General features: G+C 35.3%; 65 protein-coding genes and 2 tRNA genes (1 of these 67 cut by a window edge). 37 read left to right on the forward strand and 30 right to left on the reverse strand.

Translation table 11 applies throughout. From position 1 onward, the window contains the following. The 3 genes from PLI06_01325 to PLI06_01335 form a co-directional block, all read left to right on the forward strand. Window positions 1-317, forward strand: a 317-nt coding sequence (locus PLI06_01325) for a CBS domain-containing protein (protein ID HOI76241.1), incomplete at its 5' end; no start/stop codon positions are given. Beyond that, a complete protein-coding gene (locus PLI06_01330; protein HOI76242.1) occupies window positions 318-971 on the forward strand; it encodes a TraB/GumN family protein in 654 nt (217 codons plus the stop codon). Further along, window positions 964-1548 (forward strand): site-2 protease family protein, encoded by a 585-nt coding sequence (locus PLI06_01335; GenBank protein HOI76243.1) that lies wholly within the window; start codon window positions 964-966, stop codon window positions 1546-1548. Before PLI06_01330 ends, PLI06_01335 begins: the two co-directional genes overlap by 8 nt. On the opposite strand, the gene PLI06_01340 is transcribed toward PLI06_01335, so the two are convergent. From PLI06_01340 to PLI06_01350, 3 genes are read right to left on the reverse strand one after another with little or no spacing between them, the layout of a single operon-like run. Then, window positions 1541-2734, reverse strand: a complete 1194-nt coding sequence (locus tag PLI06_01340; GenBank protein ID HOI76244.1) for a diaminopropionate ammonia-lyase — start codon at window positions 2732-2734, stop codon at window positions 1541-1543. The two genes, PLI06_01335 and PLI06_01340, sit on opposite strands and share 8 nt — an antisense overlap. Beyond that, window positions 2727-3704: a mevalonate kinase gene (gene mvk, locus PLI06_01345; protein ID HOI76245.1), complete on the reverse strand. Its 978-nt coding sequence runs from the start codon at window positions 3702-3704 to the stop codon at window positions 2727-2729. The genes PLI06_01340 and mvk overlap by 8 nt, the downstream gene beginning before the upstream one ends. Further along, window positions 3698-4561, reverse strand: coding sequence for an MEMO1 family protein (locus PLI06_01350; protein HOI76246.1), 864 nt, complete (start codon window positions 4559-4561; stop codon window positions 3698-3700). The genes mvk and PLI06_01350 overlap by 7 nt, the downstream gene beginning before the upstream one ends. A gap of 197 nt (window positions 4562-4758) precedes the next feature. Here PLI06_01350 and PLI06_01355 point away from each other — a divergent pair. Both PLI06_01355 and PLI06_01360 read left to right on the forward strand, forming a co-directional pair. Then, a tRNA-Arg gene (locus tag PLI06_01355) sits at window positions 4759-4831 on the forward strand. Between the two features lie 14 nt (window positions 4832-4845). Continuing rightward, window positions 4846-4923, forward strand: a tRNA-Met gene (locus tag PLI06_01360). Window positions 4924-4941: 18 nt separating this feature from the next. Here the strand turns inward: PLI06_01360 and PLI06_01365 are convergent. After that, window positions 4942-5181 (reverse strand): hypothetical protein, encoded by a 240-nt coding sequence (locus PLI06_01365; protein ID HOI76247.1) that lies wholly within the window; start codon window positions 5179-5181, stop codon window positions 4942-4944. A gap of 235 nt (window positions 5182-5416) precedes the next feature. Between PLI06_01365 and PLI06_01370 the strand changes: the two genes are divergently transcribed. The 5 genes from PLI06_01370 to PLI06_01390 all read left to right on the forward strand — a co-directional run bounded on the left by PLI06_01370 (window position 5417) and on the right by PLI06_01390 (window position 8974). Then, the gene (locus tag PLI06_01370; GenBank protein ID HOI76248.1) at window positions 5417-7063 is read left to right on the forward strand and encodes a cytosine permease; all 1647 of its coding nucleotides are present in this window, start codon (window positions 5417-5419) and stop codon (window positions 7061-7063) included. A gap of 77 nt (window positions 7064-7140) precedes the next feature. Beyond that, window positions 7141-7773: a methyltransferase gene (locus PLI06_01375; protein ID HOI76249.1), complete on the forward strand. Its 633-nt coding sequence runs from the start codon at window positions 7141-7143 to the stop codon at window positions 7771-7773. 13 nt (window positions 7774-7786) lie between these two features. Further along, on the forward strand, window positions 7787-8458 hold the full coding sequence (locus tag PLI06_01380; GenBank protein ID HOI76250.1) for a queuosine precursor transporter: 672 nt from the start codon (window positions 7787-7789) through the stop codon (window positions 8456-8458). 61 nt (window positions 8459-8519) lie between these two features. Continuing rightward, entirely contained in the window at window positions 8520-8645 is a 126-nt protein-coding gene (locus PLI06_01385) for a hypothetical protein (GenBank protein ID HOI76251.1), read from the forward strand. 8 nt (window positions 8646-8653) lie between these two features. Then, the gene (locus PLI06_01390; GenBank protein HOI76252.1) at window positions 8654-8974 is read left to right on the forward strand and encodes a LysR family transcriptional regulator; all 321 of its coding nucleotides are present in this window, start codon (window positions 8654-8656) and stop codon (window positions 8972-8974) included. On the opposite strand, the gene mobB is transcribed toward PLI06_01390, so the two are convergent. Continuing rightward, a complete protein-coding gene (mobB, locus tag PLI06_01395; protein HOI76253.1) occupies window positions 8969-9442 on the reverse strand; it encodes a molybdopterin-guanine dinucleotide biosynthesis protein B in 474 nt (157 codons plus the stop codon). The genes PLI06_01390 and mobB overlap by 6 nt on opposite strands. A gap of 74 nt (window positions 9443-9516) precedes the next feature. On the opposite strand from mobB, the gene PLI06_01400 reads away from it, so the two are divergent. Continuing rightward, a complete protein-coding gene (locus tag PLI06_01400; GenBank protein ID HOI76254.1) occupies window positions 9517-10302 on the forward strand; it encodes an ABC transporter ATP-binding protein in 786 nt (261 codons plus the stop codon). On the opposite strand, the gene PLI06_01405 is transcribed toward PLI06_01400, so the two are convergent. Next, window positions 10274-11062, reverse strand: coding sequence for an ABC transporter permease (locus PLI06_01405; GenBank protein HOI76255.1), 789 nt, complete (start codon window positions 11060-11062; stop codon window positions 10274-10276). The genes PLI06_01400 and PLI06_01405 overlap by 29 nt on opposite strands. A 39-nt stretch (window positions 11063-11101) precedes the next feature. Then, a complete protein-coding gene (locus PLI06_01410; GenBank protein HOI76256.1) occupies window positions 11102-12094 on the reverse strand; it encodes an ABC transporter substrate-binding protein in 993 nt (330 codons plus the stop codon). Window positions 12095-12209: 115 nt separating this feature from the next. Between PLI06_01410 and PLI06_01415 the strand changes: the two genes are divergently transcribed. The 7 genes from PLI06_01415 to PLI06_01445 all read left to right on the forward strand — a co-directional run bounded on the left by PLI06_01415 (window position 12210) and on the right by PLI06_01445 (window position 20216). Further along, window positions 12210-12734, forward strand: coding sequence for a helix-turn-helix domain-containing protein (locus PLI06_01415; protein ID HOI76257.1), 525 nt, complete (start codon window positions 12210-12212; stop codon window positions 12732-12734). Window positions 12735-12799: 65 nt separating this feature from the next. Next, window positions 12800-14383, forward strand: coding sequence for a PKD domain-containing protein (locus PLI06_01420; protein ID HOI76258.1), 1584 nt, complete (start codon window positions 12800-12802; stop codon window positions 14381-14383). Between the two features lie 76 nt (window positions 14384-14459). Next, window positions 14460-16613: a hypothetical protein gene (locus tag PLI06_01425; protein HOI76259.1), complete on the forward strand. Its 2154-nt coding sequence runs from the start codon at window positions 14460-14462 to the stop codon at window positions 16611-16613. Between the two features lie 11 nt (window positions 16614-16624). Continuing rightward, entirely contained in the window at window positions 16625-17578 is a 954-nt protein-coding gene (locus tag PLI06_01430; protein ID HOI76260.1) for a UDP-N-acetylglucosamine-1-phosphate transferase, read from the forward strand. A gap of 42 nt (window positions 17579-17620) precedes the next feature. Beyond that, a complete protein-coding gene (locus PLI06_01435; GenBank protein ID HOI76261.1) occupies window positions 17621-18208 on the forward strand; it encodes an acyltransferase in 588 nt (195 codons plus the stop codon). Window positions 18209-18210: 2 nt separating this feature from the next. Next, window positions 18211-19290, forward strand: coding sequence for a DegT/DnrJ/EryC1/StrS family aminotransferase (locus PLI06_01440; GenBank protein ID HOI76262.1), 1080 nt, complete (start codon window positions 18211-18213; stop codon window positions 19288-19290). Further along, window positions 19287-20216: a Gfo/Idh/MocA family oxidoreductase gene (locus PLI06_01445; protein HOI76263.1), complete on the forward strand. Its 930-nt coding sequence runs from the start codon at window positions 19287-19289 to the stop codon at window positions 20214-20216. The genes PLI06_01440 and PLI06_01445 overlap by 4 nt, the downstream gene beginning before the upstream one ends. Window position 20217: 1 nt before the next feature. Here PLI06_01445 and PLI06_01450 read toward each other — a convergent pair whose 3' ends face one another. After that, window positions 20218-21519: a nucleotide sugar dehydrogenase gene (locus PLI06_01450; protein ID HOI76264.1), complete on the reverse strand. Its 1302-nt coding sequence runs from the start codon at window positions 21517-21519 to the stop codon at window positions 20218-20220. 299 nt (window positions 21520-21818) lie between these two features. On the opposite strand from PLI06_01450, the gene PLI06_01455 reads away from it, so the two are divergent. Then, on the forward strand, window positions 21819-22058 hold the full coding sequence (locus PLI06_01455) for a hypothetical protein (GenBank protein ID HOI76265.1): 240 nt from the start codon (window positions 21819-21821) through the stop codon (window positions 22056-22058). Here the strand turns inward: PLI06_01455 and rimI are convergent. Genes rimI through PLI06_01475 form a run of 4 tightly spaced genes read right to left on the reverse strand, consistent with a single transcriptional unit; the run spans window position 22055 to window position 25411 of the window. Beyond that, window positions 22055-22489 (reverse strand): ribosomal protein S18-alanine N-acetyltransferase, encoded by a 435-nt coding sequence (gene rimI, locus PLI06_01460; GenBank protein HOI76266.1) that lies wholly within the window; start codon window positions 22487-22489, stop codon window positions 22055-22057. The two genes, PLI06_01455 and rimI, sit on opposite strands and share 4 nt — an antisense overlap. Then, a complete protein-coding gene (gene hjc, locus PLI06_01465) occupies window positions 22479-22862 on the reverse strand; it encodes a Holliday junction resolvase Hjc (protein ID HOI76267.1) in 384 nt (127 codons plus the stop codon). The genes rimI and hjc overlap by 11 nt, the downstream gene beginning before the upstream one ends. Before the next feature lie 10 nt (window positions 22863-22872). Next, complete coding sequence (locus tag PLI06_01470) at window positions 22873-24930, reverse strand: minichromosome maintenance protein MCM (protein ID HOI76268.1); 2058 nt, start codon at window positions 24928-24930, stop codon at window positions 22873-22875. Then, the gene (locus tag PLI06_01475) at window positions 24920-25411 is read right to left on the reverse strand and encodes a hypothetical protein (protein ID HOI76269.1); all 492 of its coding nucleotides are present in this window, start codon (window positions 25409-25411) and stop codon (window positions 24920-24922) included. The genes PLI06_01470 and PLI06_01475 overlap by 11 nt, the downstream gene beginning before the upstream one ends. A gap of 128 nt (window positions 25412-25539) precedes the next feature. Here PLI06_01475 and PLI06_01480 point away from each other — a divergent pair, with 128 nt between their 5' ends. From PLI06_01480 to PLI06_01490, 3 genes are read left to right on the forward strand one after another with little or no spacing between them, the layout of a single operon-like run. Next, window positions 25540-26820, forward strand: coding sequence for a phenylacetate--CoA ligase (locus PLI06_01480; protein HOI76270.1), 1281 nt, complete (start codon window positions 25540-25542; stop codon window positions 26818-26820). Window positions 26821-26828: 8 nt separating this feature from the next. Further along, a complete protein-coding gene (locus PLI06_01485) occupies window positions 26829-27242 on the forward strand; it encodes an acetolactate synthase (protein HOI76271.1) in 414 nt (137 codons plus the stop codon). Window positions 27243-27251: 9 nt separating this feature from the next. Then, on the forward strand, window positions 27252-27785 hold the full coding sequence (locus PLI06_01490; protein HOI76272.1) for a DUF2148 domain-containing protein: 534 nt from the start codon (window positions 27252-27254) through the stop codon (window positions 27783-27785). Window position 27786: 1 nt separating this feature from the next. Here the strand turns inward: PLI06_01490 and PLI06_01495 are convergent, their stop codons facing one another. The 6 genes from PLI06_01495 to PLI06_01520 all read right to left on the reverse strand — a co-directional run bounded on the left by PLI06_01495 (window position 27787) and on the right by PLI06_01520 (window position 32511). Beyond that, window positions 27787-28047, reverse strand: coding sequence for a hypothetical protein (locus tag PLI06_01495; GenBank protein HOI76273.1), 261 nt, complete (start codon window positions 28045-28047; stop codon window positions 27787-27789). Then, window positions 28016-28351 carry a phage holin family protein gene (locus PLI06_01500; GenBank protein ID HOI76274.1) on the reverse strand — a complete coding sequence of 112 codons (336 nt, stop codon included), beginning with the start codon at window positions 28349-28351 and terminating at the stop codon, window positions 28016-28018. The genes PLI06_01495 and PLI06_01500 overlap by 32 nt, the downstream gene beginning before the upstream one ends. Window positions 28352-28359: 8 nt before the next feature. Further along, window positions 28360-28689, reverse strand: coding sequence for a hypothetical protein (locus PLI06_01505; protein HOI76275.1), 330 nt, complete (start codon window positions 28687-28689; stop codon window positions 28360-28362). A gap of 84 nt (window positions 28690-28773) precedes the next feature. After that, the gene (locus PLI06_01510; GenBank protein HOI76276.1) at window positions 28774-29853 is read right to left on the reverse strand and encodes an ABC transporter permease subunit; all 1080 of its coding nucleotides are present in this window, start codon (window positions 29851-29853) and stop codon (window positions 28774-28776) included. Next, window positions 29850-31616, reverse strand: coding sequence for an ABC transporter permease (locus tag PLI06_01515; GenBank protein ID HOI76277.1), 1767 nt, complete (start codon window positions 31614-31616; stop codon window positions 29850-29852). The genes PLI06_01510 and PLI06_01515 overlap by 4 nt, the downstream gene beginning before the upstream one ends. Then, window positions 31609-32511 carry an ABC transporter ATP-binding protein gene (locus tag PLI06_01520; protein ID HOI76278.1) on the reverse strand — a complete coding sequence of 301 codons (903 nt, stop codon included), beginning with the start codon at window positions 32509-32511 and terminating at the stop codon, window positions 31609-31611. Before PLI06_01520 ends, PLI06_01515 begins: the two co-directional genes overlap by 8 nt. A 118-nt stretch (window positions 32512-32629) precedes the next feature. Here PLI06_01520 and cobO point away from each other — a divergent pair, with 118 nt between their 5' ends. Further along, window positions 32630-33148, forward strand: coding sequence for a cob(I)yrinic acid a,c-diamide adenosyltransferase (gene cobO, locus PLI06_01525; GenBank protein ID HOI76279.1), 519 nt, complete (start codon window positions 32630-32632; stop codon window positions 33146-33148). 17 nt (window positions 33149-33165) lie between these two features. On the opposite strand, the gene PLI06_01530 is transcribed toward cobO, so the two are convergent. The 4 genes from PLI06_01530 to PLI06_01545 form a co-directional block, all read right to left on the reverse strand. Then, entirely contained in the window at window positions 33166-34599 is a 1434-nt protein-coding gene (locus tag PLI06_01530; protein ID HOI76280.1) for a ribulose-bisphosphate carboxylase, read from the reverse strand. Between the two features lie 136 nt (window positions 34600-34735). Then, the gene (locus PLI06_01535) at window positions 34736-34987 is read right to left on the reverse strand and encodes a type II toxin-antitoxin system mRNA interferase toxin, RelE/StbE family (protein HOI76281.1); all 252 of its coding nucleotides are present in this window, start codon (window positions 34985-34987) and stop codon (window positions 34736-34738) included. Window positions 34988-34995: 8 nt separating this feature from the next. Next, complete coding sequence (locus PLI06_01540) at window positions 34996-35217, reverse strand: hypothetical protein (GenBank protein HOI76282.1); 222 nt, start codon at window positions 35215-35217, stop codon at window positions 34996-34998. Between the two features lie 141 nt (window positions 35218-35358). Then, on the reverse strand, window positions 35359-36282 hold the full coding sequence (locus PLI06_01545; GenBank protein HOI76283.1) for a UbiA family prenyltransferase: 924 nt from the start codon (window positions 36280-36282) through the stop codon (window positions 35359-35361). A gap of 86 nt (window positions 36283-36368) precedes the next feature. Here PLI06_01545 and PLI06_01550 point away from each other — a divergent pair, with 86 nt between their 5' ends. Both PLI06_01550 and PLI06_01555 read left to right on the forward strand, forming a co-directional pair. Further along, entirely contained in the window at window positions 36369-37697 is a 1329-nt protein-coding gene (locus PLI06_01550) for a phosphomannomutase/phosphoglucomutase (GenBank protein ID HOI76284.1), read from the forward strand. A 10-nt stretch (window positions 37698-37707) separates the two neighbouring features. Continuing rightward, window positions 37708-39054 carry a mannose-1-phosphate guanylyltransferase/mannose-6-phosphate isomerase gene (locus PLI06_01555; GenBank protein ID HOI76285.1) on the forward strand — a complete coding sequence of 449 codons (1347 nt, stop codon included), beginning with the start codon at window positions 37708-37710 and terminating at the stop codon, window positions 39052-39054. 27 nt (window positions 39055-39081) lie between these two features. Here the strand turns inward: PLI06_01555 and gmd are convergent, their stop codons facing one another. After that, window positions 39082-40125, reverse strand: a complete 1044-nt coding sequence (gene gmd / locus PLI06_01560; protein ID HOI76286.1) for a GDP-mannose 4,6-dehydratase — start codon at window positions 40123-40125, stop codon at window positions 39082-39084. 100 nt (window positions 40126-40225) lie between these two features. Here gmd and PLI06_01565 point away from each other — a divergent pair, with 100 nt between their 5' ends. The 4 genes from PLI06_01565 (at window position 40226) to PLI06_01580 (ending at window position 43140) form a co-directional block, all read left to right on the forward strand. Further along, entirely contained in the window at window positions 40226-41170 is a 945-nt protein-coding gene (locus PLI06_01565; protein ID HOI76287.1) for a GDP-L-fucose synthase, read from the forward strand. Between the two features lie 40 nt (window positions 41171-41210). Further along, window positions 41211-42029, forward strand: coding sequence for a class I SAM-dependent methyltransferase (locus PLI06_01570; protein HOI76288.1), 819 nt, complete (start codon window positions 41211-41213; stop codon window positions 42027-42029). Between the two features lie 65 nt (window positions 42030-42094). Next, complete coding sequence (locus PLI06_01575; protein ID HOI76289.1) at window positions 42095-42343, forward strand: hypothetical protein; 249 nt, start codon at window positions 42095-42097, stop codon at window positions 42341-42343. Between the two features lie 179 nt (window positions 42344-42522). Next, entirely contained in the window at window positions 42523-43140 is a 618-nt protein-coding gene (locus PLI06_01580) for a glycosyltransferase family 10 (GenBank protein HOI76290.1), read from the forward strand. Between the two features lie 173 nt (window positions 43141-43313). Here PLI06_01580 and PLI06_01585 read toward each other — a convergent pair whose 3' ends face one another. After that, window positions 43314-44144, reverse strand: a complete 831-nt coding sequence (locus PLI06_01585) for an NAD(P)-dependent oxidoreductase (protein HOI76291.1) — start codon at window positions 44142-44144, stop codon at window positions 43314-43316. Between the two features lie 33 nt (window positions 44145-44177). Further along, a complete protein-coding gene (locus tag PLI06_01590; GenBank protein ID HOI76292.1) occupies window positions 44178-45116 on the reverse strand; it encodes a glycosyltransferase family 2 protein in 939 nt (312 codons plus the stop codon). 249 nt (window positions 45117-45365) lie between these two features. On the opposite strand from PLI06_01590, the gene PLI06_01595 reads away from it, so the two are divergent. Then, window positions 45366-46817, forward strand: coding sequence for an oligosaccharide flippase family protein (locus tag PLI06_01595; GenBank protein ID HOI76293.1), 1452 nt, complete (start codon window positions 45366-45368; stop codon window positions 46815-46817). A gap of 59 nt (window positions 46818-46876) precedes the next feature. Here the strand turns inward: PLI06_01595 and PLI06_01600 are convergent, their stop codons facing one another. Continuing rightward, a complete protein-coding gene (locus PLI06_01600) occupies window positions 46877-47827 on the reverse strand; it encodes a glycosyltransferase family 2 protein (protein HOI76294.1) in 951 nt (316 codons plus the stop codon). Window positions 47828-47990: 163 nt separating this feature from the next. Between PLI06_01600 and wecB the strand changes: the two genes are divergently transcribed. Continuing rightward, window positions 47991-49073 carry a UDP-N-acetylglucosamine 2-epimerase (non-hydrolyzing) gene (gene wecB, locus PLI06_01605; protein HOI76295.1) on the forward strand — a complete coding sequence of 361 codons (1083 nt, stop codon included), beginning with the start codon at window positions 47991-47993 and terminating at the stop codon, window positions 49071-49073. A gap of 25 nt (window positions 49074-49098) precedes the next feature. Here wecB and PLI06_01610 read toward each other — a convergent pair whose 3' ends face one another. Beyond that, on the reverse strand, window positions 49099-50283 hold the full coding sequence (locus PLI06_01610) for a glycosyltransferase (GenBank protein HOI76296.1): 1185 nt from the start codon (window positions 50281-50283) through the stop codon (window positions 49099-49101). Window positions 50284-50418: 135 nt separating this feature from the next. Between PLI06_01610 and PLI06_01615 the strand changes: the two genes are divergently transcribed. The 3 genes from PLI06_01615 (at window position 50419) to PLI06_01625 (ending at window position 52828) form a co-directional block, all read left to right on the forward strand. Continuing rightward, entirely contained in the window at window positions 50419-51504 is a 1086-nt protein-coding gene (locus PLI06_01615; protein HOI76297.1) for a glycosyltransferase, read from the forward strand. Between the two features lie 61 nt (window positions 51505-51565). Beyond that, the gene (locus tag PLI06_01620) at window positions 51566-52594 is read left to right on the forward strand and encodes a DUF354 domain-containing protein (GenBank protein HOI76298.1); all 1029 of its coding nucleotides are present in this window, start codon (window positions 51566-51568) and stop codon (window positions 52592-52594) included. 66 nt (window positions 52595-52660) lie between these two features. After that, entirely contained in the window at window positions 52661-52828 is a 168-nt protein-coding gene (locus PLI06_01625) for a hypothetical protein (protein ID HOI76299.1), read from the forward strand. 6 nt (window positions 52829-52834) lie between these two features. Here the strand turns inward: PLI06_01625 and PLI06_01630 are convergent, their stop codons facing one another. The 3 genes from PLI06_01630 to PLI06_01640 form a co-directional block, all read right to left on the reverse strand. After that, the gene (locus PLI06_01630; protein ID HOI76300.1) at window positions 52835-54175 is read right to left on the reverse strand and encodes a nucleotide sugar dehydrogenase; all 1341 of its coding nucleotides are present in this window, start codon (window positions 54173-54175) and stop codon (window positions 52835-52837) included. 83 nt (window positions 54176-54258) lie between these two features. Beyond that, window positions 54259-54975: an NAD(+) synthase gene (nadE, locus tag PLI06_01635; GenBank protein ID HOI76301.1), complete on the reverse strand. Its 717-nt coding sequence runs from the start codon at window positions 54973-54975 to the stop codon at window positions 54259-54261. Beyond that, window positions 54968-55411, reverse strand: coding sequence for an Lrp/AsnC family transcriptional regulator (locus tag PLI06_01640; GenBank protein ID HOI76302.1), 444 nt, complete (start codon window positions 55409-55411; stop codon window positions 54968-54970). The genes nadE and PLI06_01640 overlap by 8 nt, the downstream gene beginning before the upstream one ends. A gap of 44 nt (window positions 55412-55455) precedes the next feature. Here PLI06_01640 and trmY point away from each other — a divergent pair, with 44 nt between their 5' ends. From trmY to PLI06_01655, 3 genes are all read left to right on the forward strand, one after another. Further along, window positions 55456-56040: a tRNA (pseudouridine(54)-N(1))-methyltransferase TrmY gene (gene trmY / locus PLI06_01645; protein HOI76303.1), complete on the forward strand. Its 585-nt coding sequence runs from the start codon at window positions 55456-55458 to the stop codon at window positions 56038-56040. Window positions 56041-56059: 19 nt separating this feature from the next. Beyond that, window positions 56060-56740: a hypothetical protein gene (locus PLI06_01650; GenBank protein HOI76304.1), complete on the forward strand. Its 681-nt coding sequence runs from the start codon at window positions 56060-56062 to the stop codon at window positions 56738-56740. Window positions 56741-56840: 100 nt separating this feature from the next. Beyond that, on the forward strand, window positions 56841-56884 hold the 5' end (the start) of the coding sequence (locus tag PLI06_01655) for a DUF433 domain-containing protein (protein ID HOI76305.1). 202 nt of this gene lie beyond the right edge of the window; 44 of the gene's 246 nt are visible here — the first part of the coding sequence; its start codon is at window positions 56841-56843; its stop codon lies off the right edge, out of view.

The following is a 56884-nucleotide window of genomic DNA, read 5'->3' on the forward strand; positions in this document are numbered from 1 at the left end:
AGTTTGAAAAGCTCTTGATTGAAAAAAGACACAAGGGATACCCTGTTGTTTTTGATGGCAATCTTTTAGGTATCATAACTATAAATGAGCTTCTCCAAGTTCCAAGGATTAAATGGATCGATACTAAAGTTCAAGATGTCATGGTGAAAGATATAATCATTGCATCCCCGAATATGGAAGTATTTAAACTTCACAACAAACTCACAGAAAAAAAACTTGGAAGAGCACCAGTCCTTGAAAATGGGAAGCTAATAGGATTCATATCAAAAACAGATATACTCAAATTCTCCGAAATACTTATGCTAAAGAGGATTTAAATGAAGGAATTTCTGAAAGTAGGCGATACTAACTACATAATTCTTGGTACTGCGCATGTCTATGAGAAGAGTGTTATTGAAGTCCGGGAAGCAATAAGAGAAGAAAAACCAGATATAGTTGCTCTTGAGCTTGATCCTGCAAGGCTCGATGCGCTCTTGCATAATGATGATAGAAAGCCAACGCTTCGTGAGATGAAAGATTTTGGCTTCAGAAATGCACTTTTGTTACTGTTTATGTCCTATCTTCAGAAGAAGATATCAAGCGATACGGGGATTATGGCCGGAAGGGAAATGATTGAGGCCGCTGTAGAAGCTAGGTCTTTAGGTATACCTGTGGCATTAATCGATAGGGATCTTAGGATAACTATACAGAAGCTCTTAGAAAAAGTTGGATTCAAAGAAAAGGTCATGATTTTAAAAGATGCAATTTTACCTGACAAAGAGTACTCAATTGATTATGTTTATGAAAATCCTGTAGAGTTGATTCATGAAATAAAAGAAAGGTATCCCTTCATATATGAGGTGCTTGTGGACGAGCGTGACAGATTCATGGCAGAAAACTTAAAAAGAATACAGAAGGAAAAGGTTTTAGCTATCGTGGGAGCAGGGCATGTTTCCGGGATAAAGAGATATTTAGGTGAAACAGATGTATAATTTTACTAAAAAAGAAGTTATTGAGCTTGTAGTTGCATGGGCGGCATTGTCCCTTGCATTTGGATTTGCATTCAACGGTGGTGCATTTGCATTAAGCAGTGTCACAAAAATGATATCTTTTATCTCAACCCTTCCAAAATATTTTGTGATAGTGGGTGCTGCTTTTTTGCTTCATGAGCTTTCTCATAAATTTACTGCAATTAGATATGGATACCCTGCCCAGTTTCATCTTTGGCAGATGGGGCTTTTGCTTGCGTTAGGGATGTCCTTTGCTCTTGGAATAGTGTTTGCGGCACCCGGCGCAGTTTACATATATGGATTGACAGATGAGAAGAAAGACGCAAAGATATCTCTTTCTGGACCTTTAGCAAATATGATAGTCGCAGTTTCTACTCTTGCTCTTTTTAGATTTACATTTATCCCTCTATTGGCACAAATTGCATATGTCAGTGCTTTTATTGGTGTGTTCAATCTTTTGCCATTTGGGCCTCTTGATGGAACAAAGATATTCCGTCATGAGAAAATGTGGTGGATTGGACTTATGGCAATTGGAGTTATTATAATCATGACTATATAGGAACTCGTGATGGGAGTTTTCCTCCCCACACAATATCAAAATAATTTTTCGGGTCTGTATCGCCTTCAGTACTGATTAATAGAATTTCTGAATCCTTCCCAATTTCTAGAGCTTTTTTGATATGCATTAAGACACCAAGGCCAATTGCACCACTTTCCCCAGACACTATTTTTCTGTCGCCTTTCAACGGATTTCCTAATGCCCTCATTGATAATGCAGATAGCTCATCCTTACACGAAACAAAGACATCAGAATAGTCAAGGTGAATGCCCCATGCTATTGGATTTGGGACGCCACATGACAATCCCGCCATTATAGTTGAAAGATCTCCTTTTGCCCTGTGAGGCTTTCCATCATTTATCTGAATCGATTCATAAAAACAAGCCGCATTATCAGGTTCAACAATTATCGAGACTGGCCTTTTTTTACCATAGATTGAATTAAAATAACCGACTCCCGAAGCAGAAAAAGAGCCAACACCTGCTTGGAGAATTATATGAGTTGGCATATCGCTACCGTTCTCCTTTATCTCCTCCATAGCTTCATCAAATAGAACAGTATAGCCCTGCATGATCCATCTTGGCATGTCTTGATAGCCTTCCCATGCAGTATCGGATATTACCTGCCAGCCTTCTTTCTCACCGTCTCTTGCCATCTTTTCCACAGCATCGTCATAGTTCCCCTCTATTACAACAGCTTTAGCTCCAGTCTTTCTTATAGCTTCAACTCTCTGAGGAGCTGTACCTTTTGGTAAATAAATAACGGCCTTCTGCCTAAGCTTCATGGAAGCCCATGCGACACCAAGCCCATGATTTCCGTCAGTTGCAGCAGAAAATGTCAATTCACCAATACCTTCCTTAAAAGAGGGAGAAAATATTTCAGAGATAGAAATATTCCTGCCGGCCATTTTCTCTAATGATTTATAAATTGCATAGATCCCGCCAAGTGACTTAAACGAATTAAGGCCAAATCTATACGATTCATCCTTCACCCATATCTTTCCAACACCAATTTTCTCTGAAAGTTTTTCCAAAGGTACTAGAGGCGTCTTATGATACTCCGGCATATCAGAATAGATTGACCTCAACTTTTTTGCCACATCAATAGAAACAAAATCTGTTGAAGTTTTCTTAATCGAGTAATCGCGTGCCCTGTCATTAATAATGTATGATAAATATTCACTCATGCTCGATCCTGACCCCTTCATCAGTTGTTTTAGTTCTGATAGGTATCCCGCCAGAAATCTTTATGGCAGTTTCTACTTCCCTCTGTTTGTTCGGTGCGAGTGCATACATGCACCCACCGCCACCCGCTCCAGTTATCTTTGCACCAAGAGCACCAGAAATCCTTGATGCAAATACAAGCTCTGATAACTCTTTTGTTGAAACGCCAATAGCTTCAAGAAGGCCATTATTGATGTTCATCAAAGCTCCCAGTTCGTTTAAATCACCGTTATCGTGCAATATCTTTTTTCCTTTTTCTGCTATCTCTCCCATGGCATCCATAATGTCATTAACGATTCCAGGATACTCTTCCTTCAACATCTTTACTTTCTCAAGAAGAATCTTTGTGCTTCCTTTTTCTCCAGTATATCCAACTATCAGTGGGAGATTCGGTGCGGAGAATCTTTCAATCTTTCCTTTCTTAAAATAAACTCCGCCACCAAGAGCTGAAACTGCAGGATCAATACCACTTGAGCTTCCCTGAACTTCAAACTCAACTTCTTTTCCCATTCTTGCTATCTCCTCGTTTTTAAGTTTCATTTCAAGAAGTTCTGAAAGAAGCTTTAACGTTGGGACAACAACGGCAGCAGATGAGCCAAGCCCAGCACCAACAGGTATATCTGATTTTATGGAAATTTCAAAGCCTTTTCTTGAACCATATTCAGTGAATATCCGCTCTATAGCTGACTTAACATAGGATACCACAAAGCCAGCCTTGCCATAATCTGTCCCTAAAAAAACTTCCTCTTCAGAAAATGATATACTGAGGCCAGGTATTTTAAGATCATTTGCATGGATTTTGATTATTTTCTCATTCAATAATTTTCCATCGGTATATGTGCGTAAATCTATTGCCGAAGCTATTGCGCCTTTCCCGTAAACAACGGAATGCTCCCCAAATAGGATTATCTTACCTGGTGCAGATACTAGCATCTGATCCCCACCGAGCCGTAACCTACAACAGTGCTATAATCTCCTGACGTTTCATAAGAATTTGAATAATCTAAAATTCTTGCTTTTTTTGCACCTAACTCTTTCATAGATGAAAGCATAGCAGAAAGTGGGCCATAGCCACATGTAGTATACTCCTTACTTTCTATGAATTGATATAATCCGTCTATATCAAAATTCTCTGCCATTTTAAGAATCTCCATATCATTGTTCTTTATCCACAAAAGAGTCTCTTCTTTGCTACCCCTAATTGGGCTATATCCAAATCGACTGCCATAGTGGACCAGATCACTTGAAGCGATTACCCCTAAAGATTCTTTGCTTGATTTAGCAATCGCCTTTCCTATATCAAGGGCCGTCTCTTTATCCTGAATCCCCATGCATATCGGGACAAAAGTAATGTCTTTTTTTATGTATTGTAAAAATGGCAGCTGTACCTCTATTGAGTGTTCATATTTATGGGCGGCAGAATCAACTCCAATGAACCCTGAATTTTCAACTATTTTTGAGGCGAGCTCTTCATTTATTTTTATTTCCCCAAAAGGTGTTTCCCATGACCCTTTATCCATCAGTGCTACAGGAAGACCCAGTCCAGTATGATTTGGCCCAAGGATAACAAAAGTTTCCGGGAGAGAATTTGATAAATAATAGTATGAGTGTGCCTGAGTTTTGCCAGAAAAAACATACCCCGCATGAGGACACAACACCCCGGCATATTTTCCTTCATCGATAAAATCAATATTCCTTTTTGCTTCTTCCATAAAATTTCCAATCATTTTTTGAAGTGCTGATTTGTCTTCTGGATAAAAACTCCCGGCAACATATGGGGGCCGATACATATTTAGTCTTTTGACCTTGAAATTTATATGCCTTTCTTATTATTTTATTTTTATATTATTCAAGATTATCCTTTTTAAATTTCTATAAATGGTAAAAATATAAACATTATCTTTAATCTTCATTAATTTTAAACTTTATTTTTGAGAGAAACATTTATAAGTTGCCAACAAAGATTACACTATAATCTAAGGCGTCGGGACCCGTAGCCCAGCGGATAAGGCGACGGCCTTCTAAGCCGTAGATCGAGGGTTCGAATCCCTCCGGGTCCGCTTATGTTTATTCTAGCGGGGTAGGGCAGCTAGGAGTGCCCGGCGGGCTCATAACCCGCAGGCCAGTGGTTCAAATCCACTCCCCGCTACCAAATTTTTTTTAAGAAAAATTATCTGTTCATTACTCCATAAATAATGGCAATGTACCCTATGATGCTGATTATCAGATCAACTTCACTTCTCCCATAAAAAGAAATCCTCAATACAGTAAAAAGATAAGGAATTGAAAAGAGTGCAAAGCCAATTGCAAAGGATTTGTAAATATCTTTCTTTGCGCTTAGATATTTTAAATAGGACATTATTGAGATTATTGCAGTAAAAATCAGATTAATCAATATTGTCGATGCCACAACAATTGATTTTAATTATATTTTATAAATATTTCCAGTAAGCTTATTCCGGCATTTTTTTTTAAAAATATTTTTTCATCACAAATAGAAAAAATTTTCGATTATTGACCATATTATTAGCCACTTATCCAATAAAATCTTATTTCGGCTAATAACTTACCAAAACATTTTTAAATATCCAATTACATAATAATACGTCGACAATATAATCGGCAAAAAATTTGGAGGTAAAAAGATGGCAAAGTCTATTGTTAAAGAGGAAAACGGTAGGTTTGAACTTACTGAAACATTGCCTGATTCTCAGTTTTACAACAAAGACTTGGCACCTGTACCCTTTGCAAAAAGGACATGGGGATACTACGAGTACATTGCTATATGGGTAGGAATGTCCGTATGTGTTCCAACATGGATGTTAGGTGCAAGTATGGTTGACGCTGGATTCAATTGGGCAATCGTCATTGGTACCATAGCTCTCGGTCAAATAATTGTATTGATTCCAATGGTTCTAAACTCCTTCGCCGGAGCAAAGTACGGTATACCATTCCCTGTTTTCTTGAGAAGCGCATTTGGTATTTACGGGGCCAACATCCCCGCACTGTTAAGGGCAGTTGTAGCCATAGGATGGTTTGGGATCCAGACAATGGTTATGGCCTTCGCAATTGACGGTATCTTAGTAGAATTAAGTCCAGCTGGATACGGTGCAATGACTGGAACTATACCATTTTTCAACTTAAATGCACACACAGTCATATCATTCCTTTTGTCTTGGATAATGACAGTTGTAATTTGTTACTACTCTTCACCTAAGAAATCTGCACCTGGTGTAAAATGGTTGAACGACCTTTCAGCACCATTACTACTCCTTATCGGAATAGGTTTACTCTGGTGGGGATACTCAAATGCAGGTGGATGGGGACCAATTTTAAACCAACCGACAACAGCTTCTATGGCTATTTGGCCAGCATTCTTGACTGCAATGGTAGCATACTGGGCAACTTTAGCGATTAATATCTCGGACTTGACTAGGTTTGCTAAGAATCAAAAAGTTCAGTATATAGGCCAGACACTTGGAATGCCAACAACAATGACCTTATACTCCTTCATAGGGGTAGCAGTCACATCAGCATCAGTTGTTATTTTCGGAAGTGCAATCTGGGACCCTGTAGCTTTGATGATTAAAACTGGAAGTGTATTCTTCATTTACGTTGGATTAATATTCGTCATTCTAGCAACACTTACAACAAACATCGCTGCAAACATGGTTGCTCCAATCAACGATGTAATGCACGTATATCCCAAGAAATTAAACTGGGAAGTTACAACCATTATCATAAGCTTGATAGGTATACTAATGCAGCCTTGGAGATTCTTGGCAGATCCAAATGCATATATTTGGACATGGTTATTGGGATACGGAGCATTCCTTGGACCTGTTGCAGGTGTCGTTATAGCAGACTTCTGGCTTATTAGGAAACAAACTATTAAATTAGATGACATATACAAGAATAACGGATACTATGATTTCAAGAAGACTGCAAACCCAATAATGACCGTGCTATTACTAATATGTGCAGGATTGATTGTGTACTTCTCAACAAAGGGATTAATACTTGGAACAGGATGGCCTTCATGGATTACAACAGCAGTATTAATACTTGGTGTATTGAGTTCAATATACCTTGGATACTCTAAAACACACGGAGTCAATATGGTCGGTGCAGTTTCACTATTCCTTGGGATAGTAGTTTCAATGGGTCTACCTTTGTTAGTTCCAGCAGCAGGAATGTGGACATGGTTCATAGGATTATTTATATCTTTGATACTCTACTACGTCCTCTACCCAGCATGGTATGCAAAGGACTTTAGTCCTGTACCAAAATAAAAAATTTAATTTTTAATTTTTCTTTAATTTTTAAGAAATCTTTTTAATATAATTGAATTAAGTTTTTATGTGATTTTATGATTGAATATTTGTTAGTTTTATTAGTTTTCATTATTTTTGCCATTTGGCATTTAGCCACTTCAAAAGAGTCTTTTAAGAAAATATTTACATCAAAATTTAGATTAAGTCTTTCCTCGTATACTTTGATAAGAATACCTGTTTCACTCTTATTATTGGGCCTTACTTTATACTTTGTATTTTTATATAGGAAAACAACACCTGAGCTTTTTACCCCCCTAAAAGGTCTAATCGGAATAGTTCCGCCTTTGATAGCTATGTGGTTATCTTCTTATGTAACACTTCAAATATCAAAAGCCGATAGACTACCCCAATATTTTGGGATACTCGACACTCCGAAGGTATTCTTCTATGACGGTGCGTATTCTATTTGTAGGCATCCTCTGTATTTTTCATGGCTATTGGCCGTGTGGGGATTCATTATTGCAAGCCCTTACCTTCTTTACCTTGAATTTGCAATCCTGATCACTCTTTTTGTCGTCTACATGTCGAAAGAAGAAGAAAAAGCCATGATTGCTTTGTTTGGAGAGCGATATGTAAATTACACGAAGAGGGTACCGTTTATACTTCCTTACGGGTTTCTTAATAAAACTACTAACGTGAAAAATTATCCAAAACCAATGACAAAATAGGGGGCATTGTCGCATGATTGAAGTTATAGTCTGGATTCTTTTGACATTGGCAATCGGATCTATTTCTGCACTTATTGCCAAAAGATATGGGGTGGAATATATTATCGGGATGTTTGCATGCTTTACTGTAGTTGCCAACATCATTGCATCCAAAATAGTAGTTTTTGGGCCCTTTACAGTCCCTGCGGCAGTCTTAGTCTATTCAACTACATTCTTGCTGACTGATTTTCTTTCAGAATTATACTCTGAGAAGGAAGCAATCAAGGCTGTCTTTGTCGGATTTTTATCAAACATAGTACTCGTTGTTTCAATCTGGGTTGCAGTTCAATGGCAGGCAGCTCCATTTTGGCAGGGTCAGGCCGCTTTTGAGTCCATATTTGGAATAGTTCCAAGAATTGTTTTTGGATCAATGATTGCATATATAGTATCCCAAAATCTTGATGTAAAAATTTTCATGTTTTTTAAAAATAAGTACCCAAAGCACCTCTGGCTTAGGAACAATGCAGGAACGATGATAAGCCAGTTTGTAGATACAATTATTTTCATCACAATTGCATTTTATGGAACTACCCCAATGGATATCCTCTTGTCATTAGTCATAGGGCAGTATATAGTAAAATGGATAATAGCTGTACTTGATACACCTTTTTTATATATTGTAAAATTCATTTACAATAAATATTAATTTCATTTTGATAAACCATTTGATTTATATACTTTTAACTCCTAATAAAAATGGTAGTAATATGGAAGAAGAAATTGACAGGGATATTGATGGGGTTCCAAAGGCAAGACTCAGCAACAGAGATAGTATAATCTTAGCAATATTCTTAATAATTTTCATGATTGTGGCATATATACTCTTCATGTGATTGATACTATGGAACATGTACCTAAATTCAAAATGTGGCTTGAAGACAAAGAAAAAAGATATATTTTGGGAAAGGGAACTGCTGACCTTTTGCTTAAAATTAAGGAGTTGAAATCCATCTCTGAAGCAGCAAACTTTTATAATATATCCTATGCCCACGCATGGAGGAAGATAAGGGCGATTGAAAGGAGTTCTGGTCAAGAAATTATTTCTAAAACTAGGGGTGGGAAAGGCGGCGGCCATTCAGAGTTGACCCCATTTGGTGAAAAGATACTATCTGAGTATACCCAAACAAAAGAGGTTCTTGAGAAGTGTATCAAAAATCTATAACTTCTCTATTATTTCTATAATTTTTTTTATTTGGTCATGATTAATTACAGGGATCCCGTTATACTCTTGAATCTTATTTGAGATTAAACCCGATATGCAGAAAACATCCTCTCTTAAGTCTTTTAATATGTCAGCTTCCTCCCTTGCACAGAGAATTTTTGGACATTTATAATCTCTAAAACCTTCAAGAATAAGGTAATCTGATTCAAACTTATTTAGGAAATCTTCAGTATTTTGATCATAGTATAAGATTGCCTTGCCCTTTGGATAAACTAAGCCAACACTTTTTGCACCAGAATCGTGATGTTTGAATGTATCTGTGCCTTCAGTCTCCAAAGAGAAGTTATCAATATGGATGCTTTTCGCGGATGAAACAGAATATCCTTCTTTGGCCAGGGCATTGATAATTGAAGTTACAACTGTGGTCTTTCCTGATTTCTTAAAGCCATAAACTCCAATTATCTTCATAAAGATAAAAAAAGCTCTTTCTTTATAAATTGAATCATGGCAAAATTTAAAAGTAGTTTTACAAGACAATGTATATGAATAAAATAAAGGTTGAGGTAAATAATATATCAAAGAGTTTTGTTAATTCTGACGATGGGAAACCTCTGCCTGTAATCGAAGATGTTAGTTTTGATGTTTACGAGGGTGAATTTCTTTCCATAGTTGGATCTTCAGGTTGCGGTAAAACAACAATTTTAAGGGTCATAGCAGGCTTGCAACAAGCTGACTCCGGGGAAGTGCTTCTTGATGGGAAAAAAGTGGAATCCACATCTTCAAAAAAAGGGATGGTCTTTCAAGAGTTTGCATTGTTTCCATGGAGAACGGTCCAGAAAAACGTTGAATTTGGTCTTGAGTACAAGGGCCTACCCCCTGAAGAAAGAAAAAAGTTATCTAATAAATTTATTTCAATGGTAGGATTGAGCGGATATGAGAACAGTTATCCTCACCAATTATCAGGGGGAATGAAGCAAAGAGTGGCAATTGCAAGGGCCTTAGTCAATGACCCTGATGTTTTACTTATGGACGAACCATTTGGGGCACTAGATGCGCAGACAAGAAATATTCTTCAAGATGAGCTCTTACGAATCTGGACTGAAACAAAAAAAACAATTATATTTATCACACACAATGTTGACGAGGCAGTTTACCTTGGGGATAGGGTTTTAGTTTTAACCAAAAGGCCTGCAAAAATAAAAAAGGAATTTAAGATAGCTCTTCCTAGAAAGAGAAATAGGACCAATACAGAATTTGTAATGTTAAGGAAAGATATATTGGAAGAACTTATGGCAGAGATTAATATACAGTCCCCTCCATCCACCTGAGAAGTTTTTTCTCCACAACGTATCTGAATACCCAGTTTATTCCTAGTCCTATAAGGCCTAAGACTATCATATAAGAAAGAACGTTATCCATTCTATGGAGGTAATAATACCACCAAATTTTATATCCAAGCCCTTCTTTACTAACCCCAAAAAGTTCTGCCGCAACAAGGCACATCCAACCTATTCCCATTGCAACTCGTAGTCCAACGGCTATATCTGGAAATGAGGAGGGAAGACCAACTGATTTGAGTAAGTCTTTATTTTTGGTGCATCCTAAAACCTTCGCCGCTTCAACTAAGGTTTTTGGGACGCTACTAAACCCTGAATAAGTGTTTGTAAGTATTGGGAAAAATGCCCCGATAAAAATAATAAATCCTGCAGACTGGTGGGTCAATCCAAACCAGACTATTGCAAAAGGTATCCATGCGAGAGGTGGGACAGGCCTTAATAATTCAATTAAAGGGTCCATCAAATTGTCTATTTTCTTAAACCAGCCCATTGCCATCCCAATAGGTATACCAAAAATAATCGCAAAGAACATTCCTATTGCAAAATGGTATAAACTTATGGCTAAATCAGCAAATATCTCCATTCTTACTATCAAATCGTATAAAGATGTAATCGTTTCCGTGAAACTTGGTAGAATAAAAGGATTTTTTACTATAAGGGCTGCAATAATCTGCCATATGGCAACTGCTACGCCAAGTGAAATTATAGTATAAATCCTATACTTTTTTAGAAAATTATCGTATTCATTCATTTGGATAAAAAGTAAAAAATTTATTTAAATATTTATCCTTTATTTTTTAGAGACTTCGTCGTAAAGCTTTGTATCTACAAGGTCGTTTACAGTAAGAAGTTTTTTTGTGTACCCAAGATCGTAGTGCTCTTTTGCATATGCTTCCATGAAAATAACTATGTCGTGTGGATTGTGAATGAATGTTGTGTCCGAGTTTTTCATAGAATACAAGACAACTTCTTTGCTCAATCCAAGTTTCCTTGAAGCTATCTCTGCTGCCTCTTCAGGATTGTCTTTGATATATTCTGTGGCTTTGATGTGAGTGTTTATAATTTCCTTTACGAGTTCTGGATTCTCCCTCATCAGTTTTCCGCTGACTAAAAGTACGCAACAGGCATGGCCAGGCCACATTTCACCGGACTCAACGACGCTCTTTCCATTACCATTTATTTCTAGAAGAGCAGGTGAAGGATGGGGTAAGAACACTGCATCAATTTGTTTTGCTGTTAAAGCGGTAGTTGCATCTCCCGGCCCCATGGCTTTTATATCCACTTTTGAAACATCTATTCCGTTGTCCATTAACCATTTCTTTAATACCATATCCTGTATTGATCCAGGTGGAAATGTACCTATTTTTTTCCCTATAAAGAACGACGGGCCAGTATATTCACTTTCTGGCCATATGGCTATATCTGATCCCTGTGTCTGGGCAGCAGCAACTATTTTAGCATCTAGGCCTTGGTCAATTGCTGGTATTGGGGGTGTTGCACCTACATAGGCTATGTCAATCTGCCCACCTAGCATTGCCTGCATTTCTGGAGGCCCAGAAGGAAATTCATAATCTGTTACTTTTTCAATCCCGTACTTCTTAAGGTCGTTTAGCCACCACCCCTTTTCCATTGCAATCATTTCTGCAATCTGGTGGGTGCTTGGCTGGTAACCTATTTTAAGTTCGGTCATTTTTTTTGTATCATCTGTTCCTTGCCCTACACATCCTAAGAGGAGTGTCGAAGCAATCAAGATAGAAGCGATTATCCCAAATATTTTTTTCATTTAATTCACCTGTATGGTAATCATTATTCTAATATATAAATTTTTCTATTATAGTATAAAATTATTACCCAAAAGTATAAATATGAGAACTTTTAATATACATTAAGGTGATAAGTTGGGGTATACAGAATCAGAAAGATTAAAGGAAATCATATTTTTTACTAATGATAGATTTAAAGTTGAATTGGAATCACTTTTAGTAAAAAGCTTTGGGAGCATCAAAAATTTTTCTGAAATTTCGGGAATACCACTTCCAACTATCTATAAGATTTTTTCCGGTGACAGGGAACCAAACCTCAAAACACTAAGAAAGATTCATGAAGTCCTAAAAGAAGGAGAAGAAAAAAATAATAAATTCATTGCATTGATTGCCTCAAGGCCTGTTCTTAACATGCTTGATGAGAGTTATGTTTCAGATAGCGATAATAAATATCTGATAAAGGAGTATTCTGCAACTAGCATCGAAGAAGTATTTATTCAGTCTATTCGGGCAGAAAGGGATGGTGCAAGTGCACTTGTTTGTGCTCCGATAGTAAGCTCGATTGTAGAAAAAGTCGTGACGATCCCAGTAGTTACGATAATGCCCCAAAAAAGTATTCTAATTGCTCTAAAAACTGCAGCTAAGAAATTAAAATCATGATTAACCTATAATAAGATTTAAATATCTCCTTTTTCTAATAATAACGGGACAATATAGGTGAAATTATGAAAAACAAAACAAAAATAATATCTTTAATTTTAGCAACAACTTTGTTTCTTGGACTTTTAACAACTACAACAAGTGTACCATTTGTCATAGACCCTCTTCCATTACTTCCCTTGCTATTACATACACCCGATGCTGGGTTAAGCGGAAGCTTGACAAGTTCGGGGTCAAGTTATGGTAGCGGAACGTATACAGCAGGAGATCAAGCTGGAAACTTGCAAGTCAGATGTTTCTTGAGTTTTGACATATCTTCCATCCCTGCAGGCTCTACTATCACTTCTGCAACTCTTGGGCTCACAGATAATACAATAACTTTAGGCAATCCTTTTGCTACTTTAGGTAATCTAAGGGTGTATAATGTAGATTATGGGACTAGTTTAACAGTATCTGATTTTAATGGGCCAAAGTTATCGACAGTATGGTCTGGTGGCTCGGCTCCAAGTGACGTGATGGACGTTAAGTCTGAACTCGCAAATGCAGTTGCATCCGGCAAGAAAAATCTGCAGTTTAGGATAGAATATACAACTACAACAGACAACGATGGCCAAGTTGATAGGATTACTTTCAACAACCCCACTTTATTATACTTCTATAGTTCTCCATCTAGCAAACCTGATTTAAAAATTACTAATATCGAAAAAGGCGCTTCCAATATGGTCGTGGTGACCATTGCAAACAGTGGTGCAGGGGATTACACTGGAGAAGTTGGACTAAAGATTTGGTTTAACGGAGTTACTAAGTTTGATGGTACTGGAAATGTTAATATGCCTGCTGGATCAACAGCCACAGTTAATTTTCCATCCCTGATACTCCCCGAAGGTTCTACGACTGTAAAAGCAGGCATAGATCCGTCAAATACAGTTTCAGAGGAAACTGAAACAAATAATGAGCGTACTCAAACCTTAACTGTGTCTATAACACCTACACCAACACCTTCAAACAATCCTCCACAGGCAAATGCAGGTGCCAACAAAACTTCAAAAGTTGGTCAGTCAGTCAGCTTTAATGGTTCTAGCTCTACTGATTCAGATGGCACCATAGTTAGCTATGCATGGGACTTTGGAGATGGAGGTAGTTCAGCTGGATCAATAGTAAGCCATGTATACGCCTCACCTGGAACATATACTGTTTCGCTAACAGTCACAGATAACAATGGAGCCACAAATACTGATACAGCTATTGCCATAATCACAGAAGATTCAACTACGCCGCCGGCTACTACAAATAAACCTCCAAAAGCAGATGCTGGAAGCGATGCCAAAGTAAAAGTTGGCGAAGCAGTACACTTTGACGCTTCAAAATCTACAGATTCTGACGGAACAATAACAAAATATGCATGGGACTTTGGAGATGATAGGGATTCAGATGAAAAGGAGCCTCTCCACTCATATGCAACACCGGGCGTTTACAAAGTGACTCTAGTTGTAACAGATAACAACGGAGAAACAGACAGAGATGTAATCTATGTCACAGTTGAGCAAGAATCAAGCTCACCTATCAAAGGCGTACCTGGATTTGAGGTTCCTGGTGTATTGGGCGCAGCAGCATTAGTCTATTACTACTTCAGAAGACGGAAGAACTAATTCTTTTTTATTTTTATATTCTTTTTTTCAGTTAATTATTTAAATTATTTTCAAACGAGTTAAGTAGGGAGTTTTTATGGTCAAATCTAAGGGGAAAAAAGATAAACAAATCATTAGTAAAGAAAAATTTTCTTTTAAGGGAATTAATAGTTTTGATAATTATCTTATCATTATCGGTCTCGCACTGTCTGTAGTTATTGGATATTTTATGAGGTCTTGGCCTCTAAGATTTAATAGATTATTGGGTTATGACCCGTATTTCTTCTTAAGAGAAGCTGCTTACTACCTATCCGGGGGGATCCCCCAGATAGACCCAATGGCACCAACTGTTGCCAGATCCTTTGTGGCTGAAGACTTGCAAGGTCTCCCTATATTGACCTCAATTTTATCAAAGGTAACTGGCGCCGATCTCCTGAAAGTCCATATGTATCTCCCGATATTCATAGGTGTAATAGGCGCAATCCTGATATACTTTGTTGCATTAAAAGCATGGGGAAATAAATATGTCGCAGTTATATCATCTTTCTTCCTTGCAATAATGCCTGCTTTTATCTACAGGACTGCCGGAGGGGGATTGTGGAAGGATACAGTCGGCTCATTTTTCTTTATTCTTTTCATGCTGTTAGCCATGTTTATCATTAAAGAAAAGGAAAGAAACAAAACTATATTATATGGAGTACTATCTCTTATAGTTTTGATTTTATACGCAAACACATTTGGTAATTTCTTCTTTATTCCCCTAATAGTTGCAACTTATGTCCTTTTCAAACCTTTCATCAAAGAAACTAAAAAAATCAAAAATCTTACACTCAAAGACAGAATTATAAAGGACATCGATATGTGGATTTTGGTGGGAGTTTGTCTTGTTTCATTGATTTATGCCAACTTTTTGATACCTACGTATAAATTGGAGTCGCTTAGAATTTATCTTGCACTACTAGGACTGGGGTTTGCATCCATCATTAATTTATCTGGGTATTTTGCGAAAGACAGGAGATATTACATTGTTTTTATGGCTGTGCTTTCTGTCATCCTTATTGCAATAGCTGAGTTTGTGCTAAACTACAACATATTGGGATATCTATTCAAGAGTATCGATATCAGCGGGATATCCGGCCAGGGCCAGTCAAGTACATTCTCTGACTTTTTGGATAAATTTTACTTATTCCCGATAATGGCGGTAATAGGTGCGGTATACGGAATATTCCAGATTCTTAATAATAAAAATGCCAAACAAACTCTCTTTATTTTGTCAGCTTTTGCATTTAATACTTTCATGTCTTACCAGATGCTAAGAAACGCATTCTTTGGGGGTATTACCTTTGCAATAATAGCTGCATTTGGATTTATGGGAATTTATGACTTCTTAACAAGTAAGTTCTCAAAAGAGAAGGCACTTCCTATCACTATAATTGCTCTTATTATATTCAGTTCTCTGTCTCTCTATAATCCTTTGGATCAGAGGTATGGCGGTTCAATCCCATACAGGACTTCTCAATCCCCTCACCTTGATGACAACTGGCTCTCTGCACTCCTGTGGTTAAATGAGAATACCCCGCAGGAAGAAATAGTCTGCAACTGGTGGGATTATGGGTACTGGATACAGACAGTTGGAGGAAGGAGAACAATTTCAGATGGTATGCGAAGCGGGATGGATCCATGGATAAGCGGGTTTGGAGAGTTTCTTGGAGCTACTGATTCCACCGGTATTCAGAAGATTACAGCAATGGAGCAAGAAGCATACAGGGCAACTGGGAATAATTTTAAGATGAACTATGTTCTTGTGGACCAGAGCCTTTTAGTTAAAACTAGCGTACTTAACAGCGTGATAGGAAGGGATACGTTTAGAACTGCTTATTTCTATTTCAAAGGTACATCAAAATTGAACAATGCAACTACATATGTATATGAAAGCGGTGCAACTAGACTTTTCCTAGTCACTGGCGATACAAATACTTACTGTTACATAGAGCAGAATAATCAGCGTTACGGCGTTTCAAACTTTGTCATTGAAAATCCGAATGAAAAGAACTTTGTATATGAGAATGTTCAGTATACTTTCCAATCGATACCCCAGATAATTTACATCACACCTCAAAATGCTATCATGATGCCTGAAACTATCAAAGATACTTTATTTGCAAGACTTATTGTTTACGAGAGTGGTCTTCAAAACTATAATCTGGTATACGATAACGGCTATGTAAAGATTTATAGAATATTAAGATAACAGCTGATACTATGCAAACTTACTTAACTTTTTTTATTTCTATAACTGTCAGTTTTTTAGTTACTTTTTTTCTTATACCTAAATTCATTCATAAATTTGCAGAAGAAGGCCACGTGGTAAAAGATTACTATAAAACTAAAAAAACTCTTGTTCCAACAATGGGAGGTCTTCCTATACTAATGGGGGTTCTATCCTCTTTGATTATAATCCAGCTTTTTTTCCCGCAGATTGAGGAACTTTTGATATTTTATTTTGTGATCTTTATTTATGCTATTTTTGGATTGGTGGATGACCTTGTGAATGTGGGGAGGAAAATAAAACTCATTGCCCCTTTCTTTTTAGCATTTCCGATAGCGCTCCTAAATCTTGATACAAATCTCTCACTTTTATTCATAGAGATAGAACTCGGGATATTATTCTCCTATATCATAGCCCCCCTTTACGTCATGGTTGTTTCAAACTTAGTAAATATGCATTCAGGATTCAACGGGATTTCAGGGGGCGTCACCACAATACTTTTGGCGTTCTCAGCCATAGCATCTTTTATAAAATATGATTACATTGGCCTTGTTTATATCGCACCGATACTAGGGGCAATGATAGCTTTCATGTACTTCAATAAATACCCTTCAAGGATATTCTTGGGAAATATCGGTACCCTTATGATAGGGGGGGCTCTTGGAGGATTTATTATATTCCAGAATATGGAGATATTTGGGGTAATAATACTAATACCCCATATAATCAACTTCCTAATGTTTGTCTACTGGAAAATACGCGGGTATCCCCATATTAAATTTGGAAAAGTAGATCAAAATGGAATACTTCACGTTCCGAATAATCTTACCGTGAAATGGTTTTTACCTTACTATTTTCCCATGACTGAAAAAAAAGCCATACTTCTATGTTACTTGTTTTCTGTCATGTCTGGTATAGCTGGGGTATTGTACGTTTTACCAAGATAACCATCAGATAATTTTAAATTCTTTTTATTATACTATTTTTCTATGGCAGATTACTTTATTCATGAAACTGCTGAAATTTCTAAAGGTGTTATAATTGGCAAAAATACCAAAGTTTGGCATCAATCACAGATTAGGGAAGGTGCAAAAGTAGGTGAGAACTGCATTATAAGCAAGTGTGTTTACATCGACTTTGATGTGAAGATTGGGAACAATGTTAAGATTCAGAATGGTGTTTCTGTCTACCATGGTGTTGAAGTTGAAGATGATGTTTTTTTGGGCCCCCATATGACATTTACAAACGATTTATACCCAAGAGCTTTCAACAGTAACTGGGAGCTTGTTACTACCCTCGTTAAGAAAGGGGCATCTATTGGAGCTAATGCCACTATAATATGTGGAACTATTATTGGAGAATATGCTATGGTGGGTTCAGGTGCAGTAGTTACAAAGAATGTTCCAGCATACGGACTTGTATTTGGAAATCCCGCAAAGCTTAAAGGTTTTGTCTGCAAATGTGGTAGAAAAGCAGTCAAAATTGGTGACGAGAAAGATAAAGTTTTAATGGAATGCACAGTATGCAAGACTACCTTTTATTTGAATAAAGAAGACTATGAAATTATAGAGGAATAAAAATGATACCAATTGCAAAACCATCTATAGATCAAGAGGAAATAGAAGCAGTCAAATCTGTATTAATGAGCGGAAATATCGCCCAATCAAAAAAAGTTGATGAATTTGAAAAACAATTTGCAGATTATATCGGAACAGAATATGCAATATCTACCTCTAACGGAACAACAGCTTTGCATGTTGCCCTTCTTTCAAACGGCATAGGGAAGGGAAATGAAGTTATAACTACCTCATTTACCTTTGTTGCAACAGCCAACTCTGTCCTTTTCACAGGTGCAAAACCAGTCTTTGTTGATATAGATCCAAATTCCTTTAATTTAGACGCTTCTTTGATAGAAGATAAAATTACTAAGAAGACTAGGGCAATAATGCCCGTTCACTTATACGGGCAAGCGGCAGATCTAAAGGCAATAAATGAATTATGTGAGGATCATAATCTAATCTTAATCGAAGACGCCGCCCAAGCGCACGGGGCAAAATTTGACGGAAAAAATGTGGGTTCATTTGGTACAGGATGCTTTTCATTCTATCCAACAAAAAATATGACAACTTCAGAAGGCGGAATGATCACAACTAACAACAAACTAGTATATGAAAAAGCAAGAAAGTTTAGAAACCATGGCCAGGAGAAAAGGTACTATTATGATGCACTGGGATTTAACTTTAGGATGACTGATATTTGTGCAGCTATCGGTATTTGTCAGCTGAACAAACTTGATAGATTTAATAAAACTAGACAAAAAAATGCAGAATATTATTCAAAAAAATTATCCAAACTAGATTACTTGCAATGTCCAAAAACTAATCCAAGTAATGAACATGTTTTTCACCAGTATACTTTGAGGATAAAAGATGGCAGAAGGGATGAAGTAATTAAAGGTCTTGAAAAAGCTGGCATAGGATATGGAATTTACTACCCAATGCCTCTACATAAGCAGCCTTTATATCTTGAACTTGGGTACAAGGATAAACTAAAAGAAACAGAAAAAGCTGCAGAGGAAGTTATATCATTTCCTGTTCACCCATTATTAAATAAAGAAGAAATTGAACATATTGTTTCGTTCTTTGAGGAATTCAAATGATTAAAATTGGAGTAATAGGCGCCGGAGTTATGGGGGGTCACCACATAAGAAACCTTGCGTCGATGGATGTTGAGCTAGTTGGCATATCAGACATTGACAAAAAAAGAGTTACTGAATTATCCGATACTTTTAACACAAAAGGGTTTTTAGATTACAAAGAGCTTGTAAAAGGGGGCATAGATGCTGCTGTCGTGGCCGTTCCAACAAAACTCCATAAGACCGTATGCGACTATCTTATCGAAAACGGCGTTGATATCTTAGTTGAAAAGCCAATTGCAGATACAGTTGAACATGGTAAGGAAATAATTGACAAGGCTAAGAAAGAAGATATAAAACTCTCAGTTGGCCACATCGAAAGGTTTAATCCGGCTATTCAAAAGCTAAAGGAATTAATAAAAAATGACACACTTGGAAAAGTTGTCACAATGTCTTCAAAGAGGGTCGGACCTTACAATCCAAGAATAAGGGATGTCGGGATTATTATTGATTTAGGCGTTCATGATATAGACATAATGTCTTTTTTATTGGAAGAAAAAGTAAAAACAGTATATGCAACAGGTGGCAAAAGAATACATCCTTTTGAAGACTTTGCGACAATTCTAATGACCTTTGGAAATACTTGCACAGGGTTAATTGATACCAACTGGCATACTCCTCATAAAGTTAGGAGTCTTACTGTTGTTGCAGATAAAGGCATAGCCGAAGTTGATTATATTGAGCAGAAGCTTGTTTTATTTGACAAAGAGTGGGAAAAGGATGCGAAGATTGAAAGAAAGGAGCCATTGGCAATAGAGCTTGATTGTTTTATCAATTATCTAAAAAAGAACACAGCACCTCCAGTTTCAGGTGAGGAAGGCCTTCATGCGCTTGAAGTTGCAATCTCGGCAATAGATTCTTATATGTCTAATAAAATAATAAAAATTTAATTTATCCTTTTCCAACACCTTTGTAAATGAATCCTTTTTTTATCATTTCTTCTTTATCAAAGATATTTCTTCCATCAATTATTATTGGGGTCTTCATCAATTCCTTGATTTTGTTTAGATCAAGATTTTTGTATTCAGAGTGTGCTGTGACAAATACTAGGGCATCTGAGTCTTTTACACAACTGTAAAACTCCTTTTTTATTTCAAGCCCTTCATAGCTCTTGACAAAGGGATCGTGAACCTCAACAATTGCACCCTTTTCCTTTAGTGCATTAATTACACCTAAGGAAGGGGTGTTTCTGGTATCATCAGAATTCTCTAGGTAGGCAAATCCGCATACTGTAATATTTTTGCCTTTGGCATCCATTCCTTTTTCTTTTAAGGCATCTGTCAAAAGCCCAGCAGTGTGGGAAGGCATCTTTTTATTTAGATTTCTTGCAAGTATCATAAGTTCAGGAGTTAGTATACCTTTTACGCCATAAGAAAGTAATAGTGAGTCTTTTGGGAGGCAGTGCCCACCAACACCTGCACCAGGTAAATGCATATTCCTGTAAGGTGCTTTGTTTACTAATTCCCTTACTTCGTAGACGTTAATTCCAAGTTTTTCACAGATCAATGCAACTTCATTAGCAAAAGCTATCTCAACATCTCTGTAGGCATTTTCCGTTGTTTTTACAACTTCAGCGGTAATGCAGTCTGTCGGATAAAGCTCTCCTTTGACAATATGGGAATAAAGTTGAAGCATTCTCTCTCTTGTTTCTTCGTTTATTCCACCACATACTCTGGACAGATTTTCAATGTTATAGAGAAGTTTTCCAGGCATTACTCTTTCGGGGCAGTTACCAAGTAAGAAATCCTTGCCTGCTTTCATTTTTGAAGTATTTTCTAGGATTGGTTTCACCAAAGTTTCCATAGTTGTGGGGGCTATAGTAGATTCTACAATGACCAATGAGTTTTTTGACATATTTTCAGCCACACTCTTTAGAGCAGATTTCAATGAATCATACTTTGGCTCCCATTTATCAGAATCAAAAGGAGTTTCGACACAGATTAATATCGCATCAGCAGTTTTACATGCAGAATAATCGGTAGTTGCGACAAGTTTTTTATTCTTCACAACTTTTTCTATAAGCTCTGGTAAATTTGGCTCATCCCCTTCTATGGGGCATAATCCCTTGTTTATAAGGTCCACTTTTTCCTTCGTTCTGTTTATCCCGACTACATTAAAGCCTTTATCAGCAAACATAGCGGCAACAGGGATTCCAACGTAACCTGTTCCTACAATGACAATATTTTTAAACATGTTATCCTCGAATGAACAGATATACAAACCCTAAATAAATCTTTTGGACATCCTATTTTATGATTGAATTCTTTGAAAAGAATGTTTTAAATTAGTTTTTGATTATTTCTATTGTTTATCGATAATATTGATATTTGATTTTTAATGTTATTCATTATAATTATTTTTTTTAACCAATAAAATACTATATTAAATCTCAATTATTAATTTTAATTACCGAAAACTTTATATAGTAAGAGTAACTAAATACTAATAACTAAAGATTAATCGTTCAATATGTGTAATCGATGGTGATAAATGTGGGTTGGAGAAAACAGTTTGAGTTGAGAAACGAGAGAATTGATTATATTAGAAATCTTCTTAAAGAAAGGACAAAATCAGGTAAAGATTACTTTATTCAAGAACTTGTAAATGAAACAAGAATTCCTAGAAGCACAGTAGAGAGATACCTTTACGAGTATCTTGAAAAAGAAATTGAGATTTACTACGAAGGTCCACTAAAAAAGATAAAATACGTTGGCAAGGAAAAGCAAACTTAAAGATTTTCTCTTCTTAGAAGTAATCCGTCTTCTCCGTTTTCATAGTAATGTTTTAATCTGTTAGTAATCTTAAATCCAAGATTTCTGTACATTGATAGTGCGGCAACATTGCTGGCCCTAACTTCAAGTTTTAATCGAGTTATACCTTTTTTCTTATAGACGTCGATCAATCTTTTCATAAGAAATGTTCCCACGCCTTTTTTTTTGTAATCATCTCTTATTGCAATTACTAGTATATGCCCTTCTCTTTTCTGCACTATACCTATTACAAATCCAATAACAACTTTGTCATTTTCTACAACAAGAAAAGTATCTCTGTGGAATTCATATAGAAAGTTTATTACCTCGGGTGGGTAAGGGTAATCAAAATTCTGGTATTCTAAATCTATAACTGTATATATGTCATCTGGCCCTACATTCCTAACGATCATTTTCGTCCCCTATGACCTTAGAGAATTCCTGGCCTTTTCCAAAAGAAGCCCTATATCCACTTGGTGTTTTTTCTAAATCTTTAACTTCAAAAAAACGCCATCTTCTGACAAATCTCACTGCAAAGTATGGCACAGCGCCAAATGTGTTGCAGAACTCCTTTAGCTTTTCAACATCTTCATCTTTGAAATAGCATCTCTCCTCTGCCCTTATCTTTACTTCTATTCCAAGGTATTTCTTACCATTACCTGCGATTATATCGGGATGAGGGTATAGCTGCCCCCTTCCAGAACCAGGCATCCTAAGGGCGGCATATCCGTTTTCCCATAATTTCTTTACCAATGATACTTCTGAGTTTCTCCCTCTGTTGTACATTAAGATCTCCTTATAATAGAGTCAATTTTAGCCTATCTGGCCTTGGCTCATATACGTCTCCCTTCTGCTTTAACTCATCAATTATCTTACGGGTAAATGAATCACTGATATTCTCTGCTCTTGCTTCTTCATAGACTTCGCTTGTAAGAGCACCTTCATTGTTGCTCTTCTTATCTAAATTAGAAATGATGTCCATTATCACAGTTATTTTGTCCCTCTGGGATTTTGGTCTGCCAGTCATAATCATGTCTATGTCTATCTCTCCAGTTTCTGGATCTTTGCCTATCTCTTCAATTGATTTCATGTATAACTGAATAATATCTTCAACATCTTCGACCATAACTTTATTCGATAATCTCATCCTAGCCCTTGCCTCTGATAATCTTATCAAAGATTCAAGCTGTCTTGCAGTGATGGGGATCGGGGTATTTTTCTCTTCGCCCTTTTTCCTTATACTGACATAAAACTCTAGAAGCCTATTTTTTGCTTCATCTGTTAAAGTAATCTCCTTGATGGTCTTTTTTGAATAAATGGCATATTTCCTTATATCCTCAGTTTCCAATACCGGCATTATTGAATCTATTTCATTTGAATGAAGTCTTAATATATGCTCTGCAATTTTTTTATCCTCACTTTCCTTTGGTTTATCTGTCAATATGAAAATCAAGTCGAACCTTGAAAGGAGGGTAGGCAAAAGGTCTATCTGCTCCCCAAGAGGTTTATAGCTATCGAATCTTCCTCTCTTTGGATTTGCAGCTGCAAGTATGGAAGCCCTAGCGTTTAAAGTTGCAATAATGCCTGCTTTAGCAATTGAGATAGTTTGCTGTTCCATAGCTTCGTGAATCGATGAACGGTCTTCATTAGACATTTTATCAATTTCATCGATACAGGCAATACCATTGTCTGCAATAACAAGGGCGCCAGCTTCAAGTGCAAAGCTACCTGAGCTTTCGTCCCTTATGACGGCGGCAGTAAGACCAGCGGCAGAAGTTCCTTTACCGCTTGTATAAATTGATCTTGGTGCAACAAGATTAATATATTTAAGAATCTGTGATTTGGCAACTCCAGGGTCACCAACGAGGAGTATATGTGAATCTCCTCTTATTCTTGTTTTGTCATGCAGGACCCTTGCCTCACTTGAGAACATTTGTAATGCAACAGCATACTTAACATGCTGATTTCCAAAAATTGAAGGGGCAATAGAATTTGTTATATTTTCGCAAATTTTAGGATCAGAGGCCAACTCCAATATCTTTTCTTCATCCTCCTCTGATAGTTCTAAATCTTGGATATCCTTCTCTTTTATCCCAATACTATTAACTTCTATGGATTTATTGAAGGTAGTTTTCTTGCCCCCGCTTTTGGGCCAATTTTCCTGAACTGTTTTTAGAATACCAACTATATTTACAACATTTCCGGCCTGAGCGGTATCAACTATATCGTCCTTGATTATACAATCCATAATCCAGGGAAGTCGACCTCCCTTTAATTTCTCAGGCTTCTCTTGAATCTTTATATTTTGCCAATCAACAAACTTTGAATAAGCCTTTACCAACTTGAAAGGACCGTTTCTCCCACAAGCCGGATTTGAACAAGTCACTGGAGTTTTGAAACTCGGTGAATCTTGCATAACAGTAAGATACTCCCCACACCTTTCACAACTAAACACAGCCTCGACTACTTCAGGTTTAACTTCTGTAGTCCTCCTTACAACACCTTCAATCTGGATAAATTTATTGATGTGTATAGCTCTGATATCTCTAATATCAATCTTCTCAGTTGGGGGCAAATCGACAAATCTGGCCGTGAGCCTTTTCTCAGTCTCAGCACCATAAACTTCCTTTAAAGCTACACTTGGACCTGTTAGAATTTGTTCAGGTTCCTTCAAAATTTGTTCTGAAAGGTCAAAGTCAAAATCAATAACATCATCAAAATCGATATAAAGGGAGCTTTTTCCTTCCATCTTCATTTTGTCTATAAGCTTTTTGTACTTAGGTTCACTCACATCAGGATAAGCTTCATAGAACTCCTTGAACCTATCAACAACTTCCTCGTAGCTATATTTCATATTTTTCTCCCTTTACGATACTCTCATTAAATTTTATCCACTTTGATATTTCTCCACCAATCAATGAACTGAAAATTAACTCCGATTCATGGACTTCAATTTTTTGATTTTCAATTAAGAGGGCTTTTAAAATTTTTTCGGCCCTAAACCTTAGGAAGTTTCTTAATGCGGTAGCACTGTCGCTATATGCCTTTTTATCAATTTGAGATAGATTTTCTTTACTTTTTAGGTATCGCTGGGATATCCTCGCAAAGGCATAAAATTTTTCTTCCAACTCTAGCATCTTTTCTGAGGATCCCTCTTCCTTTAACATTTTCCTGTAATCTACGGAGTTTAATGGTACTATATCTACCAATCCTTCATTTATTAAAACTTCAACTTCAAGAAAATGAAGGTCATAATCCCTCCCTTCTTCATATGTTTTATTATGAAGGCTAAAAGTCTTTTTTACTTTAAAAGGGATTAGATTTTGTTCTGACATATTCTCTTAAGTTCATGAGACTAAGGTTTTATAAAAGCTTTTATCTTATTCTAAAATAATCGATACGATAAAAATATATACTCAGATTAAGAGGTCGTGTTCAGTTATAATTTTCTTGGAGGGATTGATTGCAAAAAAAGATTGAGGAAATAAGAAAATCCCAAGGAAAACTCCTTGTTAAAAATGTCAAATATTCATGGGATAATCTCCCTTACTACAAACAAAAAATGAAAGAAGCAGGTGTAAAACCTGAAGATATCAAAGGATTGGATGATATATCTAAACTTCCTTTTCTATCTAAAGCAGACCTTAGGCATCACTACCCATATGGCTTGATAGCTACGCCCATTGATAATGTTGTAAGATTCCATTCCTCTTCAGGTACGACCGGTATTCCAACAGTTGTGCCATATACCAAGAGGGATATAGAATTATGGGCTGAGCTAAATAAGAGGTGCCTTGAAACAGTTGGTGCAACCCATAAAGATTTAGTTCAAGTTAGCTATGGATACGGATTATTCACAGGAGGCTTGGGTCTTCATTATGGCGCAGAGAGATTGGGAGCTGCAGTAATCCCTACAAGCAGTGGAAACACGATGAGGCAGATTAAGATACTAAAGGACATGAAAACAACTACACTTGCCTGCACGCCATCTTATGCATTGATGCTTTCAGAAGTTATCAAATCTACTGACCTAAAACTCGATGAACTATCTTTAAAGAGGGGGGTATTTGGCGCAGAGCCCTGGTCGGAAAATATGAGAAAGAGGATAGAAAAAGGCCTTGGCCTTGAAGCCTTTGATATATACGGGCTTACTGAGCTTTGCGGGCCTGGTGTCGGTATTGAGTGCTCTGAGCACAACGGGCTTCACACATGGTCTGACCACTTTATTGTCGAGACAATTGATAAAGATGGGAATAAGACAGATGTAGATGGTGAGGGAAAAGGTGAGCTAGTTTTCACAACGCTGCAGAGAGAGGCAATGCCAGTCATGAGGTATAGAACAAAAGATTTATCTTGGATAACATGGGAAGAATGTGCCTGTGGATTATTGCATCCTAGAATTGGGAGGATCACAGGAAGAAGCGATGATATGTTAATAGTCAGAGGAGTCAATGTTTTCCCAAGTCAGATAGAAGAGGTCCTAATGGCGTTAAAAGGCGTTGGTGACCATTACCAGATAATAGTCGATAGAGATATTTTAGACAGTCTGATGATAAAAGTTGAAGTTACAAATGAAATTTTCTCAGACAGTATATCAGAACTTATAACGCTTGAAAAAGAAATCAAGAAACGGCTCTTTGAAATGTTGAGCTTAAGTGTTGATGTTGAACTAGTCGAGCCAGGCCAGATACCAAGACCTGAGGGGAAAGCAAAAAGAGTAATTGATTTAAGAAAGGATATGTAGGTGTTGAAATGGTAGAGCAGATAAGTGTTTTTATTGACAATAGGCCTGGGAGGCTTGCAGAGCTCTGTAATATTATTGGGAAAAACGGCGTTGATATCAGGGCTTTACAGCTAGTTGAGGCTGGAGAATTTGGCCTTGTAAGAATGATAACAGACAATAACGAAAAAGCAACTAAACTCTTGAAAGATGCTGGAATGTCCTTTAGAAAGGGAGAAGTTCTAGGCGTCCTCATGGAAGACAAACCTGGGTCTATGGGGCTAATCGCCACTCTGTTAAGCGAGGCTTCAATTAATATCGAATACGCTTATGCATTTATAACTAAGATAGAGAAAAAGGCTATATTGATTCTAAAAGTAAGTGACCTAAAGAAGTCAATAGAAGTTTTGAAATCTAATGGTATAAATATACTCGAAAACATTTAAGGTGTGGATATGTCAGCAGAAATAAATGAAAGTATAAAGGCTGCCGCTGGCCTAATTGAAATAGCAGCAATAACTGCGCCCAAAGGCAAAGGAGTAGACGACATAGTAACAAAAACGATCTTCAAAGGTAGCAAGGACCACAGAGAGCTAGTTGAAAAAATGAAAGTATATGGGGATAAAAAAGGCCTAAAATTTTTTCAGAGAGATTCAAAGAATGTATTAGAATCGGATGCAATAGTTCTTATCGGTGCAATTGCAAAGCCGCCTCTTGGTCTAAATTGTGGGATGTGTGGGTATGATTGCAGCACAATACCAGAAAAGAAAAAAATAAATGATTATTTTGCACCTGTTTGTGCGTTTGCTCTGGTAGACCTTGGTATAGCACTAGGCAGTGCATCAAAGACTGCTCAGATATTAAATCTTGATAACAGGATAATGTATTCTATTGGTGCAACAGCAATGGAGATGCGACTCATTGAAGGCGATGTAGTCATGGGGATACCACTATCTGTTTCAAGCAAGAGCATTTATTTTGATAGGTAATCTATCTAATAAATTTTTTCATTATTAAAGGAAGTCCAACCTTCATAATTCCTTCAATAGCGGGACAACTTTTTCCCGTCTCCACCTTTTCAATCAGGAAATCGTCTATTTGAGATAGAATAACGCCTGTTCCAAAAGCAGCGAGAAGGACGGCTACTGGATGTTTTTCAATAATTCCTAAAAGATCATCTTCAGAACCCATCCTAATCTTTATTTCCTTTAATAATTTTTCAATGTCTTGCCTTTCTATCCTTTCTTCCATAAGTATACCCTCCGTATCCTAATATTGCCCCTACAATAACTAGTATTATCCCGACAATCAAAAAGGCCATCATATAGCTACCAAGAACATTTTTCAAGAAGAATACTAGCGAAATAAAAAGAGCCACCACACCTGAGAAAGCGAGTATCGCAGAACCAACTGCCAAGAAAAGAGTTTTCGTGAGTCTATTCATAGGCTCTTTTATTGCTTCCCCGATAGCATCAGAGGCGCCCTGCTTCACGTAGACCCCAATATACTTTATCAGTAATTCAATGAGCTTGTTTAGAGGCACTGTTTCTATCATTGTCCCACTTACTTTCTCATTAGTTTGCCTAGAAGGTATCCAAATCCTAAAGCTGCGAATACACTCATAACTGGGTATTTTCTGATAAATATTTCTGTTTCCTGGAGGGCCTTTTCAGATTCTTTCACTACGTGATCAATATCCTCGTGGTGTTTCTCTTCAAAATCTTTTAGTTTTATCCCTGCCTCGTCGCCCAACTCTCTGATCCTTGACTTACTTTCATTGAGCTTGTACTTACCTTCTTCTAAAAGTCTCTTTCCTTCATCTACCATCTTTTTTCCCATTTCAATATCTTTTTCTATTTCCTTCTGAATATCTTCAACTTTTACTTCTTTCAAATAATCACCAAATCTATAGTGCTTCTAATGTTTATAAAATTATTCTATATTTTTATTAGAATTAGTATAATTTGAAACTATTTTTTATAATCTTATATTTTCATCTTTAGCGATGCCCTTTAGGGCAATAAGCAGTGAAACTAATGAAAGCCAAGAATAAATAGCCATGTACTTTCCAATTTCCAATAAATCAACTGTGGGATTAGAAGCTATCTTGATTAGGGGGATTATTGGAGAGTAGCTCAGAATCTCTTTTAATATTGGATTTTCTAAGGGGATTGGCACGAACATAACGAGGGTCACAACCATCATGAAAAGGGTGAGAAAAAGATTTGACTCCGTAATATTTGAGGAAATATTTGAAAAGACTATGGAAATTGAAAATAAGAGCAGCATGATTATTGAAAGAAATACTAATAAGAGTGGTATATTAAAAATTGAGATTCCTCTGGCACTTAAAACTAGTACCCATATTATTATCTGAACTATTGAGATTGCAAAGGTTGGCAGTATCTTGCCGAGGATAATTTCTATTCTCTTTAATGGCGATGCAAGCAATATTTCAAAAGTCTTTCTTTCCTTTTCTCCAACTATCGAATCAGACAATATGTTCATAGAAAGAAATATCGGGAGAAGTAGTATAAGCGGTATTAATAGTGTTTGCATAATCTCAACAAAGAATAGATCGGCTAGATTATAGGTGTAGTTTTTAGGATCTATTTTAATTGAGAGGGGATTTAAGATTTCATCAGGGAGCTCACCTTTTAATTTTGCCTTTAGGTATGCTCTTTTAATTGGTTCTGACAAATCTTCAAAAGTTGCTGGATTTTTTAGTAGTACTTTGATAGAATCATTGTCTAGGGCCCAAATAACGCCATCGATATTTCTAGGAAGGGCCCCATTAAACTCTGGGTCTCTTAAAGCAACACTCTTAATTGATTCATCGTTTAAGTAAATGGGGAATCCTTCAACTTCAGAGTAAACTAAAAATGTACCCTGGCTGTCTGGATCGTCAACATAAGTCTGGATATAGGCGTAGGATGTTCCAATCAGGACTATCCCAATTACTATGAACAGCTGTAGTAAAAATGCAAGTATGTAGACCTTTTCCCTCAATATGTCCTTAAACTCCTTTCCTGCAAGATAAATCACTTCTTTTCTCATATTGCCCCCCGGAGTATGATAATATTATAGATAAAGTGAATCAGGATGCCTGCGAGAAATGCAGGCAGAAGGTACTTTCTCTCACTAATTCCTATCCCGATAACACCAGTCGAAACAATATGGATCCCACCTGAAAGAAAGGTTCTTGTAACTAACACCCTAAGCGCATAATCTGGAAATAGGTTTAGTGCAAAGACTGTGAAGATAATATTCTCAAGAACGGCAAATCCAAGGCCACTTGTCATGCCGGCTAGCATCCCCTCATGCCACTTCAAGGAAAAATATTTTTCAGCTGAAAAGATGCCTATGCTTTTTGACAACTCTTCTATAGTTGCCCATATGAAGAGTATGGCAAATATTGATTCAGTGAAATAGAGGGCGATAATCCCGAAGAATATTTCAAAGATTATCGATATAAAAATGGCAATAAATCCAAAAATAAGGGCTATTAAATAAGGGCTATATACAATGCCCTTTAATCTTAGTTTACCTGCAAATTCAAAGACAAGGTCTTGTATGCTGGGCCTCGGGCCAAAATAAAACTCATCTTTTTTGTAAAGAACGGTGGATAAATAAATTAGAATAATGGAAAAGCTAAGGGAAGGCAATATCGAAATGGCAGCTTCTTTCAACGAGTATGTGCCGTTTTCAATTGCTATAACAAGGGATAGTGGGGATATAGCAGCGGCATCCTTTAGGCCTGCAACATACAGTGTGGACGTACCAAACAGTAAGAAAAATAGGAGTATAAATGTCACAGTGACAATTAGGGCTGAATCCTTGTAGTTCTTTGAATAGACTCCAATTAGACCTGTTATGCTGAGAAGCAGTATCGCAGTTATTGTAAGTGGCAGGATAATTAGGGGGTTTGTCACCCTTCCAAAATAGTAAAGAGCTATAACCCAGAATAAGAGCTGGAATAATATTATTGCTAGGATAGAGATAAATTTTGAATAGAATATTTCTTCTCTTTTCATGGGGAGCGCCAAAAGCATTTCCCCAGTCCTCCTCTCTTTTTCTGATATTAGTAAGTCAATTAGCATCCCTCCGCTTAAGAAAAGAGGCAAAAGAAGAACTAGTAGAACTATGTAGCCCCCCTGCTCATCCTCAAAAGATTGTCTTGTCCTTTCTATCTGCTCCTGGAAATTAGCGGGCCTATCAGAAACATCTGTTACATTTTCTGAAGCCTGCTGTTGCGTTGTGTTTTGAGTAGTTTGACTTTGGGGTGATGTGTTGTTATTTGTGGGTGATTGGGAAACAAGTTCTATATTGGGCTCTGCAATTGATAAATCTCTGATTCTAGCCTCTATAGCCCCATCCCTAAAACCAAGCAGTATGGTGTTTAGCTCCGAATAGGCAGAAACACCCTTTGGATTCTGAGTATTTATATATAATTCAACTGTTGAAGAACTATAGCCCCTTATTTTATCTTCAAACTCCTTTTCTATAACTAAAAAGGCAGAAATCCTCCCGCTTCTTAATAATTCCGGTCCTTCTTTTTCTTCCACCCATACAATATCAAACCTTTTGTTTTCTGAGATAATATCCGTCAAGGAGTTTTTTTCAGAGGAGATTCCTATCGGGAGATAACCTTTACCACCTACTGAGAGATTGAAGAATCCCCCTTCTTCAAGGGCCTTTACATAGCTGCCAAAAAGAGGGATTATGAGAAGGATTACAAGAAGCTGCAAGGTAAAGGCTATTTTGAATTTTCTATTTTTGAATAGCCTTCTAAGCTCCCATTTTACCATCTGATTAATCATTTTTACTACCGACTAGCTCAATAAAGACCTCTTCTAGAGAGGGCGTTAAATCTTCAAAATAGATGACATCTTCCCTTAGGACATATTTTAGGTCTTCATAGTCCCGGGCTTTTATGACAAGATAATTCTCTCCCCTTTCCTCTACTTTAAGATTTTTATCGAGAGAGATCCTATCCAGAATTTCACTTTTCATATTTTTTAGGCCAATCTTAAAAGTTTTTTCCTTGATGTATATTTTTTTAAGATTTTCAATGGTGTCGTAGGCCTTTATTTTTCCCTTGTCAATGATTGCTATTTTATCGCACAGCTGTTCTGCTTCATACATATAATGGGTGCACAAAATAATTGTTTTGTCTTTCTTCAGTGTTTTTATAAAATCCCTGATTTTCCTGGAGGTGAGCGGATCTAATCCCATCGTAGGCTCATCAAAAACTATTATTTGGGGATCATGGATCAAGGCCCTTGAAATTGCAAGCCTCTGCCGCATACCTTTGGAAAAAGAGGATACCCTCCAATCCTTCCTATCGGATAGCCCGACTAGATTTAGTAGCTCATCAATTCTTTGATCAATTTTATCTTTAGGAACTCCGTATAATAGTCCAAAGTATTCCAAAAGTTCACCGGCCTTTGGTCTCTCATAAAGATTAGGCTCTTCAGGGAGGTAACCTATTCTTTTCTTAATTTCTGTCGGATGTTTTTGGAGATCTATCCCGTCAATTATTATCTGCCCCTTTGAAGGTTTTAAAATTCCACAAAGAAGCCTGATTAAAGTCGTCTTTCCGGCACCGTTTGGGCCAACTATGCCTATGGTCGTTCCATCCTCTATTCTAATAGTGGCACTGTCCAAAGCTTTGTGGCCACCAAAGAATTTGGAAACATCAAGAAACTCTATCATTAAGAAAGAATAGGGGACTTTTTATATTTAAACGTCTTTGCTTTTAATTAAGGAATTCTCAATAATTTTGATTATAGTTTATTTTTTAAATGATTAGGTGTAAAATATATAGAGTGTTATGAAGGGATTAATTGAAGTTTATACCGGCAGTGGAAAAGGAAAGAGCACCGCCGCATTTGGTCTCACTTTAAGAGCTTCTGGGCGTGGACTAAAATCCATAATAATACAGTTCATGAAGCAGGGAAATACCTATGGAGAGCATTTTGCCATAGAAAAAATAGATAACATTGAAATAGTATCTTTTGGGAAACCCAAATTTGTAAACTTCAAAAATCCAAGTAAAGAGGACATCGACCTTGTAAGTGAAGCGTTTGAGTTTTCTAAAAATGCTATCAATGGCGGAAAGTATGATATTGTAATCCTTGATGAAATAAACATCGCATTACACTTTAAATTATTGGATGTAGAAAAGGCAATTGATCTCTTAAAAAATAAACCTGAACATGTTGAGGTTGTACTCACGGGGAGATTAGCCCCAAAAGAGTTAATTGAGCTTGCTGATCTAGTCTCAGAGATAGTAGAGATAAAACATCCTTACCAGAAAGGTATTGGGGCAAGGGAAGGCATTGAGTATTAGATTTTATAGAGTAATAACTACTTCTTCCCTTTCGAGAAGAACTCAATAGCCTCTTCCAATTCTTTGTGGCTCTTGGCGTATTCTTTGATGTCAATCCCTTTTTGATATGCCTCGCATGCCTGGACCAATGCCTTTGCCCCGGCTGTTGTGCCTTTTGGATGTGCGTGGCAGCCTGCACCCATCGTTGTAATAAAGTCAATATTTCCCATTACATCAATAAAAGGCTTCAGTAAAGTTGGATTCAAACCACCTGAGATTATCGGGCAGCATTTTTTCATACCTCTCCAGCTATCATCTTCTAAAATAACGTGGCGTGCTGTATCTGCTTGAGCAAGAGCTATGGCATCCTTGTCGCCTTCAAAAATTTTTGACCATTCTTGTTCAAAGAAATGCCCCTTAGATTTAAAATGCAAAATGTTCTGTGCAGCAACTACATCTTCTTCTGGGCTACCTTGCATTTTTCCTACGCCGGCCGTGCCTGTGTGAATTCCAGATGCGCCGGCCAATCTTGCAAATTTAGATAAAACTAATACTGAAAAACCAAGCGGATTTTCTGTCCTAGTGTATGCACCGTGGGCCGCCCTGTGGAAATGTATGAAAACGTCAGGGTATTTCCTTCTTAAGGTTTGAACTGCCATCCACCCCGCTGTAATGCCGTCAATTAAGAATGCGTAACTTCCAGGCTCAAATCCAGCATTTCTTATAAGTTCGCACCTTTCAATCATCGTGTCAAAGTCCGCAGCAGAAACATTGAATGAATGGACTTTTTTATTTCCTGTTTCCTTGACTGCTTTATCCATCGCTGCTTTAACATTTATTACCATCTTTTCATATGGGGAGAAATCCTGATTTGCCTGTGGCTCGTCATTTTTAACAAAGTCTCCACCGCCGACCCAGAAATCATAAGCCGCTTCTGCATATTCTGCTGAAGTTAGTCCCATTTTTGGTTTAATTATAGTTCCAAGAATTGGCCTATCGTAGACGTTTAGATATTTCCTCATATCATCCAGTGTATAGCTTGGGCCATCATACTGCTCAAGCATTGCTGGAGGAAACCAGACATCCAGTAATTTTAATGCACTTACTTCCTTCATCCCGAGGACATTTCCAACAAGGTATGTCAATATATTCTGTACATTTCCTCCTCTATCAAATAGTCTCCAGGGATATGCAAGCCAGACAAGATTATTTTCCTGATCAATTTTATAAACTAGAGCGTTCATCTCTTTTGAGAAAGGTGTTTCTGTTTTTACATTAAAATTTGTACCTGTGGAAGACTCTGCGGCAACTTCTGCTGCAGCCTGCAGAATGTTTAACTTTCCTCCGGAGATTAAATGAAATACCGTAAGGAGGTACTCTCCATTTTTAGGATTAGGTATATCAAAATTAACATATCCCTTCTGGTGTATGTTAAGTGTCTTAATTAATTGTTCTTTATTTATTTTTTTCATAATAATCAACTGCTTTTAATTGTTTATAAAATTTCCCCATTTATAATAGAGATGCCATCAGAATGCAATTATATTATAATTTTATCATGTTCTAACAAAGTAGAATTATATATTCTTGAAAGTAGAGGGCAGGAATTTATTTCATATCGTACACTTTTTTCCTTAATCTAAAAGAACGAAGACGGACTATGTTATCGATTATCTCATAAGTAAGCCTATATTTGCCAACTCTAATACTCCATATCCCTTTAAGCTCATATCTAAGTGGTTTTCCATTATAAGGATCGTCCATAAGAAAAGTAATTACTCTCTTAAGCCTCTTTTTAGATTCAGTATCGGCATTTTTGATGTCCTTTTTACATGAAGAGGGTATATCAATCTGGTACATCTAATCATTCAAAGACTATCTATAAAATCTTCTATCTCTTTTTTGGTGCTAAATGATTCGAAGTTGCCTTTTTCAAAATCAGTCCCGCTATGTTTTATGGCGTTTAGAGTTTCTTCATCAGCAAAAACTTCAATAGTATCAAGTAACTCTTCAATGAGATCTTTTGTTTTAGATAAAAGTTCAATCTCTTCCTTTGATATTAAATGTTCCATTGATGAAGTTTCAGACATTCTTTCACCATTAGTAGTTATATTTTCATCTGTTAAAAGATTATTGGTCCCTCTAAATATTTAGCAGATAACACAAATAATAAGGTGTATGAATAAAATATAGGAGGTATACTAACTAAAACATGGTAAAAAATTATTATATTATCTCCCAGAAAGACCCGTGATAATCTCTTCTACGCTTATCCTTAACTGTTCTTTCATAGTTGCGTTCTGGTCAATCATATTCTGATTTATTGCTGTAACAGTTGGTGTTGATAATAGTAAAAATGATAGAAGTAGCACGGTAAGTCCAGCGTACATGAATACAACATTAACAGATTTGCCGATATAATTTTTTGTTAAGAAATATAGCCCTATTGTAGGTATCCCAAGCATAATTGCCGATAGACCTATTGCAGGAAAAGTGTATATGAAAAAGGATGTTAAGAGCATAATTATGCAGGTAAGTGACAATGGCAAGACCCGCTTCTTATCCTCTATAACTAATTTCTTTAGATTTTCAGTGTCGTTCTTATAGTAGATGAAGAGCAAAGTATAGCCTATTGCGAGTGCCATTACAAATAGTATTGGAAAGCCCTGGATTGTGTTTGTGAATAGAAACCAACCGCTAGAAAATTTCAATACCTGTAAAGATGCTATTGCCAATATAGATAATGTCTGACTGTTCTTCCACCTTATTGATGGATGAGAGTAACAGATGTTTAATGCAACAACTGATAGATATATTAAGAAGAAATTTAATCCCGATAGTAATGCTAGAACTGTTCCTGTTATACTAAATAATTTGATTAATGTTATGGATTCTTTCCTTGACATTGTGCCGTTTGCAACTGCTTTCCACCTGATCTTCATATCGTTTTGTTTGTCTTCCTTCAGATCTGTTAGGTCATTAAAGAGGTATATTGCACCTAGCCCAATACTAAGGCCAGAGGCTGCTATTATGCATGTTATTATATTGTAGTCTCCGCCTGCCATTGCAAACAGAATGACTCCAAATAGGAACTGCAAGGTGTTCTTAGGGAGGTTTAGCATTGCGGTGTTATAGATGAGTGCTTCTCGCTTCATGGTTTCTTCCGATAAATCATGTGTTTATAAAGGATTTGGTGGAATTTTGAGAAATATTCAATTTTTCCAAACCATAATAGTAATAAATGGATTTTTTTATTATAATCATAGATTTCATGGTTTTCAAGGCGTATGATATCAGGGGAAGATACCCAGAAGAGATTGATGAACAGTTTTCCTATAATCTTGGGAGGAGTTTAGGCGAAAAATACAAGAATATTCTATTTGGTATCGATTCCCGTATAGGATCAGATAAGATTAAGGATTATTTTGTTACTGGGGTCATAGATAGCAATGCCAAAATCGAATATGTTGGCATAATCTCTACGCCTATGCTTTACTATTTAACAAAAAATAAGTTTGATGTTGGAGTGATTGCGACAGCTTCACACAATCCAAAGGAGTTCACAGGGTTTAAGATATGTGGAAAAGATGGGATACCATTATCACCTGAAAAGGATATCAAGCCCGATTTTAAAGAATATGGAATGCCTGATAAAGTTTATGATTCTGAAAAGTTTAGAAAAGATTTTGGGAAAGATTATATCAATTATTATCTTGATAAATTTAAGGATTTGGATTATAAGGGCGAGATTGTAGTTGATTTTTCTAATGGTGCGACTGTATATGAGAAAAAGATTATTGAAAAAATATTCCCAACTGCTTATTTAATTGGGGATAAGCCTGACGGTAACTTTCCAAACCATGCGCCTGATACTATGAAGAAAGAGTGCCTTGAGATGCTGACTTACAAGGTTAAAGAAACAGGTGCTGGTATCGGGATTATATTCGATGGTGATGGGGACAGGATTGGGATAGTTGATGAAAAGGGCAGTGCTATTCGTGGAGACCTACTTTCTTGCATTATAATATCGGAGCTTTTGAAAGGTAAGGATAATCAAACAGTGATTTACGATTTAAGATGTAGCCGCATCGTCCCTGAAACTATTGTTTCTTTAGGCAGCAAACCGTTAAAGAGCAGAGTCGGTCACTATTTTATCAAAAAAACTATGAAAGAGAAAGATGCAGTGTTTGCTGGGGAGCTATCAAATCACTTCTATTTCAAAGAAGCTGGGGGATTTGAAGCGCCACTTTTGGCGCTTTACTATATTTTGAGAGTTATTGGTGACAAGAGGGTAAGTGATGTGGCTAAACTTTACATGAAATACGCCCATAGCGGGGAAATTAATTTTAAGGTGAAAGACCAGAAAACTACAATGGATAAACTGTTAAAAGAATATAGGAATGGGAAGATAGACTACACAGACGGGATAACAATTGAAGAAGAGAACTGGTGGGTAAACATAAGATCATCAAATACGGAGCCACTTTTGCGTGTGAATATTGAGGCACGAGATGAAAATACACTAGCTAAAAAGATTGATGAACTATCCTATTTTATAAAAGGTGAATAAATTGGAAGAGATAAAAACCATCATAATGGCAGGAGGTAGTGGTACAAGACTATGGCCGCTTTCTAGGACATACTACCCAAAGCAGTTCTTAAAATTTGAGGACAAATCCCTTTTCCAGATGGCATACCTTAGGGCTTTAAAATTATCAAAGCCTGAGGACATAGTAATAGTGACAAATAAGGATTATGAGTACCATGTCATTAATCAACTGGAAGAGCTAGAATGTCATAAAAATAACTCCATTATTTTGAAAGAGCCAGTTGGAAGAAACACCTTGCCGGCGATCACATGGGGTATGAAGGTTATTTCTGAAAGAGATGGTGATTCAATCTCTGCCATATTCTCTAGTGACCACGTGATGGATGAAAAAGCTTTGATAGATATCAAAAAATCGACAAAACTTGCCCATGAAAATTTAGTTACATTTGGAATTGTTCCAACTCACGCTCACACAGGTTACGGCTACATAAGCTGTGGTGAAAAATTGTTAAACGGCTATATAGTAAAAGAGTTTAAGGAAAAACCTGATACGAAAACAGCAGAGGAATATGTGAAAAAGGGATACCTGTGGAACTCGGGGATATTTCTTTTCTCATCAAAAGTTTTCTTTGAAGAGCTTAAAAAATACCACCCTGAAATTCCAAAAATATTTGGCAGAGAAAAGCTTGATTATAATTCACTAAACTCTATTTCTGTTGACTATGGATTGTTAGAGAAATCAAAGCGAATCGCAGTTGTCCCTCTTAACGTTAAATGGAGCGATCTTGGTAGCTTCAAAGCACTTTATGATTTTATGCCACACGATCTTTGTGGGAATTCTGGTGCAGCTGAATACATAGATTCATCTGACAATCTTGTTTACTCTGCTAGGAAATTTGTAGCATTATTGGATGTGAATAATCTTGCTATTGTTGATACACCTGATGCGCTTTTAGTATGCGATAAAAATAGAACTGAGCTAGTCGGAGAACTGACAAAAAGATTAAAAGAAAATAAAGCTCCAATTGCAGATTTCCATTTACAGGTTCACAGACCCTGGGGTTCATACACAGAGTTAGAGAGGAGTAATTCTTATAAAATTAAGAGGGTCACAGTAAACCCGGGAAAGAAACTTTCTCTCCAGTTGCATAATCAAAGAAGTGAGCATTGGGTAGTAGTGAGTGGCGTTGCAGATGTTACGCTTGGGGATAAATCGTTCCAGTTAAAAAGTGGGGAGAGTACATTCGTCCCACCTAAATCAAAACACAGGCTTGGTAACTCTCAAAAAGATATCCTTGAGATAATAGAAGTCCAGATTGGCGGATACCTAGAGGAAGACGATATTGAGAGATTTGATGATGATTTCAATAGGGTTTAATCTATTATTTTTCTACCCTATTAATATTCAATCGCCGTTCCACCACTTATCGAGAAATAGTTTTTGGAGTATTTTGTCGCCCTCTCCGATAGGCTCTAGCCCCGCTTTTCTCATGTCTGAATCTACCATTATCTTGGCCAATTCAGAGAACTTTACTTTAGGTTTCCATTTGAGTTTTTTATTAGCTTTTGATGCATCTGCAATTAGGACTTCTACTTCTGTAGGCCTATAATACCTCTGATCGATTTTAACATGTTTTTCTGGGTCAAGCCCTGCATATGAGAATACTTCATTAACAAATTCTCTAACTGAGTGTGTTTCTCCTGTCCCAATAACGAAATCTTCAGGCTCTTTTTGTTGTAGGATCGTCCACATTGCTTCAACATATTCTGGAGCGAATCCCCAATCCCTCTTTGCATCTAGATTACCAAGATAAAGATATTTGGCCGTCTTGGATAAGATCTGGGATAACCCTCTAGTAATTTTTCTAGTGACAAAGGTTTCGCCCCTTCTAGGGGATTCGTGATTGAATAAGATTCCATTAGAGATGTAAAGCGAATATCCCTCTCTATATATCTGGGTCATCCAGTAAGAATATAGTTTTGCGCATGCATATGGGCTTCTTGGATGGAACAAAGTTTTTTCATTTTGGGGTGGAGGGGAGCTACCAAACATCTCACTGCTTGAAGCTTGGTATATCTTCACATTAGGATTACTTCTCCTTGCAGATTCAAGTAATCTCGCCGTCCCTAAACCAGTTACATTTCCAGTATATTCTGGGGTATCAAAGCTTACTCTAACATGACTCTGTGCAGCAAGGTTATAGACCTCGTCAGGCTGTATCTTCTGCATTATATTTGAGATCTGTTCAGAGTCAGATATATCCCCAAAATGTAAAAACAATCTTGCAGAGGATTCATGTGGATCAACATAGATATGATCTATCCTAACAGTATTAAACGATGAGGATCTTCTTACGACACCGTGGACTTCATATCCTTTGTGTAACAATAATTCTGCCAGATAAGAGCCGTCTTGACCTGTAATACCTGTGATTAATGCTTTTTTCATATAAAAAATTAGTAATTAATCAATTATATTATTTTTGGTTTGTCTAAGAAAAAGGATAATTTTTTATATATTTCTCTCGATATTTTTTAAGAGGATACTAATGAATTATTTTTCAAATAAGAAAATCTTAGTTACTGGTGGGGCAGGATTTCTAGGTTCAAATGTAATAAGTCAATTAAAAAAGAAAGTAGCGGATCCTTCTCAGATAATAATACCAAGAAGTAAAGACTTGGATTTGAGAGATTGGGATAATTGTCAGAAAGTTTTAGATGATGTTGATATAGTAATCCACCTTGCTGCAAAAGTTGGGGGCATAGGGTATAACCAAGCTCATCCTGCAGAATTATTTTATGACAATGCTATAATGGGGATACAATTGCTGGAGGCTGGAAGAAGAAAAGATATCAAAAAATTTGTGATTGTTGGAACTGTTTGTGCTTATCCTAAGTTTACTCCTGTTCCTTTTAGAGAAGAAGACATATGGAATGGTTACCCAGAAGAAACAAATGCTCCATATGGCCTTGCAAAAAAGATGTTGTTAGTTCAGGCTCAGGCATATAGAGAACAGTATGGATTCAACTCGATTTATTTACTACCTGTAAATCTCTATGGGCCCGGAGATAATTTCAATCCAGAAAGCTCCCATGTAATTCCTGCACTGATTAAGAAGTTTGTAGATGCAAAAAACAAAGGTGAAAAAGAAGTTGAAATTTGGGGAACAGGAAACGCTTCCAGAGAATTTATTTACGTTGAGGATGCAGCAAGAGGAATTATATTGGCCACAGAGAAATACAATTCTAAAGATCCAGTCAATATAGGTTCTGGTAAAGAGATTACTATCAAAGAATTAGTTGAACTAATTAGAGATGAAGTTGGATACACTGGTCAAATAAAATGGAACTTGGAGAAACCTGACGGTCAGCCGAGAAGATGTCTTAATACGGATAAGGCAAAAACTGCCTTTGGATTTGAAGCAGAGATGTCAATTGAAGAAGGTATTAAAAAAACAGTTGAGTGGTACTATAAGAATTCAAATAGTGTATAATCCTATAAGTTCAACTAAACACAATTAATTTGTGAATAAAATGATAAAAAAAATTATTAAACATGCTAGAAAAGGCACTTTAGGGCAAACTTCAAAGAATTATATTTATAAAAAATTAAATAAAACTTTTATTTTATTTAAAAAATTATTATTAAAACTTAAAGGAAAGAAATATCCTTCTTATTACAAATTTATCCCAAATAAGTTAGTTGAACTAGATAATATCAAATTTTTGAAAGATATCTTTGAATGGAAAAATGCACCTATACTAGAGGATCATGAATATGGATCAAACTTAGATAATGATGCTCGTCGAATTATCGATGCACAAGTTCTTGGAACAATAATTTGCAATTTTAATCCTAAGAGAGTATTAGAAATTGGAACATATACTGGCCATGGAACTGCACTGATATCTAAAAATGCGCCTAAAAGCCATATTTTCACATTAAATATACTTCCTGAAGAAATAATATCTGGTCAAGGAGGATCCATAACAACTGAAGCAATTACCAAAGAAAGAATTGGTGAGTATTATAGAGAGCAGAAATTGAATAATATCACTCAAATTTATGCAAACACAGCTACCTGGGAGCCAGATATAGGAAATATAGATGTTGCTTTTATCGATGGATGCCATGACACAGAATTTGTATATAATGACACTATAAAAGTACTAAAGATTATGAAATCTGGATCCTTTATAATGTGGCACGATTTTAATATGGATCAGATTTTAGACTATGATCACATAAATTCAGTCTGTAAAGGAATTGAAAAATTATATGCAGAAGGATATCTTAAAGGACAATTGTTTCATGTTAAAGATTCTTGGATGGGGATCTATAGAGTGCCTTAAATTACTGAATAAAAATAATTTATTTGACGCCTTATGGTCTAAAATAATTTATTTGGAGAATTCAAATGCTAATAGTAAAAATAACAACATCCTACCCTGAAAATCCCGAATCGTTATTAAGACAAACTCCGGGCGAAAGTGGTGTTTGGAACAATATCCAGTTCTTCATTAATAATGATTCTATCAAGATATGTGATTATTGGATAGTCTATGAAGGCTTAACAAAAAGAGAAGAAGTTATTTGTCCTAAAGAAAATGTAGTTTTAATAACTGGAGAGCCCCCTTCAGTAAAGAAGTACAACAATCAATTGTAAAACAATTTAGTAAGGTTATTACTTGTCATCGTGACTTAGAGCATGAAAACAAAATTTATTGGCAACAAGCTCTTTCTTGGTTTATTGGAAAGACTATATTAAGCAACTATAATGAAGGGCATCGTATAACCTATGATTATTTTAAAAATAAAATAATAGACTCAAACGAAAAAAATAAGATATGTTCAGTCATTTCATCTAATTTAAAAATTAGTCAGGGGCATCTTGATAGACTTCAGTTCATAGATATATTGCTAAATCATTTTGGGGATAAAATTGATGTATTCGGCAGAGGATTTAACGATATTGTAGATAAATGGGATGCAATAGTACCTTATAAATACCACATAGTTATAGAAAATAGTTCTTTTGAAGATTATTGGACTGAAAAGTTAGCAGATGCATTTTTGGGAGAATCATATCCTATATATTACGGAGCCAAAAATATTAATTCTTATTTTGATAAGGAGTCTTTAGCAACTATAGATATTAATAAACCAGAAGAAGCAGTGAAAATAATTGAAGAAGCAATAAATGGAAATTACTATGAGAAATATAAAAATCAAATTATAAAAAGTAAAAACAAAGTGTTAGATGAATATAATTTATTCCCTACAATTATCTCTAAAGTAATTGATAAGAATACTAAAATATATGAAAAATCAAAAATAAATATTAAACCAGAAATCTATTTTCAAATAAATTTACTAAAAAAAATTAAATTAATATTGCGAAAAAAGAGAATAATTAATAGAATTTGGTCTAAATATCGTAAACTACGTCCAAAGAATATATGAATTATTTTTGTATATTTTCATATTTATTAATTTATAGGAAAATTCTGGGATTTTAGCTTAGAAGTTACGAATACCCTTTTATTATACGGCTAAAAATCATTTTATACTTGATTTATATAAGAATATTCCCATATCTGAATTAAAAATAATAATAAAAACTTAAAATGGTAAAATTACCTTTCGTTATAAATTTGACATATATTAGATATACCTTGACTTAGAGAAGTTTTTGGCTTCCAATATTTTGTAATAAACTTATTTGGTTCATATTTAATAGACTGGTGAGTTAAATCTTTATTAGCGCCAGGTATAATGGTAGTCCCGGGGTAATTTTTGGCTACTTCTTGTGCTACTTCAAGTATTTTATACCATTTAAATCCTGCAATATGTATTTCTTTATCTCTTGGTAAGCTATTATAATTATTGGCAATTATTTCAAGGCATTCGGCACAATCATCTGCAAATAAAAATTGTCTTTCCTCTTCTCCATTTGTCATCATTTTTATTTCGTGATTTTTTTTTGCCATCATAATGAAATCTGTTATAACATGAGATTTCTGTCCTTCTGGCTCTACGCCGTAAATGTTCCAAAATCTTACAATGGGACTATCTAAACTTTTTGAATAATACTCGCCTACTGCTTTAATGCACCCATATGCGGAATAGTTCATTGTGGCCATCTCACTTGAAGAAAAAATAAAAGGTTTCTTATATTTGTTAATAGTTTCAAAAGTTTCTTTTAGTATGGAAATATTATTATGTATAAAGTCAAAAGAATTTTGGTATGTACTTATATATTTTGCACCCCCTATGTCACACGCTAAAAAGAAAACAAAATCACATTTTTTCACGTATTTATCTAATAGTACATTATTATGAATTCTCAGATCTTGACTACTCGATATTTTTATATCAAAGGGTATGATTTCATGTTTATTTTGATGCAATTTATTTATCAGTGCCCCTCCCACTAATCCGCTAGATCCTAAAACTAAAAATTTCATTCCCTCTCACCTATTCTAATTGAATAAATATATTTAAATCATTATTTTAAATCTTACTTTGAAAACAAATGGCACTTTTAATGCTATTTTGTATAGTATTTTATTTTTAAAACTAATCATCTCTTTATATTCTTCAAAATATTTCTTTGCTTCAATTATGTTATTGTTTAGTATTAAATATCTAATTACAAATTTTAGATAATAATCTTTAGAATCAATATTTGGTATTTCTAATATCTCCTTTTCATCGAAAAGTTCATAATCATCTTTTCCAGTTTCTAATCGCTGATTATAAAATTCTAAAGCTTTTTGATCAAATACCTTAACTTTGTTTATATTACTGCGCATAGCCCCTGAACGTCGAAATCTATATTTCACTAAAATATCACTAATATTAATTAATTTTAATTTCATAGAAACTAATCTCAAACAAAAATCGTAATCATCTGAAAGAATAAATTTCTCTCGATACATAAATCCTTTATTTCTATACATTAAAGAGGAATGAACAAAAGAGAAATAATCTTTGATTAAACTAGCGGGATCTTTTTCACATTTAATTAATTGTAAGTAATTTCCTTTTTCATCCACCATTATCCCTTGGGATCCAACTAAGAAAAATTCAGGATTATTTTCTAAAAATAGATATTCTTTCTCTAATCTATTCGGGAGTGATATATCGTCGGAGTCCATTACAGCTATGTACTTTCCTCTAGCTATTTCTAAGCCCCTATTTCTTGCCGCAGCGATTCCTGATTTAATTTCATTTTCTATTAAAATAATCCTTTCATCAGATTGCATGTATCTCACTATTATTTCTTTGGAATTATCACTTGATTTATCGTATACAATAATCAATTCGAAATTATTAAAAGTTTGATTCAGAATAGATTCTATACTTTCTTCTAAGAATTGACCGGTATTATAAACGGGCATTATTACCGATATCTCTGGCGGATATTTATCGTGCATGAAAAATCAACTCATAATATTTTATAAATATATTTGAAGGGTCTAATGGTATATGTGATTACATACTAAATTTTCATTTATTAAGTAAGAATGTAAAAATATAAGTCCTAAATAAATTCAAGATGAAATTATTATTTAGATAGTAGTATTTTTAAAAAGGAGAAAATAGTTAACATTATACAGTAGAATCAAAATATCCGTTAAAATAGAATAATGTTAAACGGTCATTTGAATAGGGGATAAAAATTGATGATAATCAATGAACAATTAGTGAGAAAAATAAAAGAATCAGAAATATTCATAAGTATCAAACACGCTAAAAATTATTTCTCGGCTAACATTGCTACCAAAGCAATAGGGGTAATTTCTCTCCCAATATTCACCCGTCTTTTCACACAAGCGGAATACGGTATTTATTCAGTCTATTTGTCCTATCTTGAAATCTTTACAGTTATTTTGTCATTAAATTGCGTTGCTGCTGTGGGTAGATACTATTATGAAAAAACTGAAGATTTTAAAGAGTTTTTAGGGACTACTCTAACTCTTCTAATCGTAACTTATTGTATAACGGTCTCAATTGTATTAATTTTATACAGTCCGTTGGCTAATTTGATGGGCATTCCAAATAAACTATTATACTATATGATAGTTGGTTCTTTTTTTCTTTGTATATATAGCGTATACACACAAATTTTATCCGCTCAGAGAAAAAGTAAGGAATCTGCAAAAATATCTATTGTTTATGGATACAGCATATTTATCTTAGCCGTGATTATTACTTATAATTTGACAGATGAACGGTATTTAGGAAAGATTTGGGCATCTCTTATAATTGGAATTATTTCTAACTTATATTTCATTAACAAATTAAAAGAAGGAATAAAATTCTCATTAAATAAAAAACATATAATATACATACTAAACTATTCTATACCTTTAATTCCGTATTCATTGAGCAGCCTTATACTTTCACAATTTGATCGAATAATGATTAATAATATTATAAATTCTGCCTCTGCAGGATTATATGGAGTAGCATATACAGTGGGTTCACTAGTATTGACGGTACTTTGGGCTGTTATGGCGGCAATTTACCCAAAAATTATGGAGTTCTTTAATAAATCTGAATTTGAAAGAGCAGATGTTCTAGTTAAAAGAGTATTCTCTATATTTATGATGGCTGCTTTTGGAATCATTTTATTTGGGAGAGAGATAATATTGATTTTAGCCGATCCAAAGTTTCATATAGCAAGTGGGCTAGTCCCAATAATTGCACTTGGACATATTTTTTATGGAATGGCAATTATCTATAACTCCTATATAGATTATAAAAAAAAGATGATTTATCTTTCATTTTCTGTTCTTTCTGCAGGAGTAATAAACATAATATTAAATGCAATTTATATACCTCAATATGGTTATGTTGCGGCGGCTTATACTACTGTAATTTCATACTTTTTAATGTTTTTATTTAATTGGGTAATTTCAAAATATATACTAAAACAAAAAACAATACCATTATGGTTACTTTGGAAGCCTTTTATTTTATTGACATTGTTTATGATTATCATTTTTGGTATTAGTTATTTAGATCTTAGCTATTTCATCACCATTATTATAAAAGTAACATTTTTAATAATATATTCAGTTGCTTTAATTTATCCTGAAATTAAACATATATTGCCTAGTTTAATTAAGTAGTTGTATATCAAAAATATGTATACTAAAAAATAAATTCAATGGGATATATCGATATAATCTTAATTCTTCTCTTTTAATAAAGATTTGATTTTTAATCTAAGTGAATAGATAAATGGAAATGCGAATGCAATTTGGTATAGTAGTCTTCTTTTAGAACTAATTAATTCTTTATATTCTTGAAAATTTTCTTTTGCCGCATCTATTTCTGCATTTTTCAATGAAAGTCCAATAACTGATTTCAAGTATCTTCTTCTAGAATCGTCTAGAGGAATTGAAAATATTTCTTTTTCATCGAACTTTTCATAATCGTCTGTTCCAGTTTCTAAGCGTTGATTGTAGAATTTTACGGCTTTTTCGTGGAAAAAATCTCCTCTAGTTCTGGTGGTCATTGTAATACTTGAAGTTCTCATCCTTATTTTGATTAAAATGTCCTCAATATTCGTTAATTTATACCCTAAAGTTATTAATCTCAAATAGAAATCAAAATCTTCAGCATAATGAAACTTTTCTCTAAACATAATTCCTTGATTTCTAAACATTATGGACGAAGCTAAAATACAATATATCTTTCCCTTAATATTTAAATCTTCACAATAATTAATATTTTCTAACTTATTTCCTTTTTCATCTATCCTAATACCAGAAGATCCAACTAAGAGAAATTCAGGATTATTCTCTAGAAATAGATATTCTTTTTCTAACCTATTCGGAAATGATACATCATCGGAATCCATTAGTGCAATATATTTTCCTCTAGCTATTTCCAAGCCTCTATTTCTTGCCGCTGCAACTCCAAGATTATCCTCATTCTCAATAAGAATAATTCTATTATCCTTTATCATGTAATTCGAGATTATTTCTTTTGAGTTGTCATTAGATTTGTCATCTATTATAATAAATTCAAAATTAGTAAAAGTTTGATTAAGAATCGATTCTATGCTTTCTTCTAAAAAATGACCAGAGTTATAGACTGGCATTATTACAGATATCTCTGGAGCTAATTTTTTCATTATGAAAGATTTATCGCACAATTTAAATAATTAATTATACTTCAAAGATTATTATTGTTTTATTTCCTAATTATTTCCCTGATTTAATAATCTAAATTTTATAGTAGTTTATTCACTTTCAAGGATAAATAGAAATAAAAGGAATATAGAATATAATCATATAATGAAACTTGCAATAATATTGGGAACACGACCTGAGATAATAAAGTTATACTCAATTATTAAAGAGTGCCAAAAAAAAGATCTTGATTATTTCATTTTACACTCCGGTCAACACTACTCTTATGAATTAGATAAGATTTTCTTTGAAGAACTAAAATTAACTTTACCTAAATACAATATAAATGTTGGATCAGGTACACATGGAGCAGAAACTGGTAAAATGTTAATCGGTATTGAAGAAATTCTTCTGAAAGAAAAACCAAACGTTGTTTTAGTTCAAGGTGATACAAATACAGTATTGGCTGGGGGACTAGCGGCGTCAAAATTACACATTGATGTGGGACATGTTGAAGCAGGATTAAGAAGCTATGATTTAAAAATGCCTGAAGAGATTAATAGAATTTTGACTGATCATCTTTCGAATTATTTATTTGCGCCTACCCTTTCATCAAAAAATAATTTATTGAAAGAAGGTTTGAAGGGGAATAAAATTATTGTCACAGGCAATACAATTGCAGATGTTATCACAAAATACGTTAAAGTGGCAAATGAAAAAAGTAATATTCTAAAAAACTATGATTTAGAAACAAATCAGTATATACTTGCTACTTTTCACAGACAAGAAAATGTTGACAATGAGGAAAAATTAATGGGGATACTTGGGGGGCTTGAACTCCTATCAAACAAATTAAAATTGCCTATCGTGTTACCTATACACCCTAGAACAAAAAAGAGATTGCAAGAGTATAATCTATCTTTACCCAAGGGGATCCTTGCCGTAACACCTTTAGGATTTCTCGAATTTCTTCAGTTAGAATCAAACGCTTGTTTAGTCTTAACAGATTCTGGTGGAGTTCAAGAAGAAACTTGTATTTTAAAAGTTCCATGTGTAACTTTGAGAGATAACACAGAAAGACCCGAAACTTTAGAGGTAGGGTCAAATATTTTGGCTGGAACAACAAAAGATAGGATATTGGAATGCTCCTTAGAAATGATTAAGAAAAATAAGAATTGGGAAAGTCCATTTGGGAATGGTAAAGCGGGCAAGTCCATAATATCTTACCTTGTTTCAAAATATATCTAACTTAATGTATTTGACTATTTAGCAATTATTTTGATATTTTAATGCTATCATTTATTTTATCAAAAATCGATAAAAGTATAATTTCTTCATTTTCCCAACAGAGATTACTTCTGGCCATGATGCTATTTTTTTTAAATTTAAGTATGTCCTCTCTTTGAATTGTATTTATTGTATTTGCTATTTCTAGAGGCTCATAAGAATTAAATAAAATACCATTATGATATTTGGCAATTACCTCTTCTGGCTCTGGAAGATTTATTGAGATTATGCCTAATCCAGCTTGTATATACTCGTATAGCTTGTTGGGGGAACAATAATAATTGTTAAGATTTGTAGGTAGGTATGTGACTATACCTATGTCATATTTTGATATCTCATTTACTACTTGATTATATGGAACTGGGTCATGAAAAATTACTTTGTTTTCTATATTCTTTTCTTTTATTATTTCTAAGAGTCTAGTTTCAAGATTTCCATGCCCTAATAAATGCAGTTCAAAATTATCCGAAACATATTCCATCGATGCTACTATTTGTTCTAATCCCCTTAATTCAGTGTAAATACCACTATAGAGGAGTTTTATTGGATCAGAAATTCCATTCACATTTATTTTCTTTTTGTTCAACTTTGGAATGTTGTGGATTATATATGGCATTTCTAATAGATTATATCTTTCCTTTAGTATTTTTGCCCGCTGTATGTTAGTTGTGATAATTGCATCTACATTTTTAATATATATGTTTTCTTCAATTTTCCATATAATCTTTCCAATGAAGGAATTACTATACTGATCCACACTCAGTTCTTGTGCTTCGTATACAATTAATTTATTTTTTGATTTTGCAACTTTATAAACTGTAGAAAGAGTATTTAGATTTACTGCAACATAAATATCTGCATTTTCCTCTATTAATTTTGCTTCCAGTTCATAGGCAGATTTTTTTTCCAACAAATATATCGAAATATCTTTTGCAAATATGCTAAATTTACCCAGTTTGTTTTTCAATTTGCGCCGGATATCCTTTGTCTTTGTCTTTAATTTAGAATCTCTAATAAAAATTATTTTGTAGGGATATCCACTTGTATCAAAGTTACCTTTTTCATTGAGACATATTAGTACTACATCATGTTTCTTTGATAAACTCTCTGCAATTTTATTAATTCTTGAGTCATAAATTAAATCATTTGTCGTTGCTAGTACTATTTTCATCTTGTTCCTCTATACTATATTTATTCCATCTATCTTTGGTTAAAGAAATATTAATATATAAAAGATTATGTATTAATTTTAAATTTTGTTTTTAGTCACGATAATCTTAAAAGAATGATAGATGCCTTATAAATGATGAAAATAGCCCATCTCTCAATTAGACATCCTGCATCAGATAACAGGCTTTTTTACAAGCAAGCTGTAACTTTGCAAAAGGCAGGATATTCTGTAAATCTAGTAATCCCTCACCAAAGAGATGAAGTTATACAAGGGATAAATATTTTATCACTCCCAGAATACAGAAAAAGAAGAGATAAGATATTGAAAAATATCCCTAGGACACTGATAAAATCATTAAAATTAAATGCAAAGATATATCAAATCTATGATCCTGAACTAATACCCGTTGGTCTCGTTCTAAAACTTTTTAGGAAAAAAGTAATTTGTGATTTCAGCGAAGATTATTATTCTGATACCTTTGATAAAAAATGGCTTGGAATCCTAAAAAAAACGGCCGCAATCTATATCTCTACCTTACAAAAAATTGCATTAAAAACTTTTGATAATATTATAGCTGCAGAACCAGAAATCGAGTCTAAATTTAAGAGCGATAAAACAATACTGTTGAGAAATTTTCCAGTTCTTTCAATAAGGGATAATTTAGCAGATATTTCATATAAAAAAAATAAATTTACTTTGATCTATGCCGGATGGTTAACAAGAACGAGAGGGATTAAAGAAGTCATAGAATCCCTAGGATATGTAAATACAGATGTTGAGTTTTTATTAATGGGGAAGTGGGAAGAAGGCTACAGAGAAGAATGTGAAAAACTACCTGGATGGGCCAAAACAAATTATTTAGGCTACAAGCCTCTAGAAGAAGTTTTTTCTTATATAAATCAATCAGACATTGGGATTTGTGTTCTATACCCTATCCCTAATTATCTATTGGCCTTGCCCGTTAAAGTTTTCGAGTATATGGCGTTCTCAATTCCTACAGTGATGTCAGATTTTCCCTATTGGAAGGAAATGTACTCTGAATGTGCTTTATTTGTCGATCCACATAATCCAAAGGACATTGCAGAGAAAATTAATATCCTTATTAAAGATAAAAAACTTAGAGAAAAACTAGGCCAAAGAGGCGGAGAACTAATTGACTGCGAATATAACTGGGAAAAAGAGTCAGAAAAACTAATCCAGCTATACAAGAATTTATCTTAAAAAGAAACGGCATATTTATTAGTATAAGATTAGCCAAGTAGTAAAACGAGGAGAGGTAATATTGAGCAAGATTCTATTTGACATCGGTCACCCTGCAGACGTTCATTTTTTTAAAAATCTTATATGGGAACTGGAAAAGAAGGGCCATGAAACGCTGATTACAGCAAGAAGGAAAGAGAGTACTTTTCAACTTTTAGAATACTACAACTTTGATTATACCGATTTAGGTGTAAACAAAAAAGGTTTATTTAAAAAAGCAATAGGATTGGCGCAGACAGATTACAAGCTTCTGAATATCTCTAGAAAGTTTAAGCCGGACATCTTGACAGGATTTGCAAGCCCATATATAACGCATGTTGCAAAACTTATCAGGAAAAAATCAATCCTCTTCAATGACACAGAGCACGCAACATTGAATAACAGGCTCTCAATACCCTACTCCGATTACTTTGTCACCCCTTCATCATTTATGGGTGATTACGGCGAAAAACATTTGAGATTTGACGGTTACAAGGAGCTAGCATACCTGCACCCGAACTGGTATAAAGAAGAAAAAGATGTTCTAAAAGAGCTTGATATAAAAAAGAATGAAGAGTTTTTTATTGTTAGATTGGTCTCATGGCAGGCAAGCCATGATGTTGGGTATAAAGGCGCTTCCAAAGAAGATGCCCTAGAACTAATTAAAGCTTTAGAGAAAAGAGGTAGAGTTCTTTTAAGCTCAGAGTATTATGATAAAGAATTTGAAGATTATTATATCAAAGTACATCCCGCCAAAATCCACACTTTGATGAATCACTCTACAATGTATATTGGAGAAGGAGCAACGATGGCAACTGAGGCCGCAGTCCTAGGAAAACCGAGCCTCTTCATATCGCCATTAAGTGGGAAACTTGGTTATTTAGAAGAATTAGAAAAAAAATATGGATTGCTATTTTCTTTTTTAACGATAAATGATTCATTAAATACGATTAGAGAGGTACTAGATAGTAATTCTAAAAAAGAATGGGCTAAAAAGAAGAATAAAATGCTAGATGAAAAAACTGATGCCACATCGTTTATGATAAAACTATTTGAGGAAAAACTAATATAGATATAAAATAATTAGTTTTAAATATAATTAAAAAATTGTAATCAGTAGTTAAGAGGTGTATAAACTATGGAAAAGAAATTAATGATTATGAGTATTTTTGTTATACTTGGTATATTAGGAATAGCAGTATTTCAGACCAATATCTTATCAAACGGATTTCTAGCAGGGCTTGGGTATGTAATTGGAGTGATTAGTGTTATTATTGGGGTTGCTATAGGGATGATTTTAAAATAAAAGTGATTAAAGGCATCCTACGCCCTTGTATACAAATCCCTTCTTGACAAGTGCATCTTTACTGAAAATTCTTCTGCCGTCAATAACTAAAGGATTATTCATCAATTTTTTTGCTTTTTCTAAATCCATATCTTTGAATATGTTGTGTGAAGTCATTATAACAAAAGCGTCTGCCTCTTTTAACGAATCATATATGTCCTTAGAATAAGAAACGCCAAACGACTTGATATATTTCTCATCAACGTAAGGGTCAACTACCGTTACAATCGCCCCACGCTTAACAAGCTCTGTAACAAAATGCTCTACGGGAGTTTCTCTGACATCTCCTACATTCTCTTTGTATGAGAAACCTAAAACAGCTATTCTAGAGTTCTTAACAGACCTCTCCATATCATTCAATGCATCCCTCAAAAGCTCAAATATGTGCTCTGGCATGTAGTCATTAATCTCTCTGCCAGCAGTAATCACTTTTGAGTGGTATCCAAACTCCCTAGCTTTTGAAACTAGGTAATAGGGATCTACAGGCAAACAATGCCCACCAACTCCCGCACCAGGGTAATAAACATTGAAGTTCCACTTTGTGCTTGCTGCTTTAATTACTTCAATTACATCAATACCCATCCTCTCAAAAATCAAAGCAAGTTCATTCATTAATGCTATGTTCAAATCTCTCTGGATGTTTTCAATTACTTTAGCAGCCTCTGCAGTCTTAATGTCGCTCACTGTGTCTATCTCTGCTTTAATGACATATGAATAAACATCCTTTGTGACCTCGGCCCATTCCCTTGTTATACCGCCAACTACCCTGTTAACATTATCAATGGTGTGTTTAGTGTCTCCTGGATTATACCGCTCTGGACAATAAGCCAATCCAAAATCTACACCCGCCTTAAGGCCAGAAGATTCCAATATCGGTTTGACAATGTCATCTGTTACTCCGGGATAGACTGTAGACTCCAAAACAATTAATTGTCCTTTTTTAAGTGATTTTGAAATATCCTCTGCCGCTGAAACTACGTACGATAGATCGGGCTCTTTGTCCTTTGTTATTGGTGTTGGTACTATAATTAAGACAATATCACTATTGCTGACCGCCTCAATGGTATCGTTTGTGCAGTGAAATTTACTTTGGTCAACTACTTTTCTTATTCTTTCATCTAATCCTAACTCATTTAGATGAGAAACACCTTTGTTAAGGCCATTGACAATCCTTACAATTTTGTCCACACCATATACTTTGAATCCTTTTTCAGCAAAATAAACGGCTGTTGGAAGGCCAACATACCCCAATCCAATAATAGAAATGACTGCGGTCTTGTTTTTGATCTTCTGCTTCAGATTTTCCATAAAGTTCACTCAATCGATAGCATTTATATCAAGATTCATATAATTGTTACTTAAAAATTTAATCTATAATTCTATCCAATCCTTTAAAAATCTGGTATCCTGGGCATGTTTCTCTTATGCTCACTTTTCTTGATAAGCTCTTCAATCTTTGTTTTGGCATTTTCGCTCACTGTTTTCCCTTCAATAAAATTATCAATTTCCTGGTAAGTTATACCAAGCTCCCTTTCATCTGTCTGGCCTTTCCAGAGGCCCGCAGAAGGCGGCTTATTAATAATTTTCTCAGAAACTTTCAGTGATTTTGCAAGGGAATAGACATTCCTCTTTGTTAGATTTCCCAAAGGCAGTAGATCGCATCCCCCATCGCCGTATTTTGTAAAGTAGCCCACAGTAAGTTCGCTCTTATTCCCAGTACCTATGACAAAGTAGTTGAGTCTGTTAGCATAATAATATAGAACAGTCATTCTAAGCCTTGGCTTGATGTTAGCAAGGGGTAAATCTCGATCGTCCCTCATATCCCCAAACTCATCTAGAAGCGAGTTATATATAGAATCAATATTGATGGCCTCATATTTTAGGCCGATCTCCTTTGCAACTAACTTCGCATCGTCCATATCGGCTTTGTTACTATAGCAGGGAATTATAAGGCCAAGAGAGTTTTCAGGAAAAGCATTCTTACAGAGATAGGCTGTCACAGTCGAATCAATGCCACCACTTAACCCAAATACGACACCTTTTCCGCCACCTGAATTAACATTTTCTCGCAACCAATCTGAAAGTTTCTTAGAAAGCTCGCTAGTCAAACTTTACCTCCATGTCCTCCTTAATGATGTTTAAGACAATTGAAGTGGACACGCTTTCCACAAAATCAATTGATTGCATCCATCTCGTAAACTTTTCAAGATGGGAGCTATTCCTAAATCTCCCTATAATAATCGCATCATAGCCACCGGTCACATCATAAACAGCAACGACGTTATTCTCTGCTTTTATTATGTCTTCTACCTCTTTTAGCTTTCCCTTAGAAATGATGAGGTGTATAACAGCCGTAAAGTCATAGCCGCACTTTTCTGAGTCAAGCACAGGTATGTACTTTTTTATGATTCCAGCATCCTCCATAGACTTTACTCTCAAAGAGATGGTCGTTATGGAATGACCTAGCCTTCTCGCTATCTCTGAAAAACTTGTCCTAGCGTCCTGATTTAGAATCTTAAGGATATTTATATCAAGACTGTCCATACGTATTGGATAATCTTAAATTGTTAATAAATCTTTTGATTTTTATGAAGAAAATATTCATCTTAAAAGCATCCAAGGCCAAAACTTCAAAGGATTTCTCTCTAAACGACCTTCCAGGAGATGGTGGCAGAATGGATATTGTGGCCAGATGTGTTAACTCGGCATTTTTCCTATCGCATGATTTAAGAAGAGACACAGAGTTCATTGTAATTTTAGAGGGCGAACCAAATCCGCCAGTTACACTTAGATTTGTTGGAAATGATTTGAGATATCTAAGCCCTGATGAGCGCTGCACAGGGGGGCTGATAAAGAAAGCTCTAGAAAACGTGACAGAAAAAGAGACTGAGTCTACACCTGGGATATTCGTATCAAAGAAAAGCTTTTCTCAAGTCATAAATGAAATTGATTGTGAAATAATCTATCTTCACGAAGAAGGGGAAGATATCAAAAGCTTGAATATTGAATCAGACAAAATCTGTTTTGTCTTGGGGGATCACATGGGCCTTTCACAAGAAGATGAAGAATTATTAAAGAATGCAAAACGAGTTTCAATATCTCCTATGGTACTGCATGCCGACCACTGTATAATAATAGTACATAACGTTTTTGATAGAAAAACTTATAAATAAGAAAAATCAATTACCAATGATGTCAGACGATAACATAGAGAATATCCTCAAGTCATCGCTTTGGATGGTTCTACTGACAATTCTTATGATATGGGCGCCTGTGGTAGGCCCTATTGTAGCAGGCATTGTCGGCGGCAAGAGATCGAGGGGCGTCAAAAGTGCAATCGCTTCATTCTCTCTATGTGCATTGATTGTCTTTATCATATTTCTTGTGATATCCTTTATTGTGGGTGACTTCTTAGAGCCTGGCATTACCATGAGGATTCCATTTACAGTTCCATCAGGGACAAAATTATACATGCTTATTACTGCCGTACTCTATATCTACCCTATATTCATAGGTGCAATTGTTGGAAGCGCCCTTACCGAAGATGGCATCAAATTCCCTAAGTTTGAAAGGGAAAGAGCAAAGCCAAGAGAGCGCGAATACTATGAGAAGAGGTACTACCCTGAAGAAAGATACGTCCCAGAAAATTACCTTCCGATGGAGCGCTCTAGGGGCCAATATGATCCTTACTATGACAATTATCCTGTGGTGCCAGCCCCAAGACCTCAGATTCCATCACTTCGTGTAAGAAGGGAAGGCTACTCTTGTGAAAGGTGCGGGAGGCCATTAATTAGAACTGAAGTTTCTGACAAGGGGAAAAGGGAAACAGTCTATAAGTGCGACACATGCCAGATAATGTATGACCTTGTTTAGGTATAGCTTTTCTAATTTATCTTTGTTGGCTTCGTGTTTTTTATATTATATATACCGTACAATTTAAATATATAGTTAAACATTATAACATGGTGAGAAGATGGATAGGGAAAAACTTCTTCAAAGGATAATTATTAATCCAAA

Source organism: Methanofastidiosum sp., from assembly GCA_035362715.1.
Taxonomy (GTDB): domain Archaea; phylum Methanobacteriota_B; class Thermococci; order Methanofastidiosales; family Methanofastidiosaceae; genus Methanofastidiosum.

Bases quoted from the DNA above. Each gene is read 5' to 3' on its own strand.
- PLI06_01330 (HOI76242.1), top strand. From the start codon at position 318: ATGAAGGAATTTCTGAAAGTAGGCGATACTAACTACATAATTCTTGGT.
- PLI06_01335 (HOI76243.1), top strand. From the start codon at position 964: ATGTATAATTTTACTAAAAAAGAAGTTATTGAGCTTGTAGTTGCATGG.
- PLI06_01340 (HOI76244.1), bottom strand. From the start codon at position 2,734: ATGAGTGAATATTTATCATACATTATTAATGACAGGGCACGCGATTAC.
- mvk (HOI76245.1), bottom strand. From the start codon at position 3,704: ATGCTAGTATCTGCACCAGGTAAGATAATCCTATTTGGGGAGCATTCC.
- PLI06_01350 (HOI76246.1), bottom strand. From the start codon at position 4,561: ATGTATCGGCCCCCATATGTTGCCGGGAGTTTTTATCCAGAAGACAAA.
- PLI06_01370 (HOI76248.1), top strand. From the start codon at position 5,417: ATGGCAAAGTCTATTGTTAAAGAGGAAAACGGTAGGTTTGAACTTACT.
- PLI06_01375 (HOI76249.1), top strand. From the start codon at position 7,141: ATGATTGAATATTTGTTAGTTTTATTAGTTTTCATTATTTTTGCCATT.
- PLI06_01380 (HOI76250.1), top strand. From the start codon at position 7,787: ATGATTGAAGTTATAGTCTGGATTCTTTTGACATTGGCAATCGGATCT.
- PLI06_01385 (HOI76251.1), top strand. From the start codon at position 8,520: ATGGAAGAAGAAATTGACAGGGATATTGATGGGGTTCCAAAGGCAAGA.
- PLI06_01390 (HOI76252.1), top strand. From the start codon at position 8,654: ATGGAACATGTACCTAAATTCAAAATGTGGCTTGAAGACAAAGAAAAA.
- mobB (HOI76253.1), bottom strand. From the start codon at position 9,442: ATGAAGATAATTGGAGTTTATGGCTTTAAGAAATCAGGAAAGACCACA.
- PLI06_01400 (HOI76254.1), top strand. From the start codon at position 9,517: ATGAATAAAATAAAGGTTGAGGTAAATAATATATCAAAGAGTTTTGTT.
- PLI06_01405 (HOI76255.1), bottom strand. From the start codon at position 11,062: ATGAATGAATACGATAATTTTCTAAAAAAGTATAGGATTTATACTATA.
- PLI06_01410 (HOI76256.1), bottom strand. From the start codon at position 12,094: ATGAAAAAAATATTTGGGATAATCGCTTCTATCTTGATTGCTTCGACA.
- PLI06_01420 (HOI76258.1), top strand. From the start codon at position 12,800: ATGAAAAACAAAACAAAAATAATATCTTTAATTTTAGCAACAACTTTG.
- PLI06_01425 (HOI76259.1), top strand. From the start codon at position 14,460: ATGGTCAAATCTAAGGGGAAAAAAGATAAACAAATCATTAGTAAAGAA.
- PLI06_01430 (HOI76260.1), top strand. From the start codon at position 16,625: ATGCAAACTTACTTAACTTTTTTTATTTCTATAACTGTCAGTTTTTTA.
- PLI06_01435 (HOI76261.1), top strand. From the start codon at position 17,621: ATGGCAGATTACTTTATTCATGAAACTGCTGAAATTTCTAAAGGTGTT.
- PLI06_01440 (HOI76262.1), top strand. From the start codon at position 18,211: ATGATACCAATTGCAAAACCATCTATAGATCAAGAGGAAATAGAAGCA.
- PLI06_01445 (HOI76263.1), top strand. From the start codon at position 19,287: ATGATTAAAATTGGAGTAATAGGCGCCGGAGTTATGGGGGGTCACCAC.
- PLI06_01450 (HOI76264.1), bottom strand. From the start codon at position 21,519: ATGTTTAAAAATATTGTCATTGTAGGAACAGGTTACGTTGGAATCCCT.
- rimI (HOI76266.1), bottom strand. From the start codon at position 22,489: ATGATCGTTAGGAATGTAGGGCCAGATGACATATATACAGTTATAGAT.
- hjc (HOI76267.1), bottom strand. From the start codon at position 22,862: ATGTACAACAGAGGGAGAAACTCAGAAGTATCATTGGTAAAGAAATTA.
- PLI06_01470 (HOI76268.1), bottom strand. From the start codon at position 24,930: ATGAAATATAGCTACGAGGAAGTTGTTGATAGGTTCAAGGAGTTCTAT.
- PLI06_01475 (HOI76269.1), bottom strand. From the start codon at position 25,411: ATGTCAGAACAAAATCTAATCCCTTTTAAAGTAAAAAAGACTTTTAGC.
- PLI06_01485 (HOI76271.1), top strand. From the start codon at position 26,829: ATGGTAGAGCAGATAAGTGTTTTTATTGACAATAGGCCTGGGAGGCTT.
- PLI06_01490 (HOI76272.1), top strand. From the start codon at position 27,252: ATGTCAGCAGAAATAAATGAAAGTATAAAGGCTGCCGCTGGCCTAATT.
- PLI06_01495 (HOI76273.1), bottom strand. From the start codon at position 28,047: ATGGAAGAAAGGATAGAAAGGCAAGACATTGAAAAATTATTAAAGGAA.
- PLI06_01500 (HOI76274.1), bottom strand. From the start codon at position 28,351: ATGATAGAAACAGTGCCTCTAAACAAGCTCATTGAATTACTGATAAAG.
- PLI06_01510 (HOI76276.1), bottom strand. From the start codon at position 29,853: ATGAGAAAAGAAGTGATTTATCTTGCAGGAAAGGAGTTTAAGGACATA.
- PLI06_01515 (HOI76277.1), bottom strand. From the start codon at position 31,616: ATGATTAATCAGATGGTAAAATGGGAGCTTAGAAGGCTATTCAAAAAT.
- PLI06_01520 (HOI76278.1), bottom strand. From the start codon at position 32,511: ATGATAGAGTTTCTTGATGTTTCCAAATTCTTTGGTGGCCACAAAGCT.
- cobO (HOI76279.1), top strand. From the start codon at position 32,630: ATGAAGGGATTAATTGAAGTTTATACCGGCAGTGGAAAAGGAAAGAGC.
- PLI06_01530 (HOI76280.1), bottom strand. From the start codon at position 34,599: ATGAAAAAAATAAATAAAGAACAATTAATTAAGACACTTAACATACAC.
- PLI06_01535 (HOI76281.1), bottom strand. From the start codon at position 34,987: ATGTACCAGATTGATATACCCTCTTCATGTAAAAAGGACATCAAAAAT.
- PLI06_01540 (HOI76282.1), bottom strand. From the start codon at position 35,217: ATGTCTGAAACTTCATCAATGGAACATTTAATATCAAAGGAAGAGATT.
- PLI06_01545 (HOI76283.1), bottom strand. From the start codon at position 36,282: ATGAAGCGAGAAGCACTCATCTATAACACCGCAATGCTAAACCTCCCT.
- PLI06_01550 (HOI76284.1), top strand. From the start codon at position 36,369: ATGGATTTTTTTATTATAATCATAGATTTCATGGTTTTCAAGGCGTAT.
- gmd (HOI76286.1), bottom strand. From the start codon at position 40,125: ATGAAAAAAGCATTAATCACAGGTATTACAGGTCAAGACGGCTCTTAT.
- PLI06_01565 (HOI76287.1), top strand. From the start codon at position 40,226: ATGAATTATTTTTCAAATAAGAAAATCTTAGTTACTGGTGGGGCAGGA.
- PLI06_01570 (HOI76288.1), top strand. From the start codon at position 41,211: ATGATAAAAAAAATTATTAAACATGCTAGAAAAGGCACTTTAGGGCAA.
- PLI06_01575 (HOI76289.1), top strand. From the start codon at position 42,095: ATGCTAATAGTAAAAATAACAACATCCTACCCTGAAAATCCCGAATCG.
- PLI06_01585 (HOI76291.1), bottom strand. From the start codon at position 44,144: ATGAAATTTTTAGTTTTAGGATCTAGCGGATTAGTGGGAGGGGCACTG.
- PLI06_01590 (HOI76292.1), bottom strand. From the start codon at position 45,116: ATGCACGATAAATATCCGCCAGAGATATCGGTAATAATGCCCGTTTAT.
- PLI06_01595 (HOI76293.1), top strand. From the start codon at position 45,366: ATGATAATCAATGAACAATTAGTGAGAAAAATAAAAGAATCAGAAATA.
- PLI06_01600 (HOI76294.1), bottom strand. From the start codon at position 47,827: ATGAAAAAATTAGCTCCAGAGATATCTGTAATAATGCCAGTCTATAAC.
- wecB (HOI76295.1), top strand. From the start codon at position 47,991: ATGAAACTTGCAATAATATTGGGAACACGACCTGAGATAATAAAGTTA.
- PLI06_01610 (HOI76296.1), bottom strand. From the start codon at position 50,283: ATGAAAATAGTACTAGCAACGACAAATGATTTAATTTATGACTCAAGA.
- PLI06_01615 (HOI76297.1), top strand. From the start codon at position 50,419: ATGAAAATAGCCCATCTCTCAATTAGACATCCTGCATCAGATAACAGG.
- PLI06_01625 (HOI76299.1), top strand. From the start codon at position 52,661: ATGGAAAAGAAATTAATGATTATGAGTATTTTTGTTATACTTGGTATA.
- PLI06_01630 (HOI76300.1), bottom strand. From the start codon at position 54,175: ATGGAAAATCTGAAGCAGAAGATCAAAAACAAGACCGCAGTCATTTCT.
- PLI06_01640 (HOI76302.1), bottom strand. From the start codon at position 55,411: ATGGACAGTCTTGATATAAATATCCTTAAGATTCTAAATCAGGACGCT.
- trmY (HOI76303.1), top strand. From the start codon at position 55,456: ATGAAGAAAATATTCATCTTAAAAGCATCCAAGGCCAAAACTTCAAAG.
- PLI06_01650 (HOI76304.1), top strand. From the start codon at position 56,060: ATGTCAGACGATAACATAGAGAATATCCTCAAGTCATCGCTTTGGATG.